At 38.9% G+C, this 57,671-nt stretch carries 58 protein-coding genes and 1 other RNA gene (1 of these 59 running past the window's edge); 34 read left to right on the top strand and 25 right to left on the bottom strand.

The window, feature by feature from the left end:
- The 5 genes from ACLCDL_RS10130 to ACLCDL_RS10110 form a co-directional block, all read right to left on the bottom strand.
- On the bottom strand, nucleotides 1-542 hold the 5' end (the start) of the coding sequence (locus ACLCDL_RS10130) for a sigma-54-dependent transcriptional regulator (protein WP_423148174.1). Its footprint begins 844 nt before the window's first position; the window shows 542 of its 1,386 coding nt (coding positions 1-542); its start codon is at nucleotides 540-542; the stop codon falls past the left edge of the window.
- 102 nt (nucleotides 543-644) lie between these two features.
- Nucleotides 645-1,008, bottom strand: an RNA gene (gene rnpB / locus ACLCDL_RS10125) — RNase P RNA component class A.
- 11 nt (nucleotides 1,009-1,019) lie between these two features.
- The gene (locus tag ACLCDL_RS10120; protein WP_423148173.1) at nucleotides 1,020-1,556 is read right to left on the bottom strand and encodes a hypothetical protein; all 537 of its coding nucleotides are present in this window, start codon (nucleotides 1,554-1,556) and stop codon (nucleotides 1,020-1,022) included.
- Nucleotides 1,557-1,583: 27 nt separating this feature from the next.
- Nucleotides 1,584-2,009, bottom strand: coding sequence for a c-type cytochrome (locus tag ACLCDL_RS10115; protein WP_423148172.1), 426 nt, complete (start codon nucleotides 2,007-2,009; stop codon nucleotides 1,584-1,586).
- Nucleotides 2,009-2,650: an SCO family protein gene (locus ACLCDL_RS10110; RefSeq protein ID WP_423148171.1), complete on the bottom strand. Its 642-nt coding sequence runs from the start codon at nucleotides 2,648-2,650 to the stop codon at nucleotides 2,009-2,011. Before ACLCDL_RS10110 ends, ACLCDL_RS10115 begins: the two co-directional genes overlap by 1 nt.
- A gap of 89 nt (nucleotides 2,651-2,739) precedes the next feature.
- On the opposite strand from ACLCDL_RS10110, the gene ACLCDL_RS10105 reads away from it, so the two are divergent.
- Entirely contained in the window at nucleotides 2,740-4,017 is a 1,278-nt protein-coding gene (locus ACLCDL_RS10105) for a DNA polymerase Y family protein (protein WP_423148170.1), read from the top strand.
- On the opposite strand, the gene ACLCDL_RS10100 is transcribed toward ACLCDL_RS10105, so the two are convergent.
- Nucleotides 4,012-4,896 carry a fructosamine kinase family protein gene (locus ACLCDL_RS10100; protein ID WP_423148169.1) on the bottom strand — a complete coding sequence of 295 codons (885 nt, stop codon included), beginning with the start codon at nucleotides 4,894-4,896 and terminating at the stop codon, nucleotides 4,012-4,014. The genes ACLCDL_RS10105 and ACLCDL_RS10100 overlap by 6 nt on opposite strands.
- 60 nt (nucleotides 4,897-4,956) lie before the next feature.
- Between ACLCDL_RS10100 and lepA the strand changes: the two genes are divergently transcribed.
- From lepA to ACLCDL_RS10075, 5 genes are all read left to right on the top strand, one after another.
- Entirely contained in the window at nucleotides 4,957-6,744 is a 1,788-nt protein-coding gene (lepA, locus tag ACLCDL_RS10095) for a translation elongation factor 4 (protein ID WP_423148168.1), read from the top strand.
- A gap of 136 nt (nucleotides 6,745-6,880) precedes the next feature.
- Nucleotides 6,881-7,765 carry a bifunctional 5,10-methylenetetrahydrofolate dehydrogenase/5,10-methenyltetrahydrofolate cyclohydrolase gene (locus ACLCDL_RS10090; RefSeq protein ID WP_423148167.1) on the top strand — a complete coding sequence of 295 codons (885 nt, stop codon included), beginning with the start codon at nucleotides 6,881-6,883 and terminating at the stop codon, nucleotides 7,763-7,765.
- 52 nt (nucleotides 7,766-7,817) lie between these two features.
- Nucleotides 7,818-9,071, top strand: coding sequence for a putative DNA modification/repair radical SAM protein (locus tag ACLCDL_RS10085; protein WP_423148166.1), 1,254 nt, complete (start codon nucleotides 7,818-7,820; stop codon nucleotides 9,069-9,071).
- Nucleotides 9,071-9,847 carry a TIGR03915 family putative DNA repair protein gene (locus ACLCDL_RS10080; RefSeq protein ID WP_423148165.1) on the top strand — a complete coding sequence of 259 codons (777 nt, stop codon included), beginning with the start codon at nucleotides 9,071-9,073 and terminating at the stop codon, nucleotides 9,845-9,847. The genes ACLCDL_RS10085 and ACLCDL_RS10080 overlap by 1 nt, the downstream gene beginning before the upstream one ends.
- 20 nt (nucleotides 9,848-9,867) lie before the next feature.
- Nucleotides 9,868-10,230: a diacylglycerol kinase family protein gene (locus tag ACLCDL_RS10075; protein ID WP_423148164.1), complete on the top strand. Its 363-nt coding sequence runs from the start codon at nucleotides 9,868-9,870 to the stop codon at nucleotides 10,228-10,230.
- Between the two features lie 39 nt (nucleotides 10,231-10,269).
- Here ACLCDL_RS10075 and ACLCDL_RS10070 read toward each other — a convergent pair whose 3' ends face one another.
- On the bottom strand, nucleotides 10,270-10,626 hold the full coding sequence (locus tag ACLCDL_RS10070) for a hypothetical protein (RefSeq protein ID WP_423148163.1): 357 nt from the start codon (nucleotides 10,624-10,626) through the stop codon (nucleotides 10,270-10,272).
- 120 nt (nucleotides 10,627-10,746) lie between these two features.
- Between ACLCDL_RS10070 and ACLCDL_RS10065 the strand changes: the two genes are divergently transcribed.
- Together ACLCDL_RS10065 and ACLCDL_RS10060 are read left to right on the top strand one after the other, a co-directional pair.
- Nucleotides 10,747-12,120, top strand: a complete 1,374-nt coding sequence (locus ACLCDL_RS10065) for an APC family permease (protein ID WP_423148162.1) — start codon at nucleotides 10,747-10,749, stop codon at nucleotides 12,118-12,120.
- Nucleotides 12,121-12,165: 45 nt separating this feature from the next.
- Nucleotides 12,166-12,660 carry a hypothetical protein gene (locus ACLCDL_RS10060; protein WP_423148161.1) on the top strand — a complete coding sequence of 165 codons (495 nt, stop codon included), beginning with the start codon at nucleotides 12,166-12,168 and terminating at the stop codon, nucleotides 12,658-12,660.
- Here ACLCDL_RS10060 and ACLCDL_RS10055 read toward each other — a convergent pair.
- Nucleotides 12,650-13,540, bottom strand: a complete 891-nt coding sequence (locus tag ACLCDL_RS10055; RefSeq protein WP_423148160.1) for a LysR family transcriptional regulator — start codon at nucleotides 13,538-13,540, stop codon at nucleotides 12,650-12,652. The genes ACLCDL_RS10060 and ACLCDL_RS10055 overlap by 11 nt on opposite strands.
- Nucleotides 13,541-13,646: 106 nt before the next feature.
- On the opposite strand from ACLCDL_RS10055, the gene ACLCDL_RS10050 reads away from it, so the two are divergent.
- On the top strand, nucleotides 13,647-14,363 hold the full coding sequence (locus ACLCDL_RS10050; RefSeq protein WP_423148159.1) for a class I SAM-dependent methyltransferase: 717 nt from the start codon (nucleotides 13,647-13,649) through the stop codon (nucleotides 14,361-14,363).
- A 151-nt stretch (nucleotides 14,364-14,514) separates the two neighbouring features.
- Nucleotides 14,515-15,450, top strand: coding sequence for a FimB/Mfa2 family fimbrial subunit (locus ACLCDL_RS10045; protein ID WP_423148158.1), 936 nt, complete (start codon nucleotides 14,515-14,517; stop codon nucleotides 15,448-15,450).
- Nucleotides 15,451-15,513: 63 nt separating this feature from the next.
- Here ACLCDL_RS10045 and ACLCDL_RS10040 read toward each other — a convergent pair whose 3' ends face one another.
- From ACLCDL_RS10040 to ACLCDL_RS10025, 4 genes are all read right to left on the bottom strand, one after another.
- Nucleotides 15,514-17,676: an alpha-galactosidase gene (locus ACLCDL_RS10040; RefSeq protein ID WP_423148157.1), complete on the bottom strand. Its 2,163-nt coding sequence runs from the start codon at nucleotides 17,674-17,676 to the stop codon at nucleotides 15,514-15,516.
- Between the two features lie 152 nt (nucleotides 17,677-17,828).
- Nucleotides 17,829-19,628, bottom strand: coding sequence for a RagB/SusD family nutrient uptake outer membrane protein (locus ACLCDL_RS10035; protein ID WP_423148156.1), 1,800 nt, complete (start codon nucleotides 19,626-19,628; stop codon nucleotides 17,829-17,831).
- 22 nt (nucleotides 19,629-19,650) lie between these two features.
- Nucleotides 19,651-22,878: a SusC/RagA family TonB-linked outer membrane protein gene (locus tag ACLCDL_RS10030; protein ID WP_423148155.1), complete on the bottom strand. Its 3,228-nt coding sequence runs from the start codon at nucleotides 22,876-22,878 to the stop codon at nucleotides 19,651-19,653.
- Nucleotides 22,879-23,253: 375 nt separating this feature from the next.
- A complete protein-coding gene (locus ACLCDL_RS10025) occupies nucleotides 23,254-25,032 on the bottom strand; it encodes a hypothetical protein (RefSeq protein ID WP_423148154.1) in 1,779 nt (592 codons plus the stop codon).
- Nucleotides 25,033-25,191: 159 nt separating this feature from the next.
- Here ACLCDL_RS10025 and ACLCDL_RS10020 point away from each other — a divergent pair, with 159 nt between their 5' ends.
- The 7 genes from ACLCDL_RS10020 to ACLCDL_RS09990 all read left to right on the top strand — a co-directional run bounded on the left by ACLCDL_RS10020 (nucleotide 25,192) and on the right by ACLCDL_RS09990 (nucleotide 31,121).
- Entirely contained in the window at nucleotides 25,192-26,379 is a 1,188-nt protein-coding gene (locus ACLCDL_RS10020; protein ID WP_423148153.1) for a PAS domain-containing sensor histidine kinase, read from the top strand.
- A gap of 35 nt (nucleotides 26,380-26,414) precedes the next feature.
- Entirely contained in the window at nucleotides 26,415-27,479 is a 1,065-nt protein-coding gene (locus ACLCDL_RS10015; protein WP_423148152.1) for a response regulator, read from the top strand.
- A gap of 81 nt (nucleotides 27,480-27,560) precedes the next feature.
- On the top strand, nucleotides 27,561-28,589 hold the full coding sequence (locus tag ACLCDL_RS10010) for a 2-hydroxyacid dehydrogenase (RefSeq protein ID WP_423148151.1): 1,029 nt from the start codon (nucleotides 27,561-27,563) through the stop codon (nucleotides 28,587-28,589).
- Between the two features lie 7 nt (nucleotides 28,590-28,596).
- Nucleotides 28,597-29,955, top strand: a complete 1,359-nt coding sequence (gene hemN / locus ACLCDL_RS10005; RefSeq protein ID WP_423148150.1) for an oxygen-independent coproporphyrinogen III oxidase — start codon at nucleotides 28,597-28,599, stop codon at nucleotides 29,953-29,955.
- Between the two features lie 23 nt (nucleotides 29,956-29,978).
- Nucleotides 29,979-30,374, top strand: a complete 396-nt coding sequence (locus ACLCDL_RS10000; RefSeq protein WP_423148149.1) for a group III truncated hemoglobin — start codon at nucleotides 29,979-29,981, stop codon at nucleotides 30,372-30,374.
- Between the two features lies 1 nt (nucleotide 30,375).
- Complete coding sequence (locus ACLCDL_RS09995) at nucleotides 30,376-30,729, top strand: DUF488 domain-containing protein (RefSeq protein WP_423148148.1); 354 nt, start codon at nucleotides 30,376-30,378, stop codon at nucleotides 30,727-30,729.
- 59 nt (nucleotides 30,730-30,788) lie between these two features.
- Nucleotides 30,789-31,121 carry a 2Fe-2S iron-sulfur cluster-binding protein gene (locus ACLCDL_RS09990; RefSeq protein WP_423148147.1) on the top strand — a complete coding sequence of 111 codons (333 nt, stop codon included), beginning with the start codon at nucleotides 30,789-30,791 and terminating at the stop codon, nucleotides 31,119-31,121.
- Between the two features lie 13 nt (nucleotides 31,122-31,134).
- On the opposite strand, the gene ACLCDL_RS09985 is transcribed toward ACLCDL_RS09990, so the two are convergent.
- From ACLCDL_RS09985 to ACLCDL_RS09930, 12 genes are all read right to left on the bottom strand, one after another.
- Complete coding sequence (locus tag ACLCDL_RS09985; RefSeq protein ID WP_423148146.1) at nucleotides 31,135-31,824, bottom strand: sulfite exporter TauE/SafE family protein; 690 nt, start codon at nucleotides 31,822-31,824, stop codon at nucleotides 31,135-31,137.
- Nucleotides 31,821-32,246, bottom strand: coding sequence for a FixH family protein (locus ACLCDL_RS09980; protein ID WP_423148145.1), 426 nt, complete (start codon nucleotides 32,244-32,246; stop codon nucleotides 31,821-31,823). The genes ACLCDL_RS09985 and ACLCDL_RS09980 overlap by 4 nt, the downstream gene beginning before the upstream one ends.
- Before the next feature lie 4 nt (nucleotides 32,247-32,250).
- On the bottom strand, nucleotides 32,251-33,633 hold the full coding sequence (gene ccoG, locus ACLCDL_RS09975) for a cytochrome c oxidase accessory protein CcoG (protein WP_423148144.1): 1,383 nt from the start codon (nucleotides 33,631-33,633) through the stop codon (nucleotides 32,251-32,253).
- 31 nt (nucleotides 33,634-33,664) lie between these two features.
- Nucleotides 33,665-34,540 carry a cbb3-type cytochrome c oxidase N-terminal domain-containing protein gene (locus ACLCDL_RS09970; protein WP_423148143.1) on the bottom strand — a complete coding sequence of 292 codons (876 nt, stop codon included), beginning with the start codon at nucleotides 34,538-34,540 and terminating at the stop codon, nucleotides 33,665-33,667.
- Nucleotides 34,541-34,608: 68 nt separating this feature from the next.
- On the bottom strand, nucleotides 34,609-34,782 hold the full coding sequence (locus ACLCDL_RS09965) for a hypothetical protein (protein ID WP_423148142.1): 174 nt from the start codon (nucleotides 34,780-34,782) through the stop codon (nucleotides 34,609-34,611).
- Nucleotides 34,783-34,822: 40 nt separating this feature from the next.
- Nucleotides 34,823-36,955 (bottom strand): cytochrome-c oxidase, cbb3-type subunit I, encoded by a 2,133-nt coding sequence (gene ccoN, locus ACLCDL_RS09960; protein WP_423148141.1) that lies wholly within the window; start codon nucleotides 36,953-36,955, stop codon nucleotides 34,823-34,825.
- Nucleotides 36,956-37,200: 245 nt separating this feature from the next.
- On the bottom strand, nucleotides 37,201-37,359 hold the full coding sequence (ccoS, locus tag ACLCDL_RS09955; RefSeq protein ID WP_423148140.1) for a cbb3-type cytochrome oxidase assembly protein CcoS: 159 nt from the start codon (nucleotides 37,357-37,359) through the stop codon (nucleotides 37,201-37,203).
- On the bottom strand, nucleotides 37,356-39,743 hold the full coding sequence (locus ACLCDL_RS09950) for a heavy metal translocating P-type ATPase (protein WP_423148139.1): 2,388 nt from the start codon (nucleotides 39,741-39,743) through the stop codon (nucleotides 37,356-37,358). The genes ccoS and ACLCDL_RS09950 overlap by 4 nt, the downstream gene beginning before the upstream one ends.
- Nucleotides 39,744-39,869: 126 nt before the next feature.
- Entirely contained in the window at nucleotides 39,870-41,414 is a 1,545-nt protein-coding gene (locus ACLCDL_RS09945) for a S41 family peptidase (protein WP_423148138.1), read from the bottom strand.
- 7 nt (nucleotides 41,415-41,421) lie between these two features.
- Nucleotides 41,422-42,036 carry an HAD family hydrolase gene (locus ACLCDL_RS09940; protein WP_423148137.1) on the bottom strand — a complete coding sequence of 205 codons (615 nt, stop codon included), beginning with the start codon at nucleotides 42,034-42,036 and terminating at the stop codon, nucleotides 41,422-41,424.
- Nucleotides 42,036-42,521: an ATP-grasp domain-containing protein gene (locus tag ACLCDL_RS09935; RefSeq protein ID WP_423148136.1), complete on the bottom strand. Its 486-nt coding sequence runs from the start codon at nucleotides 42,519-42,521 to the stop codon at nucleotides 42,036-42,038. Before ACLCDL_RS09935 ends, ACLCDL_RS09940 begins: the two co-directional genes overlap by 1 nt.
- Before the next feature lie 11 nt (nucleotides 42,522-42,532).
- Complete coding sequence (locus ACLCDL_RS09930) at nucleotides 42,533-43,192, bottom strand: ABC transporter ATP-binding protein (protein ID WP_423148135.1); 660 nt, start codon at nucleotides 43,190-43,192, stop codon at nucleotides 42,533-42,535.
- Nucleotides 43,193-43,320: 128 nt separating this feature from the next.
- Between ACLCDL_RS09930 and sucC the strand changes: the two genes are divergently transcribed.
- Nucleotides 43,321-44,514 (top strand): ADP-forming succinate--CoA ligase subunit beta, encoded by a 1,194-nt coding sequence (gene sucC, locus ACLCDL_RS09925; protein ID WP_423148134.1) that lies wholly within the window; start codon nucleotides 43,321-43,323, stop codon nucleotides 44,512-44,514.
- 114 nt (nucleotides 44,515-44,628) lie between these two features.
- Nucleotides 44,629-45,621: a Kelch repeat-containing protein gene (locus tag ACLCDL_RS09920; RefSeq protein WP_423148133.1), complete on the top strand. Its 993-nt coding sequence runs from the start codon at nucleotides 44,629-44,631 to the stop codon at nucleotides 45,619-45,621.
- A 56-nt stretch (nucleotides 45,622-45,677) separates the two neighbouring features.
- Here ACLCDL_RS09920 and ACLCDL_RS09915 read toward each other — a convergent pair whose 3' ends face one another.
- Nucleotides 45,678-46,163 (bottom strand): CHRD domain-containing protein, encoded by a 486-nt coding sequence (locus ACLCDL_RS09915; protein WP_423148132.1) that lies wholly within the window; start codon nucleotides 46,161-46,163, stop codon nucleotides 45,678-45,680.
- A 255-nt stretch (nucleotides 46,164-46,418) separates the two neighbouring features.
- Between ACLCDL_RS09915 and asnS the strand changes: the two genes are divergently transcribed.
- From asnS to ACLCDL_RS09840, 15 genes are all read left to right on the top strand, one after another.
- Nucleotides 46,419-47,867, top strand: a complete 1,449-nt coding sequence (asnS, locus tag ACLCDL_RS09910; protein WP_423148131.1) for an asparagine--tRNA ligase — start codon at nucleotides 46,419-46,421, stop codon at nucleotides 47,865-47,867.
- A gap of 257 nt (nucleotides 47,868-48,124) precedes the next feature.
- Nucleotides 48,125-49,207 (top strand): competence protein CoiA, encoded by a 1,083-nt coding sequence (locus ACLCDL_RS09905; RefSeq protein WP_423148130.1) that lies wholly within the window; start codon nucleotides 48,125-48,127, stop codon nucleotides 49,205-49,207.
- 175 nt (nucleotides 49,208-49,382) lie between these two features.
- Nucleotides 49,383-49,871 carry a hypothetical protein gene (locus ACLCDL_RS09900; RefSeq protein ID WP_423148129.1) on the top strand — a complete coding sequence of 163 codons (489 nt, stop codon included), beginning with the start codon at nucleotides 49,383-49,385 and terminating at the stop codon, nucleotides 49,869-49,871.
- A 118-nt stretch (nucleotides 49,872-49,989) separates the two neighbouring features.
- On the top strand, nucleotides 49,990-50,544 hold the full coding sequence (locus tag ACLCDL_RS09895; RefSeq protein WP_423148128.1) for a DUF6438 domain-containing protein: 555 nt from the start codon (nucleotides 49,990-49,992) through the stop codon (nucleotides 50,542-50,544).
- Between the two features lie 156 nt (nucleotides 50,545-50,700).
- A complete protein-coding gene (locus tag ACLCDL_RS09890) occupies nucleotides 50,701-51,159 on the top strand; it encodes a hypothetical protein (protein WP_423148127.1) in 459 nt (152 codons plus the stop codon).
- A 163-nt stretch (nucleotides 51,160-51,322) separates the two neighbouring features.
- The gene (locus tag ACLCDL_RS09885; RefSeq protein WP_423148126.1) at nucleotides 51,323-51,850 is read left to right on the top strand and encodes a DUF2199 domain-containing protein; all 528 of its coding nucleotides are present in this window, start codon (nucleotides 51,323-51,325) and stop codon (nucleotides 51,848-51,850) included.
- 74 nt (nucleotides 51,851-51,924) lie between these two features.
- On the top strand, nucleotides 51,925-52,797 hold the full coding sequence (locus ACLCDL_RS09880; RefSeq protein ID WP_423148125.1) for a DUF4919 domain-containing protein: 873 nt from the start codon (nucleotides 51,925-51,927) through the stop codon (nucleotides 52,795-52,797).
- Nucleotides 52,798-53,129: 332 nt separating this feature from the next.
- Complete coding sequence (locus ACLCDL_RS09875) at nucleotides 53,130-53,675, top strand: dihydrofolate reductase family protein (RefSeq protein WP_423148124.1); 546 nt, start codon at nucleotides 53,130-53,132, stop codon at nucleotides 53,673-53,675.
- An 86-nt stretch (nucleotides 53,676-53,761) separates the two neighbouring features.
- Nucleotides 53,762-54,349: a dihydrofolate reductase family protein gene (locus tag ACLCDL_RS09870; protein ID WP_423148123.1), complete on the top strand. Its 588-nt coding sequence runs from the start codon at nucleotides 53,762-53,764 to the stop codon at nucleotides 54,347-54,349.
- An 8-nt stretch (nucleotides 54,350-54,357) separates the two neighbouring features.
- Entirely contained in the window at nucleotides 54,358-54,576 is a 219-nt protein-coding gene (locus tag ACLCDL_RS09865; protein ID WP_423148122.1) for a DUF4287 domain-containing protein, read from the top strand.
- 105 nt (nucleotides 54,577-54,681) lie between these two features.
- Nucleotides 54,682-55,095 carry a nuclear transport factor 2 family protein gene (locus ACLCDL_RS09860; protein WP_423148121.1) on the top strand — a complete coding sequence of 138 codons (414 nt, stop codon included), beginning with the start codon at nucleotides 54,682-54,684 and terminating at the stop codon, nucleotides 55,093-55,095.
- Between the two features lie 177 nt (nucleotides 55,096-55,272).
- On the top strand, nucleotides 55,273-55,860 hold the full coding sequence (locus tag ACLCDL_RS09855) for a hypothetical protein (protein WP_423148120.1): 588 nt from the start codon (nucleotides 55,273-55,275) through the stop codon (nucleotides 55,858-55,860).
- Between the two features lie 45 nt (nucleotides 55,861-55,905).
- A complete protein-coding gene (locus tag ACLCDL_RS09850; RefSeq protein ID WP_423148119.1) occupies nucleotides 55,906-56,424 on the top strand; it encodes a hypothetical protein in 519 nt (172 codons plus the stop codon).
- A 424-nt stretch (nucleotides 56,425-56,848) separates the two neighbouring features.
- On the top strand, nucleotides 56,849-57,292 hold the full coding sequence (locus tag ACLCDL_RS09845; protein WP_423148118.1) for a hypothetical protein: 444 nt from the start codon (nucleotides 56,849-56,851) through the stop codon (nucleotides 57,290-57,292).
- Nucleotides 57,292-57,531, top strand: a complete 240-nt coding sequence (locus tag ACLCDL_RS09840) for a hypothetical protein (protein ID WP_423148117.1) — start codon at nucleotides 57,292-57,294, stop codon at nucleotides 57,529-57,531. Before ACLCDL_RS09845 ends, ACLCDL_RS09840 begins: the two co-directional genes overlap by 1 nt.
- Nucleotides 57,532-57,671 lie beyond the last annotated feature (140 nt).

The raw sequence follows: 57,671 nt of genomic DNA, 5'->3' as shown, positions 1-57,671 counted from the left end.
TGCAGCCAGCGTGCTACCAACTCTTTACCACTTCCGTTGGCGCCTGTTACCAGTACCCGTGCATCGGTTGGTGCAACACGATCTATTGTATCTTTAATTTTTGTAATAGCAGGAGAGCTTCCTAATATTTCGCGGGTTTTGGCAACCTTGCGTTTCAGTACCTTGGTTTCGGTAACCAGGTTTCCTCTTTCCAGTGCGTTTCTTACTGTAATAAGTAAGCGGTTCAGATCAGGTGGTTTGGCAATAAAATCAAACGCTCCCTTTTTACTTGCTTCTACCGCAGTTTCAATGGTTCCATGGCCGGAGATCATGATAAACGGCAGGTCAGGTTTAATTAATAAACCTTCTGAAAGCACCTCAAGACCGTCCATCCTGTTCATTTTAATATCGCACAAAACGAGATCAAAATCGTTATTCCGTATCAGTTCTAATCCGTCTATTCCATTATCTACATCTTCTACTTCGTAATCTTCGTATTCCAGGATTTCCCGCAAGGTATTACGGATAGCCCTTTCGTCATCAACAATTAAAATTTTTGCCATAAGAACTTTTAGTCTTTCTCAGTAGAAAGCATTGGTGAAACGTTGCGAATATAATTATTGTTTTATTAAAGAAAGCAAATGTAAAACGGCGGCAATATAAGAATAAAAAGCAAGCCTGTAAGCCGGGTTCTGTTTCCTTTTAAAGGAATTCTATCATTTATCTGGCCTTGCCATCGCTGGCAAGATCGAACGACCTACCCTCTGACATTGGACGAGCAGCCCTGTAGCGTCAGTTTATTTGGTCTTTCAACTCCTGGGGTTTACCGCGATCCCGGTTGCCCGGAAAAGCCGTGAGCTCTTACCTCACGTTTTCACCTTTACCCTGGTTTCAGGGAAGTTTGTTTTCTGTGGCACTTTCCGTTCCCGGATTTTACGCCGGGACCTTCCCGTTAGGAAGCAGGATGCTCTGTGTTGCCCGGACTTTCCTCTCTCCTTTTAACAGGACAGCGATAGAACGGCTTGCAGATACAAAGATAGCTATTCGTTTGATTCGGATTTAAATAACTTTTTAAGATTTAACTTTTTTAAAACTTTATTGCCGGATGCCGCATATCTGTTACGAAGCGTAATTATAAAAGCCCGGTTTTTATTTGAATGATCCGTTTGAAAATTCACGGCCAGATTATCTTTATAATAGTTGGAGTTTTCGCTGATGCTATCTTTTGAGCTTCGGTTAAACCCATCCTCAACCATTAATTTTCTTAATTTCTGAAATTCAGCAGGCTCGTAGGTTACATATTGAACGTACGATTTGCCTATACCTCCATTTGAAACAGCTTTGGAAACAACTTTTGCCGTAGTAAGCGTTTTTTTACGATTTGAAAACGTGTACACTGTCGCATCCTCAGCAATCGGTTTCTTTTCCGCAAAAGAATATCCCTGAAGAAATAACCGTTCTTCAGCCTCATTCAAATTATCATTAAGGAGTTGTTCCAACTGATTAAATGTTAATCTTTGAGCCCGGCAAATAGTAGCAGCGCTTATAAATAAAATAAGAAGTATAATTTTTTTCATTATGGAAGTAATTGAGTACCGGAAAAACTAACGGCATTGTTTCAGATCATTCTGCACGCTTTGGGTTTCATACAAACCCTGCTGGTTGCCGAAAGAATTGGTAATATAAGTTATAAGTTCTGCAATTTCAATATCTGCAAGATTTGGTTCCGCAGGCATTTGTTCCTGGTAAACCTTTCCGTTTATTTCTATTTTTTCTTTAAAGCCGTTTTTTATAATACAGGCCAGTTGGTTTTTATTTTCTTTCAGATATATAGTATCTGTTAAAGGTGGATAAAGTTCACCAAGCCCCTTCCCGTCTGAGTTGTGGCAATTCTGACAATGCTGCTCATACAAATTTTTACCGGCTACAAAATAACGGGCATACGTAATCTGCTCTTCGCTTTGACAGGAATAAAAAACAGTTAATATGGAAAAAAATATCAGCGATATATAAACAAGCCGGTTGCGCATTACTCTTTATTTTCTGCCAACAGAATTTTCATATCTTCAATCAGCTGCTCCACCTGATCGGGCTGCGTACCATCATAAGCTCCTCGTAAGTGTTTATTTTTATCTACCAGCACAAACCATCCCTGGTGTATAAATCCTCCCTCGGCCTGTTTATCCTCCCCTACTGCAGTAAGATAACTTTTTTCCGCAATTTGATATATGGAATCCCGCGAACCGTTAACAAACTCCCATTGATCTCCCTGCACTCCCAGTTTTGTCGCGTATCTTTTTAACCTTGAAGGAGTATCGTATTTAAAATCAATGGAATGCGATAATATCTTTACTTCAGGATTGTTCTTAAACTCGTCATAAACCTTGAGCATATTTCGGTGCATAATGGGGCAAATACTGGTACAGGAGGTAAAAAAGAAATCAGCCACGTAGATCTTGTCGTCAAAGTTTTTATCAGTAATAAAAACACTATCCTGATTAATAAACCTGAAAGAAGGAATGGATTGATAAATAGTATCAACAACGGTTTTTCCGTCCACTACTTTTTCTACAGGTTCGCGGGTACCAAGTATAGGAAGTTTCTTTTCATTGCCCGAAGTACAGGCTGCAAGAAATAACAATACTCCTGCTGCATATTTTTTTAATCTCATTTTTAAAGGATATCTCAATGAAGCAAAAATAAAGATTAATTAGCAGAATAAGTTTTTAATATTGCTAATATTTTTAGCATATTTGCTTTATGAACCAGAACAGCTTAACGGTAAAGACGGAACCAAGGGTGTTATTTATTGATATGAACAGCTTTTTTGCCCGCTGTGAACAGCAGGTAAATTATTGGTTACGAAACCGACCGGTTGGCGTTTGTGTTTATACAGGAAAGTTTGGTTGTATTATTGCAGCTTCTAACGAAGCTAAACTACTCGGTGTAAAAACAGGAATGCGGCTAAACGAAGCTATTAAAATTTGCCCTGAGCTTGTTCCTGTTGAAACCAACCCAGATCGTTACCGCAATTTTCATATCAAAATCATCCAGGTTTTAAAAAATTACAGCCAGGATATCGTACCTAAAAGTATTGATGAAGCCATTATTAATCTCGAAAATTACAAGCTCATTTATCCCGATCCTGTTGAAGTTGCAAAAAAGATAAAAAAAGATATTTATAATGAAGTAGGCGACTGGCTTTCCTGTTCTATCGGGATAGCACCTAATGCATTTCTTGCCAAACTAGCCTCCGGACTGGACAAACGTAACGGGCTTTCTGTAATTACACATGAGAATATAGATACTATACTTTCGGGGTTAAAACTAAATCAGTTACCGGGAATAGGTAGAAATATGTATGAACGGTTAATCCGGGCAGGCATACAAACGCCTTTGCAAATGCGCTACGCTGGTCCCGAACTTCTAAAACGGATTTTTAAAAGTATTGAGGGAATTTACTGGCATTACCGTTTAAATTTTGTTGAAACGAACATTGCTACCCAGGATTACCGGGGCATGCAGTCCATGCGCCAGCTTTCTGCAGAAAACAGGAAAAGCATTGAACTGGTAGAACAGATCTTCCAAACACTCTGTCTCACACTCGAAAAACGAATGGTTCGCCATAAATATTATTGCAAAACCATTGGCTGCAGTATTAAATACACCGACAACACCCGCTGGGACGATGCTTTCAGCCTGAACACTCCTATCCAGGATGGAATAGTTCTTTTGCGAATGATAAAAAAGCGCATGCAGCAATTCGAACAACTTTCTAAGGAAGGACCGGTTTTAAACACAAACGTGGCGGGGATAAGAATTGGCATCACTAATTTTATAAACACAGAAGGCATGCTGTATAACCTGTTTGAGGATATTGCCCAACAGGAAAAAGCAAGGAAAACAATGTACTCCATTAAAGGAAACTTTGGTAATGATAAGATTATGAGAGCTGCAGAATTAAATGGCAAGGTAATGAAAGATGTGATCGGTTTTGGTTCAGTAAAAGATCTGACCGACCTGGAATATAATTCATAAATAGTGCTGTAAACAGCTTTTCACCTGCGCAATGTACCCACCACCAAAAAGATTTACATGCACCAGTAAGGGATACAAATTCCATAGCGATATCCGTTCTTCCCAATTCTTTTCCAAGGGATTATTTTCATTATAAGCAGCATAAAAAGCAGGGCTGAAACCACCGAAAAGCCTGGTCATTGCAATATCCGCTTCCCGATGCGCATACGCAACCGCCGGATCTATTACTACTGGTTTACCAGCCAATGATATAAGATAATTGCCACTCCAAAGATCACCATGCACGAGAGAAGGCTCTTCTGCCGGGTACAGGTTGTTCAGCTTTTTAAACAGTAAGTAAAATTTTTTCACAATTTGGTTATTGATTAAGCCTTTCTCAACTCCAATTTTAAGTTGCGGTTCTAATCGTTGGCTTATAAAAAACTCGGTCCATGAAGTGTGAAATTTATTTGTTTGAGTCAGAGAGCCCATGTAATTATCATGATCCAGCCCAAACTGTTTACCTTTGTTTTTGTGAAGATCGGCAAGCTGAAACCCTAACTGTTGCTGACTTTCCATTGAATTATTTCCCTCCTCAATCCAGTTCAAAATTAAAAACTGTTCCTGTCCGGCAAATCCCACACCAACTACATCAGGAACCGCAATTGTCTGTGTTTTACGCAGCTGGCGCAATCCTTCAGCTTCGGCCAGAAACATGCGGGGGTATTTAAGCGATGAATTTACCTTCAGGAAAAAGGAACGTTCGCCTGCTTTTAATTTATAACAGGAATTGATACTTCCACCAGAAACGGAACTTACAGGAAGAACCGGCTTTGTAATTTTTTCCTGTTGTTCGAGTATGTGTTGAATTGCGTCTGTTAATTCTTCCGTTAAAAACATCGTTCTAAAATTAAGGGATTCCGCTAAAATTGAACTCAAAAAATTATCTTTGCGATTCAAATGAAGCAGATTCGGAATTTTTGCATTATTGCACACATCGATCACGGAAAGAGTACGTTAGCTGATCGGTTATTAGAGTACACAAATACGATCACCCAACGCGAGGCCCAGGCTCAGTTACTGGATGACATGGACCTGGAACGTGAACGAGGCATCACCATAAAAAGTCATGCTATCCAGATGAATTATAAGCTGGATGGACAGGATTATATTTTCAACCTGATTGATACGCCCGGACACGTAGATTTTTCGTATGAAGTTTCACGCTCCATTGCCGCCTGTGAAGGAGCCTTGCTTATTGTTGATGCAGCACAGGGAATTCAGGCACAAACCATTTCCAATTTATATCTCGCTCTTGAAAACGACCTGGAAATAATTCCGATCCTGAATAAGATGGACCTTCCGGGAGCTATGCCAGAGGAAGTAAAAGACCAGATTGTTGATTTAATAGGGTGTAAACGAGAAGATATCATTCCTGCATCAGGAAAAACCGGTATGGGCGTACACGACATACTGAGAGCAATTGTTGAACGTATTCCCGCACCTGTGGGAGATCCTGCTGCAGAACTACAGGCGCTAATCTTCGACTCTGTTTTCAACTCTTTTCGTGGAATTATTGCCTATTTCAAAGTTGTAAACGGCGAAATCAGGAAAAATGATAAGGTAAAGTTCATTGCTACAGGAAAAGAATATATTGCGGATGAAGTTGGAACTTTAAAGCTTACGCCACAGCCAAAAGATGTTATTAAAACCGGCGATGTTGGTTATATCATTTCGGGAATTAAAGAAGCCCGTGAAGTAAAAGTTGGTGACACAATAACGCATGTTGAACGGCCTTCAAAAGAAGCTATTCAGGGTTTTGAAGAAGTAAAACCGATGGTATTTGCCGGAATTTACCCTGTTGATACCGAAGATTATGAAGAGCTTCGGGAAAGCATGCATAAACTTCAGTTAAATGATGCTTCCATTGTTTTTGAACCGGAATCTTCTGCTGCTTTGGGATTTGGTTTCCGTTGCGGATTTTTAGGAATGCTGCACATGGAGATAATCCAGGAGCGTTTGGAACGGGAATTTAACATGACTGTTATTACTACTGTTCCCAACGTGTCGTATAAAGCATATACTACAAGAGATGAGGAAATAACGGTTAATAACCCATCTGATCTTCCGGATCCTAGCAAGATTGATTTTGTGGAAGAGCCTTATATTAAAGCGAATATCATTACTAAATCCGAATTTGTGGGGCCGGTAATGTCTCTTTGCATTCAAAAAAGAGGAATTATTGTAAATCAGTCGTACTTAACCGCCGACCGGGTGGAACTGGTTTTTGAAATGCCAATGGGCGAAATTGTATTTGACTTTTACGATAAACTGAAAACCATTTCAAAGGGATACGCTTCTTTTGATTATCACCAGATAGGTTACCGCCAGTCAGATCTTGTCCGCCTGGATATCCGCCTGAACGGAGAACCGGTAGATGCCCTTTCATCTTTGATACACAGAAGCAATTCGTATGATTTCGGAAAGAAGATCTGCGAAAAGCTTAAGGAACTTCTGCCAAGGCAGCAATTTGAAATTGCTATTCAGGCTTCTATAGGTGCAAAAGTTATTGCCAGGGAAAATGTAAGGGCTTTGAGGAAAGACGTTACGGCCAAATGTTACGGGGGCGATATCTCACGTAAAAGAAAATTATTAGAAAAACAGAAGAAAGGTAAAAAACGAATGCGCCAGGTGGGAAATGTAGAAATTCCGCAATCGGCGTTTATGGCAGTACTTAAATTAGATTGAGTTAGTATGGAGTATAAAGTACGGAGTACGAAATCTGTAAAGAACAATAATACTAAACCGTATTCATGGCACTAACTACTTGATACTAACTACTTGATACTAACTACTTGATACTAACTACTTACTACAACAGAACATGCAATTACTCGACGGAAAACACGTATCAGAAAAGCTAAAAGAAGAAATAACTGCAGAAGCAGCAGCCGTATTAGCTGTTGCAGGTCGCAAGCCGCATTTAGTAGCAATTTTAGTTGGTAACGATGGCGGAAGCGAAACATATGTAGCCAGTAAAATGAAAAATTGCGAAAAGGTTGGCTTTAAGTCTACCCTGCACCGTTACGATGATTCTGTTTCTGAGGAGGAGCTTCTGAACAAGATTGAAGAGATTAACCAGGATGCAGAAGTTGATGGATTAATTGTTCAGTTACCATTGCCAAAACACATAGACCCCGAAAAAGTAACCGCAAAAATAGATTACCGGAAAGATGTAGACGGATTTCACCCTGTTAATCTGGGCAGAATGATGCGAAATCTCCCTTGCTTTATTCCGGCTACGCCCTACGGAATACTTTTAATGCTGGAAGAGTATAAAATTGAGACGTCCGGAAAGCATTGCGTAGTAGTTGGAAGAAGCAATATAGTTGGCAGCCCGATGAGTATTTTAATGGCGAGAAATACTTATCCTGGCAATTGTACTGTTACGCTTACACACAGCAGAACAAAAAACCTGGAAGAGATTGTCCGTTCTGCTGATATCATTGTAGCTGCAATAGGTAAAAAGAACTTTATTACGGCAGATATGGTAAAAGAAGGTGCTGTTGTAATTGATGTTGGAATAAACCGGGAAGTTTCTGCTACTACTAAATCAGGATACAAATTGTACGGCGACGTTGACTTTGAAAACGTTGCACCAAAATCCTCCTGGATTACACCCGTGCCCGGTGGGGTTGGTTTAATGACCATTGTAGGATTACTCAAAAACACCCTTGCTTCTGCGAAAAAAGAAATTTATTCTGTTTAGATAAATAATCTGCATTACGCTAAATTACTAATTTTTTTAGTAATTTAGCGTAATGACGGGACGGATACATGAAAAACTGAAAATACTTTCTGACGCTGCAAAATACGATGTTTCATGCGCTTCCAGCGGCAGCAACAGAACAAACGAGTCGAAAGGACTAGGGAATGCATCAAACGGCATTTGCCACACTTATACTGAAGATGGCCGCTGCGTATCCTTATTAAAAATCCTGCTTACTAATCATTGCATTTATGATTGCGCTTATTGTGTTTCAAGGCGTAGTAACGATATTAAACGTGCAGCCTTCACTGTAAACGAAGTAGTTGACCTTACAATTAATTTTTACAGAAGAAATTATATTGAAGGCCTTTTTCTAAGTTCGGGTATTTTTGGTGATGCCGATTATACCATGGAACGCTTGGTTCGCATCGTAAAAAAACTTCGCACAGAACATCAGTTTAATGGCTATATACATTTAAAAGCGATTCCTGGAGCAAGCGATGAACTCTTGCATGAAGCAGGTTTATATGCAGACCGCCTCAGTGTAAACCTCGAACTGCCTACAGAAAAAGGATTAAAATTGCTCGCCCCCGAAAAGTCGCACCGCGATGTTATTAAACCAATGAATTTTTTAAACAAAAAAATCATTGAATATAAATCTGATAAATCCCTTATTAAACATAATGGTTTATTCGCACCGGCTGGTCAGAGCACGCAATTGGTTATAGGTGCAACTGCCGAAAGCGACAAAGAAATAATGTACACGGCCAATCATCATTATCAGCAGTACCAGTTAAAAAGGGTTTACTATTCGGGGTATGTACCTGTCAGTTCTGATAATCGCTTACCATTGATAGGAAGTCAGCCGCCACTAATAAGAGAAAACAGATTATATCAAACCGACTGGCTTATGCGGTTCTATAAATTTAAGATTGAGGAAATTTTAAACGATTCCTTTCCTTCTTTAGATCTCGATATTGACCCTAAATTCAGCTGGGCCTTACGCAACCCGCATTTATTTCCAGTTGATATTAATACAGCGGATTATGAAATGATTTTGAGAATACCGGGAATTGGAGTTACATCAGCAAAAAAAATTGTTTGTGCCCGAAAATTTGGAAAATTAGATGAATTTCAGCTATTAAAACTTGGTGTTGTTTATAAAAGGGCAAAATATTTTATTACCAACAGAAGCAGTTTCAACCATAAGGAATACTCACCGGCTCAAATTAAGCAATTGGTTTTAGGTGAAAGCAAAAGTAAATATCTTAAAGTAAAGCCTTCTCAATTAAATCTTTTCGAATAATGGATACTTTACACTTTGACGGTTCATTTGAAGGATTACTTTGCTGTATTTTTGCTATTTATGAACGAAAACTGAAATCTTATAAAATTATTGAAGAAAACTTTTTAATAAGTCCTTTCGACACGATTATTCCTGTTCATACAGAAAGAACTAAAGCAGAACGGGTTTGGCAAGGATTAAAAAAACACTTGTCGCCGGAAAAATTAGCTTCGTTTTATTATTGTTTCCTTTCAGAAGAAAATAACAGTCCTCAATTACTTACAGAGTTTGCTTGTTATGTTTTTGATAATCCCGGAAAAGAAGTTGAAACAAATTATGGTAAAGAACAGGTACTGAAATTGAGTCAGATAAGCAGAAAAGTTGCCCGGGAAAGGCATCGTTTTGAAGCTTTTGTAAGATTCAAAAAAACAGCCGATGAATTATATTTTTCTTCAATAGAACCTGATTTTAATATTCTTCCTTTATTGATTTCACACTTTAAAAGCCGGTATGCAGACCAGAAATGGGCTATTTATGATCTGAAACGTAAGTACGGAATTTATTATAATCTGCAAGATGTTGAATTTATAGAAATGGATTTAAAAGAGCTGAAAAACAGACTTAATTCAGTTGAAAAAATGGATAAATCAGAAAATGATTTCCAGGAACTCTGGCAGATTTATTTCAAAAACACCAATATTGAATCGAGAAAAAACACGAAACTGCATACGCAGCATGTTCCTAAAAGGTACTGGAAATATCTTACCGAAAAACAGGCAGAAATAAAAAATCTGTAGATTAGAAATAAAAACTGTAAATGAACAAGCTTATAAAAAGCTTTGGCTATGCAATAAAAGGAATAATATATGCTGCTAAAACTCAGGTCAATTTTCAAATACACCTGGTAGCAGCTCTCTCTGCAATTATTTTGGGTTTCTATTTTAAGATTTCTGTAAATGAATGGCTTTGGATAATTTTATGTATAGGGCTCGTATTGATTGTTGAGCTGTTAAATACCGCAATAGAAGTGCTTGTTGATCTTATTTCTCCTCAATTTAATAAAAAGGCTGGCGTTATAAAAGATATTGCCGCCGGGGCTGTGCTTACTTCTGCTATTTTAGCAATTGCAATTGGCTTATTTATTTTTATTCCAAAAATCCTCCCAATTTTAAATAAATAAAAATGGCCTCTCTTCAAGAAGCCATTTCTACTCATATTGCTACTTGCTTTCTCTTTTCAAAACATTCTCCATTACCTGATCTCCAAAATGCACTTTTACTTTAATAGAATCTTCCATAAACTCGCCTTCGTGTAAATAACCTTCACCATTATAGTTTACATTGAACGTGAAATTCTTGCCGTTAATTTTACCATCCTCAATGGTCAACTCGCTATCCGGAATATCTATTGTACCCGTTAGTTTATCTCCATCAGCTTTAAAATGATAAGCGATTGGAAAGCCCTGCCCGTCGGGAGTTGTCATTGTACCAACCCAGGTACCGTCAATTGTTGCTGCTATACAAAGTGCAATCATTGAAAAAACAAGAAATGCAGAAAGAAAAGTCTTTTTGATCATAACGTTGATAATTAGGTTAATTCTTAATTAATTTAATACATTGAATCTAAGGGATTCTTTTTAGATTTTTATAAGATTCAGAAAACATTTTTTTCCATACTATTTCTTCAATTTTAATCAATGAAAGCCCCGGAAATTTTTGATGAAAAAACGGATCTTGAAAGAAAGCTGGGGCTTTCCGAAACGCTGTCGATTGTAGTTAACCGAATTATTGGATCAGGAATATTCAGAACTCCTGCACCTATCATGTTAATTACAGGTTCTGTGAGCATATTTTACGGCGTTTGGGTTTTAGGAGGAATTGCTACAATTTTAGGAGCCCTGTGCTATGCAGAATTGGTTTCCATGATGCCCCGGGCAGGAGGCCCCTATGTCTTTTTAAAAGCCGCTTATCCACCTGTAATTACATTTCTGCGAGGATGGGCTATGTTTTTTGTATCTGAAACCGGGGCAATTGCAGCTGTTGCCCTCTTTTTCGCCGAAACCGGCCTTTCGATTTTACATCCGTCTTCATCCAAATTTACAGAGACTGCTATTGCTATTCTGATAGTCATCTTATTAACTTTTGCAAACTCTTTCGGTATTAAATTAAGCGGAAAATTTCAGAATATTTTCAGCCTTTTGAAAGTGCTTGTTCTGGTGCTGATTATTTCATTCGGTTTTTCCGGGGGCCTGCATGCTGAAAATTTCGTTACAACTAAGTCCGAAACCTGGACTTTTGCATCTGTACTTTCCATATTTACAGCGATGCGGTATGGTTTTTTTGCTTATAGTGGCTGGGAAGGTGCAACATATGTAGCCGAAGAAGTAAAAAACCCACGGAAAAACCTGCCTCTTTCCTTATTTCTGGGAATAGGATTTGTAATGCTGCTTTACCTGTTAATTAATACTGCTTATTTAAATCTTCTCGGGCCTGGGGCGATTTCAGCATCAAAAGTAGTAGCTATTGACTCTATGGAAGCAGTTATGGGAACTATGGGAGGATTATTTGTTGCTTCTGCAATTATGATAAGCACGTTCGGCAATGTAAACACTCAAATTCTGGTAAAAAGCCGTACATGGTATGCCATGGCTCGTGACCAGTTGTTTTTTAAGCCATTAGCGAGCATTAATCCACAATACAAAACTCCTAACAACGCACTATATGCTCAGGCGGTTTGGGCTTCCGTTCTTATAGTTTTTTCTTCTTTGTCAAAAAACGCGTATGAAGGAGTTATTGATTTTTTCTCATTTACCTCCTCCATATTTAATATATTAACTTTTTGTGCTGTTTTTGTGCTCAGAAAAAAATATCCAGAAATAGCAAGGCCCTATAAAACCTGGGCTTATCCATACACGCTGATAATTGTTCTTCTCATCCAGCTTGCCTTTATGTTAACTACACTCATTACTGCTTTTATCCCATCCTTACTTGGAATAATTTTAACTTCTACGGGTCTTATTTATTACAGGTATTGTGTTCCCGACCAGGCAAAAAAGCAAGAGCATACTTAACGGAAACATCCTCTACTTCTGTCTGTTAAAATTTAAACTTTTATTATGATACGATTTCTTTATCTTTTATTGCTTTTATTAGTTACAGCCTGTAATTCCGGAAGTAAAAAAATATATCTTAAAGACACTTCAGATACGGCATTAAAAACTCAAACTTCAATTAAAAATAGTACCTATTGTTTTTTAAGAACCGAAGGAACTGCAGGGCAGGATACATCGGCCATCAGGTTAATTGTTGAAGGCAATAAGGTAACCGGCAGCTATTTTGTATTGCCGTATGAGAAAGATTCGCGAACCGGCACTTTAGCCGGGACTATACAAGGAGATTCAATTAAAGCGATATGGACATTTATGCAGGAAGGCATACAAGACACTTTAGGAGTTGCTTTTAAACTGAGCGGAAATGCATTGCATCAAAAACCATTTTCTGTTAACCACGAAACCGGCAGGCAATTTACAAGTGAAACGTCGCAATACCTGATACAATTTAATAAAACCAATTGCGATAAGCTTCCTTCCGCAAAAAAGCTTACTCCTTAGAGAAATATTCCGCTAATCGCTCTATTAACCATTCTGTTGCAGGATGAAGATTATTATCTCTGTAGGCTAAAACAACTTCTGTGGCAATAGCTGTATGATTTAGATTGTGAAACGAAATATTGAGATAGCTATACTGTTCTTTTAAGGAAGCAGGAACAATAGAAATCCCCAATCCTTTCTCAACCAATCGCAGGATTGAATGTACATTATTTGCCTCATGCACCACATTGGGGTAGAAACCTAAACGCTGGCAAATTTCTACAAACTTTTTAAAATAGTATGGGGCATAGTCTTTATTAAAGAATACAAATTCCTGCGCCTTTAAATATGTTCTTAATTCCGTCTCATTTTTAAAAACTGCTTTATCTTTTTGAGCAACAAGCACAAAAGGGTCGTCAAATAAAGTTTTTACCTGAAGTTTCTCTGAATTTACCGGAGCCCGGATAATACCTATATCCAATTTCCCTTCCTCTAGCGCACGAACCTGCTTAACTGTTGGCACTTCATATAAGCTGGTTTTAACAAAGGGGAAGTTCACATGCAGTTCTTTCAGGATATTAATTAAAAATTCCTGGTAAGTAGAACTAATATAACCAATTCTTAATTGTCCGCTTACAGATCCGTGTATTTGTTTTACATGATGTTTACTCTCTTCAAGACGCGAAAAAATTTCATCTACTTCTTTTTTAAAATATTTTCCCGCATCTGTTAGTGTTACATTCTTATTGGTGCGGGTAAAAAGTGTTACTTCCAGCTCTTCTTCCAGTTCTTTAATCTGTCTGCTTAGTGGTGGCTGTGAAATAAAAAGCTTTTTTGCCGCATTTCGGAAATGCAATTCTTCCGCAACAGTTTTAAAATAAAAAAGATGTCGCAACTCCATGATACCTAAAAAGAATCAATGATTGATAAAAATGATATTTTACAAATATTATTAAAGAAAATAGATTTGTCAAAACCTATATCAGAATCTTTAAAACTACCAGAATATGGATTACCAAAACAAATCAACAGTAACTGAAATCCGTGAGCGATTTGATAAAGACGTAGCACGATTTTCAAACCTGGAAACGGGACAACAAACCACTATTGATGCACCTTTAACACTCGAATTAATCACCGATGCAGTAAAATATATAAATCCTTCTGCAGTAAATTTATTGGATATTGGTTGCGGAGCCGGAAATTATACACTAAAGATGTTAAGTAAAGTTCCGGGCTTGAACTGTACTCTAATAGATTTAAGTTTACCTATGTTGAACAAAGCAAAAGAAAGAGTGGGTAAAGACACATCGGGTAATGTAAGTATCATTCAATCTGATATCAGGGATATTAACCTCCCGGTTAACCATTTTGATATAGTATTGGCAGGAGCAGTACTGCATCACTTAAGAGATGATAACGAGTGGGAACATGTTTTCAAAAAAATATATGACTCGTTAAAAAGTGGCGGCAGCTTCTGGATTTCAGATTTAGTTGTTCACGATATACCTGAGTTAGATCAGCTGTTCAGGAACAAGTACGGAGAATATTTGGAAAGACTTGGAGGAAAAGATTTCAAACAAAAAGTTTTTGATTATATAGAGCTGGAGGACACTCCGCGTTCTGTTAATTTCCAGATGAATTTAATGAAATCAGCCGGATTTAAACAAGTGGAACTTCTGCACAAAAACCTTTGCTTCGCTGCTTTTGGAGCAATTAAATAAACCTTTTTTTAATTTATTATCAACATAGAAAAGTAATTCTCCTTATCTATAAAACAACTCCTTTTGTTCTAAATTTTTATTTTTTTAATAATTGTATAACCATAATTTGTTTACTTTTATTATACACTATTCACATTTAAAGTATCTACCTATGAAAAAAAATTTACAGATCGTACTCGTACTGTGCCTTGCATTTTTTGGATGTAAAAAAGAAGCAGAACCTCCAATTATCACTACCACAGAAAAAGGTCACGAATTAAAACTGAATGTTTCAGGTTTTAATCAAAAATTTGAAAAGCTGGAAGTTACCTCATCTTCTACCTCTATTAAAGACAAGATTAACACTCTTTATTATTTAATATATGACTTAAAAGGAGAAGAGATAAGAAGAGTAAGGCAAAGTTCTTCGGATGCAAACTTTGGAAGCATAAAAGACACCTTACCCTCAGGAATTTACGACGTTGTTGTAATAGGTGTAAAAGGGGATGTATTAATCAATGGTGATCGCTACGACAATACTCCGCCAACAAAACTTAAAATGTTTGATGGAGCACATTTCGAACTTTCTCATACACTTGCTCCTGACTTTACCGCTTATGATACTTTTTTCACTCATACTTCAGTAGATATTGAAAACGAAGACGTAAGTAGCGTGGTTCCATTAGACAGAGTGGTTGGTAGCCTGGAGATAAACCTGGAAGATGCAATACCTGCCAACGCTGATCATTTATCTGTGAAAATCGCCGGAGAATTATACTCTTTTTTATTCGACAGTGAATTAGCAGACGGCAATACTACAGCTGATGTTTCTTTCAGTAAAAAATTCTCTGCTTCTGATAAGGGAAAAATAAATTTCAAGCTAAACAAACTGATGTTAAATACTATTAAGCCTATGCTTGTAACTATTTCATGCTATGATTCCTCGAATAAATTAGTAGCAGAAAAAACAATTAATAATGTAAAATGTCAGCGTAACAAAAAACTGGTTTTATCAGGAAAGCTTTTTGACGGAATGACAACGACCAGCAATTTTCAAATTAATGTAAATGATGGCTGGCAAACCGACGCCGGAGTTGTTCATTTTTAAAATATCTAATAGCATAAAAAAAGGTAGCATCTTCTGCTACCTTTTTTATGCTATTCCCCCAAATTATTTCACTTCATCAACCTGTAGAATAACGCTCGTTCTGCGGGTATTTACATCCGGGTTAAAACCTATTGTCATCAGGTATTCACCAGAAAATGCTTTTTCGCCTTTTATTGAACTTCCCGTTCCGGGATACAGGTTTATTTCTTTCACACTATATTTTTTTGATTCATTCAAGCCTTTGAATTTTACCGGAGATGAAGATCCGGACCCATAACGGCTGTTTACCAGGTAATTAAAAACAATCGCTTTACTCTTATTGCCGTTTACATACATAACAGCAGCAAGATCATTTTCCCACGGGCTAAGTAATCTGTATTGATCGCCATGCCATACAATATCACTAAACCCCTTATAAGCTTTCACGGCTTGCTGGCAAAATTCCAGATCGTTTTCACTTAGTTTGCTTACAACAATATCAAAGCCCAATTTACCCATCATAGCTACATCCGTTCTGTATTTAATAGGTTGCTTACCCCAATCAGTAACATGGTTTGAACTGGCAATTGCAGGATAGAAGTAAGAATATTCCCATTGGATAAAAATCCTTTCCAACGGGTCTGTATTATCACTTGGCCAGAATTCTGTAAAATATTTGAGAGCTGCATAATCAACCCGGCCGCCTCCGCCAGAGCAGAGCATCATGGGCACTTTCGGATATTTTGCACGGACACGTTCCAAAACTTTATATAAACCCCTCACATAATCAATATAAAGGTGCGACTGTTTATTAAGATGAGCCGAATATGCATTATAAATCACAGCATTGCAATCCCACTTTATATAAGCGAGATTTGGATTCTCAGTAAATAACGTATCAAGAATACTAAATACAAAATCCTGTACTTTAGGATTACTCAGATCAAGAACCAGCTGATTACGATAAAGATGTTCTGGCCGTTGAGGTTGCTTAATAACCCAGTCAGGATGTTTATGATATAATTCACTCAATGGATTTACCATTTCCGGTTCAACCCAGATTCCGAATTTTACATCATTTTTTTGTGCCTCTTTTACCAGGTACCCGATACCACTTGGAAGTTTCTTCCTGTTTTCCTGCCAGTCGCCCAAACCGGCACGATCGTTATTTCTCGGATATTTATTTCCGAACCAACCGTCATCCAATAAAAACAGGTCAACACCAAGTTTTTTGGTATCACGCAGTAATTCTGCCAGTTTATTTTCATTAAAATCAAAGAAGGTTGCTTCCCAGTTGTTTAGCAAAGTAAGTCTTGAACCTTGTCCGTCTAAAATCCGGTATTTTCTTGCCCAACTTTGCATTTTCCGGCTGGCATCGCCTTTTCCTTTATCAGAAAATGTATAAAGAAAGGCTGGTGTAGTAAATTCTTCTGTAGGTTTTAAAGAATACTCAGAAAGGTAATTATTCATTCCGGCAATTAAACGCAGGTTGTTAAGAGGATCTACTTCCAGGTCAAACCGAAAATTTCCCGACCATTCCAAAGAAGCCAGCATTACTTTTCCTTCATCTTCCGTTGCTGGTTTATCAAAAGAAACCATAAATGAGGGAGGCTGATACAAATGTGCACGTGTTCCTAATTTTGAATCCAGCACTTTAATTCCATGAGTCAGTTGGCTTTGTTCAGGACGCATTTCTTTAGCCCAGTCACCATGGTATTGTTTCAGCCAGTATTTGTCGGCTGTAAAGTAAAGATTGGCCGAAGCAAACTTATTAAGTGTTATATTATTTTTCTCCTTATGTTTTATTACCGACCACTGCTCTACAACATCCTCGTTAAAATACGTTTTATAAAACAAGGTTACTTCAAAGGGATAAACAGGGTCCTTTAACAAAATACTTGTTACTGAAATATTATTATTCTCTTTTTTAACCGAATGGCTTATATACTGAAGATCAAGAGATGTGTTGCCATCTGCATGGATTACTTCAATGGCAGGTTCAACCAGGTTTCGGGAACCTGCAGGAGTATAAGCTGAATTAAGTATACCGGAATAATCATCTCCGCGATGATACATTTCAGGTATATAACGATATTCTTCCGAATTCGAGAGCTTGGAGCCAAAGTAAATTACAGATACTCTTTTATCGGTATCTACCTGAAGTACTACGGAATTATTCCGGGTTTTAATCGGAATTGTCCGTTTTTGTGCAAAAAGATTTGTTACAGCTGCTACCAGCGATAACATCAAAAAGATTTTAAAAGAAGTAATTTTCATCTAATTCGTTCAATTAGTTATTCCGGACTAAATTGTAAAAAGTATTTAATAAAAGGTATTAAAACAAAAAATAAGCTGCCCGAAAGCAGCTTATTACATTTAAACATTAAACTAACTAACAATTAATATAGCGGATTCTGAACAAGCTTACTGTTTCTGTTCATTTCGTCTAATTTGATAGGGAAGAAATAAAAACGCGGATTCCACTCTCTATCCTGCGCTGTAATAACAGAATAGGTACGTGCAGGTTGAATATTTCCGTTCGCATCCATTGTACCATCTACCCGTACTCCAGTAGCATCAGCGTAACCTTCAGCTCCAATCATCCATCGGCGAACGTCAAAGTAACGCTGATCTTCGAAAGCTAACTCAACCCGGCGTTCGTTTCTGTAACGGTCCAGCAAAGCCTGCCCGCTTTCAGTTACATCAGGCATTCCTACTCTTTTTCTGATCATATTGATATACGTTCTCGCTTCCGGGTCTTGATGTAACCCTAAACACGCTTCAGCATAGTTCAACAGAATTTCTGTATAGCGGATATAACGCCACGGCTGATCCTGCTTAACAAACTGGGCATTTATTGTCGGGTCGATAAACTTACGCAGATAGTATCCGGTGTAAGTTCCATTCCAGTCTTCAATCGGTCCGTTTCTTGTATCTAACCCCGGTACGACTGTTCCGTCTGGTTTTTTATAATAACCCACCTGTACAATACCTACAGGATCTTTAGCTGCAACATCAGTAGGACGTGGACGCCATACTGCTCCTTCATAATTTATACTTGCATAAAAACGAGGATCACGATCGACATACGGATTGGCTTTCTGAATCGGATTAGACCAGCTGAATTTGGTTCCATCAGCCATTTCATAGGCATCCACCATTTGTCCTGTCGGAGAGTTACTTCCCCATCCATGCCAGCCATTGGGATTATTATATAAGCCTGGATTATATCCATCCCAGTTTTCATCGAATTTAGGCGTAAAAAAGCGGACAAAAATATCTTCCTCAGTTTCTTTGGAAAGAAAAATATTCGCATATTTTTTTGAGGCTTCCTCTGCGGAAGCAGGTGCATTTGGTTCATAAAGGCCGTATACTCCTAAATCCATTACTGCTTTTGCTGCATCTTTAGCGGCCTGCCAGCGTGCTGTCCTGTCGCCACCAACATATCCAACAAGTTCTTTATTTTCCCCGTTTGCCCACGAAGCCTCACTGTTATACAAATCGCTTGCAGCATAAAGTAACACCCTTGATTTTAAAGCCAACGCAGCACCTTTTGTTGCACGGCCTTTATTATTGCCATCTTGCACCAACGGTAAAAGAGCAGCAGCAGAATCTAACTGTGAAACAATGTAATTAATACATTCTTCATACGTATTTCTGGGTACTTCAAAGTCATCCTCCAGTCCGTATGCTTTAGTAATAATAGGCACCCCTCCATACATCGAAACAAGATCATGATACATATACCCTCTCAGAAAATAAACTTCCCCTTTCATCTTATCCCTGTCTTCAGGTTTATCAAAAGGAACTTTATCTATATTATCAAAGAAAACATTTGCTGCCCGGACAAATTTGTATTTATACGACCAGTTCATTTCTTTTTGCCTGTTGGCATTCCCGTTGTTTTCATCAAAAATTATCAGATCACTGGGATTTACTAAACTTTTAACCACGTTTTGTTCCCCAAAGTATGCGTTATATACGGTTTCATCTACAATGGATGACATCATAATATTACTAAAGCCATGAGGGATAGCAAAATACAGGTTATTGACAAATGTTTGGGTTAATGAGGGATCAGCCCATACTGCATCTTCCGCATATAAACTCGAAGGACTCTGATCAAGAAAGTCTTTCTTGCAGGAGCTTGCATTTACAAGAATAAATGCAAATGTTATGATATAATAAATTCTTTTCATGATTTAATTCTCTATTAGTTGTTTAAAATGTAACTGATAAACCACCATTTATTATTTTTTGCAAAGGATAGCCTTGACCACTTGTACTTACGCTGGTACCGTTATCAGTTGTACCTGTAAGTTCCGGATCAAAATCTTTCATATGCGGGCTATAAGTTAAAAAGTTATAGGCATTTACATAGACACGTAAATTCTGGATTCCTACCTTAGAGATCAACTTGTTGGGTAAACGATAGCCTAATTCAATATTCTTAAGCCTGATATAATCGGAGTTGTATGCCCAGTATGTATTTCCCTGGCCAACCCAATACTCGTTGCCGCGGTTAAAGGTTCGTGGCTTGTCAGCATTCGGATTTTCCGGAGTCCATCTTCCTTCTGCAAAACTTTCCAAAAAGTTGCCAATTTCTCCTGATTCTGTAGAAATATAGCGTACTGCACCTGCAGAACCCTGAACTAAAGCAGACAAGTCAAATCCTTTATATGCCAAATTAAAACTAAGTCCGCCCTGAAAAGTGGGAACATCACTTTTATCATATCTTATTCTGTCAAGAGCATCGATCTTACCATCGTTGTTATAATCTTCAAACTTAATGTCTCCAGGTACTGCCCCGCTCCAGTGAGGATAGGCATCAATTTCTGCCTGGTTGTGGAACACACCAATTGCCTTGTACCATAACTGGCTGTTATACGGATGACCTGTACTTTGCTGATACTGTGGTGCACCTGCTGCTTCATCCCAGAATATTATTCGGTTTTTCTGATAACCACCATTCAGACCAATCTGATATTCAAAATCGCCGGACTTGTTGTTATAGCCAATGCTGAAATCAAATCCTTTATTTCCCATTTTTCCAATATTTTCCCGTGGAAGCATACCTGCTAAACCACTGGAAGTAGGGACAGAAGCATTACGATACCATAAAATTTGTGAACGCGTATAATTAAAGAAATCGGCGGTTAAAGACAGCTTGCTATTTAATAAAGTTGCATCAAAACCAATATTTGACTGATTAGCCACCTCCCATGTAACATTAGGGTTTGGTAGAACGGTTTGATACAAGGCTGGATTTTCTACTCCGCCATTTGTAATATACGGTATCCTTGGATTTCCTGAAGCGGGCCTTATTCCTCCTATGTCATATGTAGCAAGATATTGCCACTCGTTAATCTGGTCATTACCAGTTTGTCCCCACGAGCCCCTAATTTTCAATGAATTAATTGTGTTTCCTAAATGATTTTTCCAGAAAGGCTCTTCAGATATATTGTATCCAATAGATATTCCGGGAAAAAATCCAAATCGTTTCTCTTGTGGAAAAATGTAAGAACCCTGGTATCTCCAGACAAATTCTGCCAGATATTTTTGTTTATACGCATAATTAACTCTACCAAAATAATTTAATCTTGCCTGAGTAAACGCAGAACCATCATTCGACATAAACTGATCTGTTGCACCTGCAAACATCTGATCAAGCAAAGAAGATGTAAAGTTTTTACGATAAGCACTAAAGTTATCTCCTTTACCGGTTATTCTCTCAACACCCACCAATAAGTTCAAATCATTGTTTGTTAAAAATTTAGTTTGATAATTCACAAGGGCATTCAGGAGAATGTTTTGATTGTCTTCCATTCTCTCATTCAATGCAGGACTGTCAAAACCTTTTTTCGACTTTTCGAGGATTGGCTGATTATTAGCATCAAAACCACTGAAAGAATATAAATACCAGGGAGTTTGCCAGGTTTTCTGAAAACGGAAGTTTTTATCCAAAGATGCATTTCCTGTTAATGACAAGCCTTCTACCCATGGAATTTTAACATTCAGTTTCATGTTACTGTTTAATACATAGCGTTTATCATGATCATAACCGGTAGCCTTGGTACTAACAACAACAGGATTATCTCCATATTCAATATCCGGACCAGGCATGCCGTTTGGCCAATAAGCTGTCATGGTTGGTTTACCTCGCATTACCATTCTAAAGATACTGCCGGCAGAACGCGTAGGAAAATTACGGTCTTCCATACGTCCGGCAACATCAAAAGCCACACTTATATTTTTGTTAATGGCTCCATCCAGATTGGTACGAAAATCATATTGATTGTATTTTGTACCGCTGTTATAATAAAAGCCTCCCTGGCTTTTCCCTGATAGAGAAACAAGGTATTTTATAGCTTCGCTACCACCAGTTACCGACATATTTCCATAATTTTGACCCGCCCAGGGCTTTAAAACCTCATCGAACCAGTCAGTATTTGGATAGTTCCAGGGATCTGATCCATCAGCAAATTTTTGAATCTGTTCATCAGTATAAATGGGAGTATAAGCACTTGGGTTTTTGTAGTAAGCTATCTCATTGATCATGGTAGCATACGTAGGTGCATCTGCCATATCAGGAAGCCTGGTTGGAGTTCCATAGCCTTGGTTAAAGGAAGCTGTGATGGTAGGTTTACCTACCTTACCTCTTTTAGTAGTAACTAAAATTACACCGTTTGCTGCCTGCGCACCATAAATAGCCGCAGAAGCATCCTTTAAAACTGAAATGCTTTCTATTACACTCGGATCAATCCGCTCTAAACTGCGGCCCGGAATTCCGTCAACCACTACAAGGGGGTTATTATTATTCATCGTATTTACACCTCTTATCCGCAGAACAGAGCCATCGTAACCAGGTTCGCTGGTAGGTGTAACGGCAACCAAACCAGCCAAACGACCGGCAAGGCTATTTGTAACGTTGGTAGAAGGAGATTGTACGATGTCCGAGCCTTTAACCTGGCTAACCGCCCCGGTTAATGTTGCCTTCTTTTGCGTACCGTAACCAACTACAACCACTTCATTTAAAGACGTAGATGAACTTGTGAGCGCAATGTTAATTGTCCTTCTGTTGCTTATCGGTACTTCAAGCTTGTTGTATCCAATGTATGTAATTACCAATGTTCCATTTTCCGGCGCACTGTTAATAGAAAAGTTTCCGCTTGCATCTGTTGAAGCACCTACTCCTGTTCCTTTTACCATTACAGAAACACCAATCAGCGGCTCCCCTGTTTCTTTATCAGTAATTTTACCTTTCACAGGAATGTCGGCTTTACTTTTTTCGAATACAGAGCTTTCCTTCACAGTTGTTCCTCTGTTTTCAATTGCCCAAACAGGAGAAGAGGAAAGAAAAGTAACTGCAAAAGAAACACAAGCAAGCCTTGCAAGATGAGCATAACTGCTACTCCTTGCAAAGCAATTCAATTGTAACTTTTTTCTCATGATTTTTATTGGTTTATTATTAGTTAAAATAGTTTAACTGACAATTATTAACTATTTACCTATTGCTTAGATTAGTGGACTTCTCCGTATTAATTATAAAAAATGTAATAAAAACATTTATTAAAAATAACAAAAGAACACCCATATACCTGCAAAACAACAGAAGTAATGGTTAAATAATTGGCAGCGGTTAGTGATGGCTAAGCTAATAAAGTATTTTTTAAAAACAAATGTAATTTTGAACTTTATTATTTCTTAACAGAAAGGAGTAATGTTTCATTCACATATATTCTCACTTTGAATAGTTTAAAACTATTATTTTAAATAAGAATAATTTGCAGAATATCTGAATGAAGCAAATAAGGGCTACATAATTTAATAAAAGTAAACAGCGATCTTTTCCAGACGGATTTTGCTTTGCTGGAGGTCTGTATAATATTTTTCCAGCAAACTACCCGTTTGTGGTATTAACTGTTTATAATATTCCATACCCTGCTGAAGCTGTTCACCAAACTTTTTCAGCTGCTTAAACTTCTTATCTGAATACTCTCGTAAGCTGTTTTTTATATCTTTTTCAAAGTATTCAATGTATAAATTAAGCTCATTTATGAACATATGAGCCCGTTCTTTAGCCTGAAGCAGGTTTACTTCACCGTAGATATGTTTTATCATATCGTCAAGCGAAAATACTCCGGAAAAGTAGGCAATATTAGGGCCGGGGCAAATGGCTACAGCCCTGTTTTCTTTTGGTTTTAACAGGTTGTGTTTTATGTAAACAGAACTGCAAAGCGATTCGCATAAACAGATCTTTTCTGTAATTTCATCAAATCGCAGTTGAAACTCTTCCGCAGATATTTCCTGCGCTTTTAACTGATCAATCTTCTTTTTCTGGTATTCACGCGATGCAGTGCAAATCGGTTCGGCAGTAAATTCGGTATTGGAAACTAAGTACTTTTTAGTACAGGGACTACCAGGTCTTCCCTTAGCTATCCTCTCAAGCCGTTGTTTTTCTACCGAGCTTTTTCTGAAATTATTAAACGGAACACCTAAAGGCGAAGAATTGCTAACATAAAAGTCTTCTGTATCTGCCCCCGATAAATCGTGTAACGTTTCTGAATCAACATTGGTTGCTTCGGGCACTAACAGAAACGGGCTTCCCCAGCCTGTTCTATCCAGGTTATAGTGGTTCAATAAAAATTCATTTTCTTCTGCAGTACCTATTCCGCCTTGCACACTAATCTTTACTGTTTTATTTTCCAGTTCAGGCAATCCTTTATCCTTTAATGCGGCAGCATACAATACTGCAAGTTCTTCGGTCATTTCATTCCTGCGCTGTTTAAACTCCTCAAGTATAGGCCCTAATAGAAATCCTTCTGTGGCAAAAGCATGGCCACCGCAATTTAAACCGGATTCAATACGAAATTCTGAAACCCACAACCCCTTTTTCGCTAAAAATTTAGCCTGTATAAAAGCAGAGCGGAAATCGCTTACTTTCAAAATGATCTTTTTCAAAAAAGCTCCGTCAGGCTGTGGCAAAAAGCAATCAAATGTTTCCAGATAACTGTACAGCCTCGGGTTCATGCCTGCTGAAAGAATAAGCGATGAATTCAGGTTACTATTGGCAAATCCACGTAACGCAGCAAGCGCATCGGTATAAATATCCCCTAAAGCATTTCCGGCAGGATCATAATTCAGCTTATCAACTTTAGACATTATATTTACATCAATAGCCCCTTTTTCCAGCTGTTTCCGTAATTGCTCCTGCCGTTCTTTTCTTTCCAATGGATCTGCAGCGCACTGCATTTCCATGAACTGCCTTTTTAAAGATGAAGTATTTGGAAGCAAATTAAAGTACCGGTTAATATCCGAACCCTCCCCAAATTGCTGACCTTTCAGTTCTTCAAACTGATTATTTACCAATTGGTTAAGCAGATTAAGATAAGCGGTGATTCTACGAGCCCTGCTGTCATTTTCCTTTTTATTTATCGGAACATAAGGAATACCATTTTTCTCTGCATGTAACTTTCGCATCTTTTCAACCAGTTCATCATCTACAATAGAAACAACGGAAGAAATTCCATACCGTGCAACTTTAAGGGGAGTATCAATAGAAAAACCTAATCCAAGTACCGGGATGTGAAAAGTATGGCTCATAAAAACTATTAAAAATTCAAACAAAGAAGGAAATAAGTTCAGAGGAAAAATATGACCGGAATCACAAAAAGAAGTAATTGTGCCAACAAAAAGTATTATTAAATCTTTTTAAAACAGGAAGTTTTTAGAATAAGATAATTTTAGGATATTTTAGTCCTCATGAATGACGCCGCATTATTAAATGCAATTATTGAAAATGCCATTGATGGCATAATCACTATTGATAACCGGGGAATAGTCGAATCCATCAATCCTTCTGCCTGCAAGCTTTTCGGTTATACTCCCGAAGAAGTAATTGGCAAGAATGTATCCATGTTAATGCCAGAGCCAGATCACAGCCTCCACGATGGCTATATTGAAAGATACCAGAGAACCCATAAACCACACATTATCGGAATTGGTCGTGAAGTGAGAGGGCTTAAGAAAGATGGAAGCATTTTTCCTTTCAGATTGGGCGTAAGCGAAGTAAAGTTTTTCGGAAGGGAAATATACGCGGGTTTTATTCATGATCTGACACGCGAAAAAGCAGCCGAGGAACGCATAAAAGAATATGCTTTAGAACTTGAGCATACCGTAGAAGAAAGGACTGCATCGCTGCGAAAGACCGTAAAGGCACTGCAGGAAGCAAAAGAGGAGGTCAGCATATCATTAGAAAAAGAAAAAGAACTCAATCAATTGAAAAGCCGTTTCGTATCAATGGCTTCACACGAATTCAGAACTCCGCTTAGCTCTGTTCAGCTTTCGGCTTCATTAATAGAAAAATACTCAAAAAATGCCGATCTGGAAAATGTTTCCCGTCACGTAAATAAAATAAAAACTTCCGTTGGAAATTTAACCGCTATTTTGAACGACTTCCTGTCGCTTGAAAGACTCGAAGCCGGTAAAATAGAACCCACATTCCAGGAGTTTGACATTGTTAAACTTGCTGAAGAAATTATTGAAGAAATGCAACTGGTTACCAAGCAAAACCAAAGCATTATTTATCAGCATACCGGCTTAAGCAGTATGGTATTCCTGGACCAGAACTTATTAAAAAACTGTATTATTAACCTCGTAGCCAATGCCATAAAATACTCCGGTGAAAATACTTTTATAGAGTTTAATACCGAGATCACTGATTCAAAATGCGTTGTTGTAGTTCAGGATAATGGCATCGGTATACCTGAATCTGATCAGAAAAACCTGTTCGAGCCCTTTTTCAGAGCACATAATACCGGCAATATTCCGGGAACCGGACTCGGTTTGAATATTGTGGCACGTTACACCGCATTAATGAATGGAATGGTAGCTTTTGAAAGCACTTTGAATAAAGGCACCAAGTTTACAATCACCTTTTACAATAAATAGCTATTTGTACAATTTAGCAACCTAAACAGTTTCTAATGAAAAAGACAATTCTGATAATTGAAGATAACGACGACATACGGGAAAGCACTGCCGAAATTCTTAGCCTTGCAGATTTTGAAGTACTCACAGCTGCTAATGGGAAAGCCGGCGTTGATATGGCACAGAAAAATCCTCCAGACCTGATACTATGTGATATTATGATGCCTGAATTGGATGGTTATGGCGTTCTTTACCTGCTAAGTAAAAATCCTGAAACAGCTTCCGTTCCGTTCATTTTCCTAACTGCAAAGGCAGAACGTGTGGATATGAGAAAAGGGATGGAAATGGGGGCAGATGATTACTTAACCAAACCATTTGACGATATGGAGTTGTTAAATGCGATAGAGAGCCGGCTTCAGAAAAAGGAGAAACAAAAAGCGTTTTACAGCAAATCCCTCGAAAACCTAAGTCAGCTGGCTAACCACGGAAATGGTATTGAAGAATTAAAAAAAGTAATTGCCGAAAGGAAAATAAGGCAGCTAAAGAAAAAGCAAATTCTGTATTACGATGGCGATACAGCGCAGGGAATCTATCTGCTGCTATCAGGAAAAGTAAAAACTCTTAAACTCAGTTCAGACGGCCGCGAATTACTTACCGGCATGTACGGTCCCGAGGAATACATCGGCATACAGGCTCTGCTATCCAATGAAGCGTACACAGAAACTGCAGAAGCACTGGAAGACAGTTCTCTCTGTCTTATCCCGAAAGACACCATAGATCAGTTATTGAATAAATATCCGGATGTAGGACGGGAATTTATTAAAATCCTCTCGAATAATTTACGCGAAAAAGAAGAGCAGTTACTTCAATTAGCCTATAATTCCGTAAGAAAAAGAATGGCTCAAACGCTACTGCGCCTGGCGCTGCAAGCCAATTCAGCTTCAGATAATTCTGGATATACTTTTCGCATTTCACGTGAAGACCTGGCAGCAATGGCCGGTATGGCAACAGAAACGGTGAGCCGCACTCTGAGCGATTTTAAAGATGAGTGCATCATCGAAAAGAAAGGCAGCCAGATTGATATACTGGATATCAGCAAACTGCAAAAAATGAAAAACTGACAAGCATCACATTTCCTTCTGACTTCACTCATTCATTGAGCCTCAACTCTGCTGTACTTTTGAATAAAAATTTCTACTGTTATGCGAGTTGTGGCTTACAGCATCAAAAGTTTCGAAAAAGAATTGCTTGCAAAAGCAAATCAAAAGAAACACGACATTACGTTAATCTCTAACCGGTTAACGTTAGAAACTTCTATTTATGCAAAAGGCAAAGATGCTGTTGTTGTATTTACCAATGATGATCTTTCTGCTCCTGTAATTGATAAGCTGGCAGAGCTTGGTATAAAATATATTGCAACACGGTCAGTTGGAACAGACCATATTGACAAAGATGCCGCTGCAAAACACGATATAAAAATAGCGAACGTACCCTCCTACTCGCCGCAGGCCATAGCTGAATATACTGTTAGCCTTGCGCTCGCACTTAGCCGCAAACTAATTCCAACAGTAGATCAAAGCAGAAATTTCGATTTTTCCATTGATCAGCACATGGGATTCAACTTTTACGGAAAAACTGTCGGATTAATAGGTTTAGGACATATTGGTCTTGCTACTGCAGAAATATTTAGCGGACTGGGTTGCCATGTATTAGGATATGATGTTTCTTATCCGGAGAACATGGGCAAGATAGAACCTGTTGAACTGGACACTCTTTTAAGTGTTTCTGATATCATTTCGCTCCATGTACCACTAAACGATGCAACCCACCATTTGATTAATAAAACAACTATTTCTCAAATGAAGAAAGGAGTTATGCTGCTCAATACCAGCCGAGGAGGATTACTTAAAACGGATGATGTATTGACTGCATTGGAAAATGGCAGAATCGGGTACCTGGGCCTTGATGTATATGAGTTTGAAAAAAATCTTTTCTTCTACGACCACCATAACGACACAACAAAAGACAAGATACTCGAACGACTAATGGCTCTTAAAAACGTCATTATCACGCCCCATCAGGCATTTTTAACCCGCGAAGCTTTGCATGAAATTGAGGCACAAACTATCCTCAATTTGGATCGATGGCAGGAAAACCAATGCGCCGGCGAAGCCTGTGCCTGTGTTAAAAAATGTTATCTGGTTTCAAACGAAGTGGTAAAAGTATATTAATATCCTGATGGAAAAGCTGATAAAAAAATACAACGTAGCTGCACCCCGATATACCAGCTACCCTACTGTGCCATATTGGAGCCAGGAAGCTCCTTCTATTACTAAATGGATAGACTCGGTTCGATTCTCATTTCGACGCAGCAATAAAACGCAGGGTATCAGTCTGTACATTCACTTACCTTTTTGTGAGAGTTTATGCACTTACTGCGGCTGCAATACACGTATTACAAAAAACCATAAAGTAGAAGAGCCTTATATTGACGCCGTACTTAAAGAATGGGAAATGTATTGCGATCTACTGTCGGAAAAACCGATTATAAAAGAAATTCACCTGGGAGGTGGCACACCAACTTTTTTTAAGCCCGAAAATTTGAAGATACTTATAGAGGGTATATTAAAAAAAGCAACTGTCCATCCGGATGCAGAATTCAGTTTTGAAGGGCATCCCGGAAATACAACAGAAGAGCATCTTAGAACTTTGTATGTTCTTGGTTTCAGAAGGATCAGTCTGGGGATACAGGATTTTGACTTAAAGGTCCAGGTAATTATAAATCGCATACAGAGTTACGAACAGGTTAAAAAAGTAACAGAACTGGCAAGGGCAATTGGTTATACATCAGTTAATTTCGATTTAATTTACGGCCTTCCGCTTCAAAAACTGGAAGGGTTGCAACAAACCATTGAAAAGGTAGCAACATTAAAACCAGATCGCATTGCTTTTTACAGCTATGCTCACGTTCCGTGGATAAAGCCGGGACAGCGAAGTTTTACAGAGGAGCATTTGCCTTCTGTAGAGTACAAACAGGAACTTTACGAACTCGGAAGAAACATGTTTATCCAAATGGGATATGAAGAAATTGGCATGGATCATTTTGCTCTAAATACAGATTCGCTGTATAAAGCGTTAAAGAATAAAAGCCTTCATCGCAATTTTATGGGCTATACCCATCAATATACTGAACTGATGATTGCGTTGGGAGTTTCTTCTATTGCAGATACCTGGTTTGGATTTTCGCAGAACGTTAAAAAACTCGAAGAGTACCTGGAACTCATAGATCAAAATCAATTCCCTGTATTAAAAGGCCATATCCTTTCAGAAGAAGATCTCATCATCCGAAAACATATTTTAAATATTATGTGTACCGGAAAAACATCCTGGGATAAAAAATCTGAACAATGTGGCGCTTTTTTTGAAGGGATAGAACGGATGAAGGCCTTAGAAGAAGATGGACTTGTTGAAATAAAAATCAATCAGTTAAAAGTACTTCGGGCAGGAAAGAGATTTTTACGCAATATTTGCATGTGCCTTGATGCAAGGCTCTGGAATAATCAACCCACAACCCAGTTATTCAGCATGGCGGGCTAACATTTAAATTTATTGTAAGATTAATGGATAAACAACACGATATATTAACCCTGGAAGATATAAAACAACTCGTAGATACATTTTATAACAAGGTTAGAGAAGATGCGTTTCTGGCGCCTGTTTTTAATGAACGTATTCAGGATCGCTGGCCTGAACACTTAGAAAAGATGTATCGCTTCTGGCAAACAGTATTATTAGACGAGCATACTTATTTTGGAAGCCCTTTTGTTCCCCATGCAAAACTCCCTGTTGAGCATGCACATTTTGAGCGTTGGATGGCACTTTTCACAGAAACAGTAAACGAACTGTTTAGTGGCAGCAAAGCAGAAGAAGCGATGTGGAGAGCAGGAAAAATGGCGGAGATGTTTGAATTTAAAATAGAACATTACCGGAATAATCCTTTAAGAACTATCTTGTAAATTGGAAACAGTACTTATAAAACGGGTTTATGAACCATCCAAAAAAACGGATGGTTTTCGCGTATTAGCAGATCGGTTGTGGCCACGCGGATTAAAAAAGGAACAGGCAGCTATAGATCTGTGGTTGAAAGACATCGCCCCATCTTCTGATCTGCGTAAGTGGTTTAACCATAAGCCCGAAAACTGGGAAGCGTTTTGTACCCGATACAAAGCTGAATTAAAAGAAAACAATGCTTTGAAGGAACTGCTCGAACTTATAAAAAAGCATAAAACCGTTACGCTGCTTTATTCTGCTCATGATGAAACACATAACAACGTTGTAGTGCTGCAGCAATTCGTCAAAGAACTTCTCTAACAAGCAATTGCTATCCTCTTTCACACAAGAAGTTATTCAAATCAGCTTCAGAAAACATTATGCTCAACCGTTTAAGGGACATTACTATTAAAATTCATCAAAGCGATGAAGTGTATGAAATTAACACCTATACAGGCGAATACAGGAACCTGATGATGCTACTTTCGGACAAAATTTACCTGGATGACTTTGGCGAGTGTAAAGGAATGGGAAGATGCGGAACCTGCCTTATTGAAATTCTTAAAAGCAAGAATAGCTTGCCTATTCAGGAAAGGAATGAAGAAACGACGATAAGGAAAGCAGGAATTACAAATCAAAACATCCGCCTGGCCTGCCAGCTTTTAATAGATGAACATTTAAACAATATTGAAATAAGGATTGTAGCCGGATAAAAAAAGAAATTCATCAATGGCATACAGCCGGATTTACAACTTCTATTAAAGGAGATAAATAAGGAATATTAAGCGCTGCTCCCCTTAAAATAAACCACATCCCTAAACATAAAGTAATATAAGGAAGTACTTTTGAAAATTGAAGTGTTCGGGTTCTAAAGTACATTCCTGCAACCGAGGTGAGCAGCATTAAAGGTGTGGTTCCTAAACCAAAATAAAACATAAACTTCCCGCCATTTAAAACTGAATCAGAATTTACAGCACCTGCAAGGGCGAGATAAACCATCCCGCAGGGCAAAAGTCCGTTTAGCATTCCGGCAAATAAACCTCCGTACGATTTACTCAAAACTTTAGCCATTAAACCTGATAAAGGCTGAACCAGTTTATATTGCAGTTTTTCAATAAAGCTTATCCGTTTGTTAAAAAAATGTACCAGTGCAAATAAAACAAGTAGCGAACCGGTTAATACGCTGACGGTTTGCTGCCATCCCAGCATATTAAAACTTCGCCCTAAAAGACCGAGCAGTAATCCTAACAACACGTAAGAAAAGGTTCGCCCAAACTGGTACAAAAAACGCTGAAGGAAAGAGAGCCAGGGGGAGTTTTGTCCAAAAGGCATTGCCAGAACCATTGGACCACACATAGCAACACAATGCAGGCTTCCAAATAATCCGGTAAAAAATGCGAGCGCATTTATATTCATGGCATTATAATTTCTTTTTCTACAAGGTATTCTTTTTCATTTACTGTAAACTCCAGGCGGAATAACCAGGGCCCTTTCCGAAAATTCTTTCTTGGAATAATAACACACCTGTCTTCATCTGTTGTTCCCTGGTATATCTTATCCAACTTAGCGTTTGAAGGGCGTTTGCAAATCAGTTTGTACTTTGCGGGATACCTGAAAGAAATAGAAAGGGCATATTCATCTACATAAAATGCAGGAATAACGGAATCCCTCACTGCGTTTAGCTCGCGGTTGTAGCTTTTATCGTAATCAAGCCCTTTTTCATAATAATCATTTTCAACCAGGTCATCCCCTTTTGATAAGATCATTTTTGTACCCATACCAACAATGAAGGTTATAAACAATCCCATTGCCAGTAATAATTTAGTTCCCCAGTTCATATACTTATAAGTTTGGTGGAGCTATGAAAGTAGTTTCAAACCGGTCTACTACCTTTTGTCCCGAAACTATCTTCAGCTCAATATTTGATTTATATTTTTTTATCTGTTTCTGATCCTGTATCACGAAAAAGGTTAACTTAAGATTACCCGCCTTGTCCAGTCTTTTATCTTTCTGAATTAACTGTATCTTCGCTCCGGGATCAGAAGCTTTTATTTCAAAATCCAATGGATGGTTGGTTTTATTAATCAGTTCCGCGTTATATAAGTTGCTTACGGTGCCATCATTACGGATCTGGTATAAAGTACCTCCTGCACGCAAAATGGTCGTTTCCACATCTGTACGGCGTACAATAAGTATGGTAAGTACACTTAACAATGCAATAAGCACCGCCGCATAACCATATATTCTTTTACCCGGTTTAAATGGATTTCCTGTCTGTATCTCGTCTTCAGATTTAAAGCCGATAAGCCGGGGCTCACGGTTCAGCTTAATCATCACCATATCGCAGGCATCTATACAGGCCGTACAGTTAATACATTCAAGCTGAGTTCCCTGGCGAATATCTATTCCGGTAGGGCAAACGCTCACACATAATCCACAGTCCACACAATCACCGTGATCGTTTTCTGTCCCTTTCTTCAATTTTCCTCTTGGCTCACCCCTCTGGTAATCGTACCCTACTACCATGCTTTTACTATCCAGCAGCACACCCTGCAAGCGACCATAGGGGCAGATAGATGTGCAAACAATTTCTCTTAGGTATGCAAATACGCCGTAAAACGTAAGCGTAAAGATGATAATAGAAATAAAACCGGAAAGATGCTGTGAAACAGGTTCGCTGATAATTTTTAACAGCACATCCAGGCCAATAATATAGGATAAAAAGATGTTTGCGATCAGGAAGGAGATCAGCAGGAAAATGGCATGTTTTGCCCCTTTCTTCAAAATTTTTTCGGCAGATAAAGGTGCAGCATCCAGCTTTCTTTGTTGTGCCGCATCACCCTCGATCCAGCGTTCTATCTTACGGAAAACCATTTCCATAAAAATGGTCTGCGGGCAGGCCCAGCCACACCAAACCCTACCGAAAACTGCCGTAAAGAGTACAATAAATACCAGGAAGGTCAACATCGCCAGCACAAACAGATAAAAATCCTGCGGCCAGAATATAACACCGAAGAAAACGAATTTAGCTTCAGGCAGATTCAGTAAAATTAATTGTTCGCCGTTTATCTTAATAAACGGACCTGCGAACAGCAGCACCAGTAAGACATAACTCAGCACATTGCGGTAAGCCAAAAGCTTTCCTTTAATGAACTTGGGATAAATCCAGCTCCTTCCGCTTTTTTTACCGTTACTTTTTAAATCTTTTTTTACTGATAATTCCATTTTCCCTTCTCCTGATTTTATTATAGATCAATTATCCCTCCTTATCTCCCTGTGGTGCTTTTGGATTAGGCGGATTTGTTCCCTTTAACGATCCGATATAGTTTGCTACATCTGAAATCTGTTTCGGACTAAGTGTTTTTTCCCAGGAAATCATGCCCTTTTCAGGAATACCATATTTGATGGTTTTAAAAACGTCGTTAATTTTGCCGCCGTGAAGCCAGTATTCATCCGTTAAGTTGGGCCCTACCACTCCCTGCGCCTTATCCCCATGGCATGCAACACAGTTTGCCTTAAAAATACCTTCGCCGGCAGATAGCGCCGCAGCTTCTTTGCTCTCTTTTACTGAGTTTTCATCAATATTATTGGACGATTTGGAGAGATAGGCTTCTTTTTCAATTTTAGCCTGTTTCATTTCAGCAACATATTCCTGTTCCTGGTTTTTTCCCCAACCCGTACCGTGGTAGGTAATCAGGTAACCTATTCCAAAAATTATTGTTACGTAAAACAGGCCCATAAACCAGGCAGGAGTTGGGTTATCAAGTTCAGAAATTCCGTCAAACTGATGCTCCAGCAGAATGTCTTTTTCTTCTTCAATTGGTTTTAATCCTAACAGCCTGCTCCAGATTCCGGGTTTATTTTTTTGCAAAGCAGCCCACTCGTCCCATTCCATTCTTCTTTCGGGCTCAGCTACCGGTAATGAAGTCGGATTCAGAATTTCTGCTGATAAGGTTTTAAATGTGCGGAGCAATACAATCGCCACCACAAGCAGCACCAAAGCTGCAAGGATGAAAACTATAACGGTTAAATTCAGCAAAGAACCGCCAGATTCTGCACCCGGAGCTTTTTCCTCTGCCATTACCGGAAACGCAGAGGCAAGAAGAATTGAGAGTTGAAATATCTTTTTCATTAGAATAATTTATTTTATCGGCAATGAAGTTATCGGGAGCATGCATTATAAGTTACATGCCCCGGCTTTCATATATTTGAGTCGTTATCAGTTAAAGGAAGTTCGCTCATGTAGTCAATGTATTTCTTATTACTTTTTATAAGCAGGACTCCCACAATAATGAAGAATACCAGGAAGATCCAGAGAGAGGTTATCAAGTAAATCTCACTGCCTGAAACTTTATCTATAAATTGCTTGAACATATCTTTTCTGTTTGTTTTAGTTGTACTCTAATGAAGATACTTATTGATTATCAGCCACTTTACCTGCTTTGATATCAGTTCCAAGCCGCTGCAGGTAAGCTACAATTGCTATGATCTCCCGGTCGCTTTTCACTTTAATATTATCTGTCGAAAGATTTTTAGCGATCATATCTGCCTGCGTTTGGAGATCCTGATTAGCCAATCTCTCATATCCCTCCTCGTATGGAACTCCCAGTTTGCGCATAGCTGTTATTTTGGATGCGGTAGTAGTGGTATCCAGCTTTTGTTCTATCAACCATGGATAAGGCGGCATAATACTTCCGGGAGACATAGTTGTAGGATCCATCAGGTGATTAAAATGCCAGGCATTTGAATATTTACCTCCTTCACGATGTAAATCAGGACCTGTACGTTTAGACCCCCATAAAAAAGGATGGTCGTACACAAATTCACCTGCCTTGCTATATTCGCCGTAGCGTTCGGTTTCCGAGCGGAATGGACGGACCATTTGCGAATGGCAATTCACACAACCTTCACGGATATAAAGATCCCTTCCCTGCAATTCGAGTGGCGTATAAGGCTTTACACTGGCAATGGTGGGAATATTGGATGAAACCATGAACGTAGGCATCATTTCTACCATTCCTCCTATCAGAATTGCAATTAAGGCTACCACCATAAATTGAATAGGGCGGCGCTCCAAAGCTCTGTGAAGGGTATTTTCTGAAGCATGAGGTGTAAAAACCGGAGTCAAGGCCATTGCTTCGGCAGGTTCGTTTGCCAGCAGTTTTCCGGCTCGCATGGTTTTAACAAGGTTGTACGTCATTACCAAAACTCCGCTTAAATACATCGCTCCACCTATTGCACGGTAAATGTGCATTGGAATAATCTGTAAGGTGGTAGCCAGGAAATTCGGATATTTCAGCATGCCTTCAGGTGTAAATTCTTTTAACATTAAGCCCTGAGTAAAACCTGACCAGTACATCGGCACGGCATAGAATAATATTCCAAGTGTTCCGATCCAGAAATGGAAGGATGCTAATTTTTTAGAATACAATTCCGTTTGATAAATTCTTGGAACCAGCCAGTAAAGAATAGCAAAAGTCAGGAAACCGTTCCAGCCTAAAGCTCCTACGTGCACGTGCGATACGATCCAGTCTGTAAAGTGAGCGATGCCGTTAATTTGCTTTAAAGATAACATCGGACCTTCGAAGGTTGCCATACCGTAAGCGGTTAACCCAACCACCATGAATTTCAATATCGGGTTGTCGCGAACTTTATCCCATGCACCCCTCAAGGTTAACAGGCCGTTTATCATACCTCCCCAACTCGGAGCTATAAGCATCACAGAGAAAACAATTCCTAATGATTGAGCCCAGCCCGGTAAGGAGGAATACAGCAAGTGGTGGGGCCCGGCCCAGATATAAATGAATATCAGTGACCAAAAGTGCAGAATACTCAATTTATAAGAGTAAACAGGGCGGTTTGCCATTTTAGGAAGGAAGTAATACATCATTCCCAGATAAGGAGTAGTTAAAAAGAACGCAACCGCGTTATGCCCATACCACCATTGTACAAGTGCATCCTGCACACCTGCATACAGGTAATAACTTTTGAAAAAAGAGATTGGCAGCTCAAAGGAATTTACAATATGTAGAACTGCAACAGTAACAAAAGTGGCAATGTAAAACCATATTGCTACATACATGTGGCGTTCCCGGCGCCTGATGATTGTCCCGAACATATTTATACCGAAAACAACCCAGATAATTGTAATAGCAATATCAATAGGCCATTCCAATTCGGCATATTCATGCGAAGTTGTCATTCCGAGCGGAAGTGTAATTACGGCTGCGACGATAATTAACTGCCATCCCCAAAAGTGGATCTTGCTTAACCAGTCGCTAAACATCCTTGCTTTTAATAAGCGTTGAAGTGAATAGTACACTCCCATAAAAATCGCATTTCCAACAAAGGCAAAAACTACCGCATTGGTATGAAGAGGTCTTATCCTTCCAAAAGTGGTATATTGCGATCCCATATTCATGGCGGGTTTAAACAATTGGGTAGCAATTAATAACCCGACCGTCATACCGATAATGCCCCACACAATTGTAGCGATACCAAAATTTCGCACAATTCTGTTGTCATAATTAAATTTCTCAAGCTGCATAATAGAGATTAATAGAATTTTTTACGGTTGTAAAATTAGGCCAGGCCAGATGACTGTGGAATGACTTTTGTCCCCTGAAAAACTGACCTTTATCACATTTATTCCTCAATTTTTGACTGTTCTTTTAAACGTATTTATGTTGATGGCCGGAGAGAAACAAACGAGGTAGAAGGAATGAAAAAATTCGGCCTGCGAGGACACAGACCAAGGGAAATAATATATAGATACGCGGACAGGAAAAAGAATTAATCTTCCTGTTCGGGTTTATCATCGTCAAAAAGGATACGGATGGCGGGAGTATGTACGTCATCATGCTGCCCGTTTTTTACCGACCAGAAAAACGCACCCAGGAAAATGAGGGCCATCAGGATACTACAGGAAATTAAAAAATAGATTATACTCATTTCAACTGATTTTTCTTTGCGAAATAATGTGTTGCAAAGCTGGTAAATGCAATAATTGTTATGGTACTGGAGGGCATTAAAACTGCCGCGGTGAGTGGCGAAAGCGTTCCCTGAACAGCAAAATAAACTCCAATTAGATTATATGAAGCCGAAATAACAAAACTCATTTTTATTGTTCTAATGGCATCTTGCGCCTGTTTAATAAATTTTGGCAGTTTCGGCAGGGAATCACCTTCAAGAATAGCATCGCATGCGGGATTAAAATTATTAATATCATCACTTACCGAAACTCCCAGGTCACTTTGTTTAAGTGCTCCGGCATCATTCAGTCCGTCTCCTAACATCATAACCTTTTTTCCGGCTTGCTGCAAATGGCTGATATAGTTTAACTTTTCCTGGGGGCTTTGCTTAAAAAGCATGGGCGTTGAGGGCGGAAAAACAACTCCTAACACGGCCCTATCCGTTTCATTATCGCCTGAAATTAAATGAAGAGGATACTTTTTACTTACTGTTTCAAGAAGAGCTTCTAATCCATCCCTCCACTCCTGCTTAAACAGGAAAAACCCTTTATATTCACCATCAATACGAATATGAACAGTGGAAGAATCTGTTTTTGCAATACCGGAACTTACAAAAGCCGCGTTTCCGAGTAAAACTTCGTGCCCTTCAATAAATCCGCTTATGCCTTGCCCAACCAGTTCTTTGTACTCGGTAACATCTAAAAACTGACTGTTTTTTACCCATTTAACAATTTCTCTGCTTAAGGGGTGATTTGAATTCCGGCAAAGGGATGCTGTTAAGATTGCCTCATGCCCGGTAAGATCGCCCTGAAAACGGAGATTTACAGAATCCGGAGATGTGATAGTTCCTGTTTTATCAAAAACCATCGTATTTATTTTTGCGAGCTGCTCTACCGCATCGGTATTCTTTAAATAAAACCCATTCTTATCAAAAATTCCTAAAACTGCCGAAAGGGTAAAAGGAGTGCTTAAAGCCAGCACACACGGGCAAGCTACAATTAAAACCGCAGTAAAAGCTGCCCAGGCTTTATCTGTATTCTCCGAAAAAATCCAGAAAGCGGCAGAACCAAAAGCTATAGCAAAAACAACCAGACTAAAGTATTTTGCAATTCGATCGTTAAACCCGATAATCTTTTCACGTTTCTCATCAAAAGCTTCGTTGTTCCAAAGTTTTGTAAGGTAGCTTTGAGACACCGGTTTTATCACTTCCATTTCCACTGCCTCTCCCATCTGCCTTCCGCCTGCGTACACAATTTCTCCCAGCACTTTTCTCACCGGCGCTGATTCGCCCGTTACAAAGCTGAAATCAAAATAACCCTCGCCTTTTAGCAGAATAGAATCGGCAGGGATAATTTCATTGTTATGGATAAGCATACGCTCGCCTACCACCAGTTCGCTTATTGCAACAGGTTTTTCTTTACCGTCTCTTAAAACCGTAACTGCTACGGGGAAATACGAACGATAATCACGCTGGAAAGAAAGATGATGATAACTTCTTTGTTTAACCCATTTTCCCATTAAAAGGAGAAAAACCAGTCCGCTGAGGGTATCGGTAAAACCCGGACCGGAATGAGTAAGTATTTCATAATAAGTACGAAGAAAAAGTACCGCAACAATCAGAGCTAAAGGTGCATCCAGATTAATAAGCCTGTTCTTTAATCCGGCCCATGCCGATTTGAAATAATCTGTTGCACAATAAAAAGTTACCGGAATTGCAAACGCAAGATTAAGCCACCCAAACAGGTTTTTGAACTGTGCTTCAATGGAAGATAGGCCAAGATACTCAGGAAAACTGAATAACATTACGTTCCCCATGCAAAAGCCTGCTACAGCAATTTTCTTTATCAGCTGCCGGTTTACCGAATTCTTTTTTTCCTTTACAACATCCTGCAAACTGATAGAGGGCTCGTAACTGATGGAAGCAAGAAGCTCAACTAATTGCCGTAGTGTAAAATTCGCATGCCGGAACGTTATGGTAACTTCCTTTTTTAAAAAATCAATCCTTGAATTTACAACCGAGCTTTCTATCTTATAAAGATGTTCCAATAACCAAAGGCATGAACTGCAATGAATAGCGGGTATATAAAATGTAACTACAGTAATATCTTTATCAGAATAATCAATTAATTGAGAAACGATGGAAGGCTCATCTAAATATTCAAAATGTGCTTTAACCCTTTTCTGAGTTTCGCCCGGGCTATCGTTATAATGATAGTAATTACATAAATTATTTTTTGATAATATCTGAAAAACGCTCTGACAGCCTACGCAGCAAAATGTTTTATCTTCAATCTGCCAGGTGCTGTCTGAACATTCTGAACCGCAGTGATAACAACTTGTTTTAGCAGAAGTAATAGTACTCATAAAACCCTTTTTCTGATTTTCCAAAGATGGAACAGATAAAGGATTTTATTTATGACGTCAGGGATTTTAAATAATGATTTTCGTCACTACCGCTGTTTGCGGCTGTTAAATCATTTCAATCTGATACTACTTGTGTGGATTTTTAGGTACAGATATCATCCCTTTAAATTCAATATTTCCAAACTCGGCAGTAATTTTCTGCCCGGCAGAGGAAGACTTGAATTTTGTACTGCTAATTGCAGAAATGGAAGGATTACTTACACTGAAAGTTCCGTTTGCGGCATGATTAAGCGCATACGACAGATAGACTTCAGAAGGATCGCCGAATTTTTTCGATAAATCTTCATAACCTTCCTTATCTACAGCCATCCCGGTATAATAACCTCCCACTTCCTGCTGATTCTTAGTTTCAAATTCAGGAATATACATATCGTATTTATCGATGTGTATGGCAAAAAAACCAACAGGTTTACCGTATGTCTTTTTTCCAATTAACTTAACGTTTACTGCCGGTTTTAGGCTATTTATAAGCAACTCACTGGCGGAGGCCGTGGATCCGGTAACGATAAAATAAACAGTGCTCACATTCAGGCTTCCGTCTTTTTTAAACACTTCCACGTTATAATCTGCCTTGGTTGGGGCAAAACCGATGTCGGCATAGGTATAATATTTTCCGTTCGCTGCATCACTAGAATATTGAAGCTTGTTGTTTTGATCCGTCAAAGGCTGATTGACCAGAATAGACGACTTTCTTTGCTGCTGAGTCTTCAAATTTTGCAAGGTTTGATTATAATAGGTTGTAAACATTACCTTGCCGTTTTGAGCGGCCGGAACAATAAGATTTGCAAAGTCTGCAGCGGTTTGCACGGAACCCCCTCCGTTATAACGCAGGTCGACAATTAATTCGCTAACTCCTGCAGTTGAAAAGCTGTTAATTGTTTCCTTTAAATCAGCATATACCTGATCGTTGTATGTAAACTGGTTAAATACAATATAACCAACCTTTTTATTTCCTTCCGTATAAATATGGGTATAAAGAATCGGATCCAGATCATAAGTTCCGCTGTTAACGGTAACATCTTTAGTAGAACCGTCGGCTTTTCTGATCTTCATTGAAACAGCTTTTTCTCCGCCAAAAATGGCATTGTTAACAAAATCAAGATCGGCATCGTTCGTTGCATCAAGCGAAGTTCTTCCATTAAGTTCTATTATCCGGTCGCTGCGTTCCAACCCTGCTGCTGCAGCCGGCGAACCCGCATACACATATTTCACTCTTAAATCCGATTGTGTATTGTAATTAACAGAAAATCCGTAATCGCCTCCAACACCTCCAAGTTCGGAAGATACGGAGCCGTCATCTATAAAAGAATATTTTGATTCTCCCGGATAACTTTCTATGTATTCATAAGATTTGCCTGTAACCGGGTTGACGGGATACTGTGTAATGGCATACAACTCCTGTTCAAAAGAAGAAAAACCCCTGGGATTAAATGAAGCGTACTCAGGCAGAGCTTCGTTCCAGTAATACACTTCTTTTGCGTACAAGAAAATAGAGTCTTTGGTAAGCGCATCCCTGTTAACCTTGGGTTTTGGATCTTTCTTACATCCTGCGCCCAGCAGCATAAAGGATGCGCCAAATACGATCGCAATAATTGTAGATTTAATTTTCATAATTTCTTTATAACAAATCCTGTATTTCAATATAATCAACTCCTGCTGATGCCGCAAATTCCTGGTCGGTTTCAGAGCTTCCAAAAATGATGATCTCTTTTCTGCTCAGTTTATATTTATCAATGAGAAAAAGTAGGACATCCGTCTCTGGTTTTGGTTTAATTTCGTCTGCAAAATACACGGTCAAATATTGCTCCAATCCGTTCCATTCCACTTGCCTGATCTTATTCAGCTGCTGTTCGGGGTTTCCGTTAGTTAGCAGAAAAATCTGTTTTCTGTCAACTACAATCTGCTGTAACAGCTGAAGAACATTTTTATAAATAAGCAATTTTAAAGGAAGACGAGCATTTTTATGTAAACGATCTAAGTTTTCGCGGTATTTTTCATCTATTCCAAACGCTTCTTTAGCCCTGTCAAAAATTCCTGTAGCGCCTTTATGTTCGTAGCTGGTTTTTAAAAATTGAAGCAGGTCTGCAGCAGGCGGAAATGTTTCTGTATATTCTATAAAACTGGCGAACAGATAATATACCTGCAACAGGTAATCCTTTTCGGGATAAATTACATTATCAAGCTCAAAAACAAAAGCCTTCTTTCCTGAGGGGATATCCTGGTAAGTTAACATTAATCGGCAGTAAAGATGTTAAATGCAGTATTTTCTTTATTTGTCCAGAAAACACCCCGCTCTGTATCAGCAGGAATTTTCGGATTATTTGCAGCAGTTGTTGCAACACATTCGCCATGTGCAATAACCACAATCTCCCGCCCTGAATATACCTCTAGAGGTAAGAGTTCAGCAATCTGATCTTTTGCAGGAATCATCAGTTCAATACCATACTCCTCAAACAATTGAATAGCATCTGCTAATGCTTTAATTTCCTGCTTCAATAAAGGATATACTCTTTCAATGCTGTTATCCAGGCAAATCTTCAACATCTCATGAACAAAAGTATTGGAATGAGCGCCCGGAATTTTAATAAATGAAGAGCCCTTTAGAAGGAATTCCGGAAGTTCTGTTGCATCGGCGAGGAAAACGCTGTTTTCACGTTCCAGTAACCTTTTCAGTTTATAAGCGTTCGCAAAGGTAGAGCCGGTAATGAGTATGTTCAATGTAGCGTTATTTATAAATGATCTGTTATTTGCCCGTCTTTCATCATAATTTTACGGTCAGACATTTCTGCAAGGTCTTCATTATGGGTTACAATTACAAAAGTCTGCCCGAAATCATTCCGCAGCTGAATAAACAATTTGTGCAGATTTTCCGCGTTGGCTGAATCCAGGTTTCCTGAAGGTTCATCAGCAAGAATAATTAAAGGTTTATTCATTAATGCTCTTGCCACAGATACCCGCTGCTGCTCTCCGCCCGAAAGTTCGGAAGGTTTATGATCTGCACGATGTTTAAGCCCCAGCATTTCCAGAAGTTCATAAGCCCTGCTTTCTGCTTCCTTTCTGCCCTTCTTAGCAATAAATGCCGGGATACAAATATTTTCAAGTGCAGTAAACTCCGGTAATAAATGGTGGAACTGAAAAATAAAGCCAATGTATTCGTTGCGGAAAGCACTTAAGCGCTGAGGCGACAGCTTATTCACCCTCACACCGTGGATTAATAAATCCCCTGCATCCGGTTTGTCCAAGGTGCCTATAATATGAAGCAAGGTACTCTTTCCGGCACCGGATGCACCAAGAATAGTGACAATTTCCTTTTGCCTGACCTCCAGATCAACACCCTTGAGGATTTCAAGCTTTCCGTAAGATTTAGTAATTCCTGAAGCCGTAAGCATGTGCGAAGATAAAGAAAGCTGCAGGAAAATTGTTTTACATCTCAACCTGATTCATCCAATTAATCTTTTTCCAGATAAAAATTTTAAAAACAGGCTACGATTTGTAGTTTTACCGCAAATTTGAATCAATGAATATTCACGAATATCAAGGTAAAGAGATATTAAAAAGTTTCGGCGTTCGGGTTCAGGAAGGTATTGTAGCAGATACCCCGGAACAAGCTGTAGAAGCTGCCAAAAAGCTGAAAGAAGATTACAATTCTGATTGGGTTGTGGTAAAAGCACAAATTCATGCAGGCGGACGTGGAAAAGGCGGTGGTGTAAAGCTTGCAAAAAACCTGGATGAAGTAAGAGAAAAAGCTTCTCAAATAATCGGGATGCAGCTTATTACTCCGCAAACTGGTCCGGAAGGTAAAAAAGTGAATAAGGTTTTAATTGCGCAGGATGTTTATTATCCGGGTGAAAGTGAAACCAAAGAGTTTTACATGAGCGTTCTGTTAGACCGTGCAAAAGGACGCAATATTATTATGTATTCTACCGAAGGCGGGATGGATATCGAGCATGTTGCAGAAACAACTCCCCATCTGATCTTTAAAGAAGAAATTGACCCGAAAGTTGGACTGCGCCCGTTCCAGGCAAGTAAAATTGCCTTCAACCTGGGTTTGAGCGGAGTAGCTTTTAAAGATATGACCAAATTTGTAGCTGCACTTTATAAAGCGTATGAAGCTACAGATTCATCTATGTTTGAGATCAATCCTGTTTTAAAAACTTCTGACAATAAAATAATTGCCGTAGATGCAAAGGTTAATCTGGATGAAAATGGCTTATTCCGTCACCCGGATTATGCTGCTTACCGTGACGTAACCGAAGAAGATCCGATGGAAGTAGAAGCCAGCGAATCAAACCTTAATTACGTTAAATTAGATGGAAATGTAGGCTGTATGGTAAACGGAGCCGGTTTGGCAATGGCAACCATGGATATCATAAAATTAGCGGGTGGCGAACCTGCAAACTTCCTGGACGTTGGTGGAACTGCCAATGCACAGACAGTTAAAGCCGCATTTAATATCATACTGAAAGATCCGAACGTTAAAGCGATACTTATTAATATTTTCGGAGGTATTGTTCGTTGCGATCGTGTTGCGCAAGGCGTTATTGATGCATATAATGAAATAGGCAATATTCCTGTGCCAATCATTGTTCGCTTACAGGGAACAAATGCCGAAGAAGCTAAAAAACTTATTGATGAATCGGGACTACAGGTTTACTCGGCCATTCTTCTTAAAGAGGCTGCCGAACTGGTAACAAAAGTACTTTCAAAATAAGAAAGTCCATAGTTTTAAGTTCAAAAGCCATTGCATGCCCGCAATGGCTTTTTTGTTTTCTATTTCTTCCTTATAAAAAGAATCAGGAAATTTATTTCTTTAAAACTTCCTGCTATGAAAACACCTCTCCTTTTTATCCTGGCATTCCTTTTTATTTTACCCCCGGTAATCAAAGCGCAGAACGGACATTGGAAACTTATCAGTACAAACGACAAAATAGAGGGCCGCAGCGAGTGCGGATTAGCGGCGGTAAATGGAAAACTATATTTACTTGGCGGACAGGGAGCACCGGCACCGGTTGAAATTTTCAATCCTGCCACTTCTGTCTGGACTAAAAAAGCTACCGCCCCTGCAGAAATACACCATTTTCAGCCTGTTGTTTATAAAAACAAAATTTATGTATTGGAAGCATTCTCAGGAGGAACTTATCCGGATCAACATACACTAACGCATGTTTATAGCTATGATACTGAAAAAGACCGATGGAAAAAAGAAGGCGAAATTCCCGCAGGAAGAAGAAGAGCAGCAGCCGGCGCTGCAGTCTATAAAGGAAAAATCTACCTGGTAAATGGCATTCAGCATGGGCATGTAAGCGGAACTACCAACATGTTTGACGAGTATGATCCTGAAACGAAAACCTGGAGAAAGTTGCCCAACGCTCCCCACATCCGCGATCACTCAACGGCTGTTGTTGTAAATGATAAATTATACGCTATCGGCGGTCGTAATACAAGTTACCACGAACCCGGCAATTTTATGTCCTTTTTCGATAAAACCATTTTGGAAGTAGATTGCTTCGATTTTAAAACCGGAAAATGGTCAACATTAGATGCCAGCCTGCCTTTGGGAACAGGTGGAGGAACCGCTGTAAACCTTCATAATAAAATCTTCTATATCGGCGGAGAACGAGCGACCAAAAGTACTCCCAATGGCCCCCAGAAAGATGTTTATTACCTTGACCCTGCCGGCAGCACCGGCTGGATACACGCCGCAGATTTGAACAAAGCCCGCAACGGAGTGGGCGGAGCTATACTAAACGACAAAATTTACATAGCCGGCGGAGCGGGATCTGACGATATTGCAATAGAAGTATTTGAAAGTGAGTAAAAAGCCACCACCCGATCGGGGAATGGCTTTTCAAAACTGCATTTAAACCAAAACCATTAAAAAATAATATTCCCTCTTATTTCGCCGGACGGATGGGCGGAACTGTGAACATTGAAATACCATTTTCCTGCCAGCAATTCGTTTGCCTGCTCTTGTGTTAAAGGATCGGTAGAACCGCTTAATGTTCCTGAATTACCGGCACTAAAACCCGTTACCGGAATTTCAACAGGAGAACTCGTGCTGGGAGAACCATTCTCTGCACCGTGAAAATGCATTCCTGTAGTTGTAGAAGAACTTGCTCCTAACTGCCAGCTGAGGTTGTAAGAGATCACCCTGCTAATTGGATCGAACGCTACTTCTATCGTACCGCTGCCTCCGTCTGTAACTGCAGGCACCTCATTTGCGCCACTCAATTGTATGGTAGCTGTCTTTAATGGGTTCGCATCCTCCTTCTTATCTTTTTTACAGGCAGACATAGCAAATACCAGTACTCCCAAAATAAACAGCAGTGCGTTCAGTTGATTTTTTATAAGTGTTTTCATAAGCTGATTTTTATAACAGGTACGTTCATCGCAAAGAGGAGGTTGCCTCCTCACCTGTTAAAAGGAGCAGGAGGAAGAAATAAACAGAATTCTTTTTATACCACAGTCGGCGGAACCAGTACCGATTTAAAATTCAGGTTACTTCCTCATATTTAAACAGATATTACTCGTAATGCGGGGAAGGTTTATATTTTTGCAAAACATTTCAACTATTCCCTAAAGGAATATTATTAATTATGTAAAAGAAAAAGGATTATGCTTCAACGTACTAAGATTAAAGATCTGCTTAACACTACTGAATTCAACAAACAGGTTACGGTTAAAGGCTGGGTAAGAACTTTTCGTAACAATCAGTTCATCGCCATTAACGATGGTTCAACTATCAATAATATTCAGGCAGTTGTTGACTTTAATAATACGGACGAAGCTTTATTGAAACGGTTAACAACCGGTGCGGCAGTTTCTGTAACGGGAGAACTGATAGAATCTTTGGGAAAAGGCCAGAAAGTAGAGATCAAGGTGCAGCAGCTCGAAATACTGGGCGACAGCGATCCCGAAAAATATCCTTTGCAACCTAAAAAACACAGTCTGGAATTTTTACGGGAAATAGCTCACCTTCGTTTTCGCACCAATACGTTCAATGCTGTTTTCAAGGTTCGTAATGCGTTGGCTTTTGCCGTACACAAATTCTTTAACGATCGTGGTTTTATTTATATGCACACGCCGATCATTACCGGATCGGATGCGGAAGGTGCCGGAGAAATGTTTCGCGTTACTACCCTCGAGTTTGAAAATACGCCGAGGAATGAAGACGGCTCCGTTAACTTTAAAGAAGATTTTTTCGGAAAAGCTACCAATCTTACCGTTTCCGGGCAGTTGGAAGGAGAACTTGCAGCCATGGCCTTTGGCGATATTTACACATTCGGACCTACTTTCAGGGCTGAAAACTCCAATACAACCCGGCATTTAGCTGAGTTTTGGATGATTGAGCCTGAAATGGCCTTTTACGATCTGAACGACAACATGGACCTGGCGGAAGCATTGTTAAAATATGTGATCAGCTATGCGATTGAAAACTGTTCCGAAGAGCTTGAATTCCTGAAGAACCGTTTACTGGAAGAAGAAAAGCAGAAACCGCAGAACGAACGCTCGGAGTTTGACCTGATAGCCAAGCTGAACTTTTGCCTCGACAATGATTTTGAGCGCCTCACCTACACCGAAGCCATCGATATTCTGAAGAATTCGAAACCCAACCAGAAAAAACAATTCAAATATTTGATTGATAACTGGGGCGCCGACCTGCAATCAGAACACGAGCGCTACCTGGTAGAAAAGCACTTCAAAAAACCGGTGATCTTAACCAATTACCCGGCAGAAATTAAAGCCTTTTACATGAGGCAGAATGAAGCGGATGAACAAGGCAGAAAAACCGTAAGGGCGATGGATATTTTATTCCCCGGTATCGGGGAGATTGTTGGCGGGTCGCAGCGGGAAGAACGCCTGGATATGCTGGAACAACGCATGCAGGAAATGAACATCCCGGCCGAAGAACTTTCCTGGTACCTGGATACCCGCCGTTTTGGTTCCGCACCGCATGCCGGCTTTGGTTTAGGTTTTGAACGCCTCGTTTTATTTGTAACCGGCATGACAAACATCCGTGATGTAATTCCTTTCCCGCGTACGCCGAAAAACGCGGAGTTTTAGTTTCGTACCTTAAATCAATATGCTAAAAGCAGAGAAAAACATTCTTTCTCTGCTTTTTATATTTTCAGCATATTTTATAATTAGCACTTCTATTTGGAATTGCAGGGATAAATTTTTAACTATGTTTTAATATTGTTTTAACTATAATGCGTGTTTAGGCTAGAAGAATAACAACAGATATAACAGAAATATACGAAAGTGTGCGCAAAGCCACTCGTTATAGCTCATTTTAAGAAGACCGACAACAAAAGAAAGAAATGCCATTAAGAGCATACATAGACAATGAAGAAATCATTTCCATTGACCAAGACGAAAAACAATGGGAAGATTTAAAAAAGCAGCTCAAATCAAAAGAGTCCGTTTTGACATTGCCGTGTTGCCGACACGTTGGATTTTTAAGGACAAGTAGCAAAGGTCTTAGACACTTCGTTCACGCAAAATCAGACAACACTTGCGACTGGAAACCAGAATCACCAGAACATTTGAGAGCAAAAATTGAAATAATAGAAGCTTGCAAAGAAAATGGCTGGAAAGCGATACCTGAATTTTCAGAAACTAATTGGAGAGCAGACGTTTTGGCTATCCGAAATGAAAAACGAATTGCATTTGAAGTTCAATGGAGCAAACAGACATTTGAAGACACAAAATTTCGCCAAGACAGATATAAAGAATCAAATGTTCGTGGTTGCTGGTTTTTCCGCACAGCACCAAAGGAGTTAAGAGAATATGACGAACATCTAAAAGCTGACAAAGAAATACCAGCATTCAAAATATTTAAAGACGACAACTCAAACATTATTGCTCAACTCAAACAGACACAACTTCCATTAAGGACTTTGGTAGACAGCTTATTAAAAAGAAGATTAAAATTCTGCGAACACATTCGACTGAAACCAAAACAAGAAGTAACAATCGTTTTCTTTGAAACAAGCTGTTGGAAGTGCCATAAACCCCAACACCTTTGGACAGTCGAACAAAATCTTGTTACGGTATGCAATCAGGACTTTTATTTAATGGGTTCAATGTGGGACAATGACGATATTGACAAAAGCCCCAAAATATATGAAGCTGTAAAGCAGTTCTTACAAACAGAGAAAGGTAAAAATCTCAAAATCGGACAACTAAAAAAGCGATATAGCAAAACAGTTCACGACAGCTATTTATCACACGGCTGCTTCTACTGTGACTCAATTTTTGGCGATTGGTTCTTAAACACAGAAAAAATGGACGGACAGAACGACCCCAACGGCATAAGACATAAAATAGAAATAGAGTTTGAAGCGACAAAGGAAGAAGGACAACATTGGTGCTACTCTGACAACGGACAATTTTGCGAATGAAAAGAAAAACGAGCTATAACACGGGTTTTGCGTCAGGCGGGGTGACGTGCAAACTTGGAGCTTTGTGCTTCTATTCAAGTTCAGTGCTGGTTGACAGTTTTGTGCTCCGAAACCCGCCCGAACGCAAAGCCCGAAACCGTTATGCCCAATTTTAGGACGACACCAACACAACGACATGAATGGAATTAGAAAACATAGAGGACTTAAACGATACTATAAAAACCTTGCTGTTGAAAATGACCTTGACAAAGCAACGTGGCTTGACTTTGACAATTCCAAAACGTGGTTCGACAATTGGCATCTGCACTTTGACTGGAAAGGCTACGGTAATGACAGCTTCAAAAGAAGAAGACCACATTTAGACAAGTTGTTTCGTCACTTTGACATACTCGTTGACAGGACAAAAAAACTAAAAACAGACTTTCAACTCTATTCTGTTTTACTTGACTTCGACAGTTCAAGTGACGCACTATTCTTACATACACCAAATCCTAACAACAGTCAATTTCCGTTTAAAATTACCGACTTGCAGTTGACAACGACATTGACAAATAAACAACTCGACAACTATTTAAATAACTTAAACGGTTATGAAAAGCTATATGGAAAAGCGGACGAAGCCTTCTGTTTAATATTCAAGAAAAATGTGGGACAACCTTTCTGACAGAAGAAAAACTGGGCATAACAGCACATTTGCAATAGGCGGGGTTTCGTGCTCCGCATGAACATTTGTGCTAAAAAGCCCGCCCATCGCAAATCTGCAAAACGTTAGCTGTAACTTTATGACGACATACAAACTCATAATAACATTATCAATTCTGACTTTTTTTTTCGGCTGTGACAACAACAAACACGGACGACAAAACGAAATAAAAAGAGTTGTATTTGCTACAGGTGGTTGCTATGGAAACTGTCCTATTCAAGTTATTGAAATAGACAGTTCCTTGACAATTAAGTATCATGGGGTAAAATATACAGACCGTGTTGGCTTTTATATCGGCAACATAACCAACGACTTTTGGAACCTATTGAATTTAAAGTTTGAGAATATTAACTACAAACAACTCGACAGCTCTTATGAACATTCTGTTGACGACCTTTCAACTGAAATTTACATTTACTACAACGATAAGGTAAAACATATTCATGGACAATCCGCAAGTCTGCCCGATAGCGTAATGACAGTATACCAATGGCTAATGACAGAGATTAAACAACTCAAAATGCAACCGACAAAAGACAGTTTAAGTTTTCCGACAATTGTTGAAAAACCTTTGCCAATACCACCAATACCAGAGAATTTTAAATTTGTTCCACCGACAGTTGAAGAAAAATGAGAAAAGCTACAGCTAACACGGGTTTTGCGTCAGGCGGGGTGACGCGTAAACTTGAAACTTTGTGCTTCTAATGAACTTTAGTAATAACTTGAAATTTTGTGCTCCGAAACCCGCCCGAACGCAAAGCCCTAACCGTTATGCGCAACCATAAAACCCATGAACAATTTCGAGGAAATAAATAACTACGGAGGACTGTTTCTTACGAAGCTACATGAGCCTAGTGACAACTCCCTCGAAATCGAAGTTCGGGAATCATTTACATCACCGCTTTCGACAGACGTAGTTGTCGGAGAAAAAACTATCAAGGACTGTTATGAAGTATCTATTAATGAATACGGAACATCCTTTAATATCTCCTTTATAAATTATGTAGCATATCAAGTTCTTAATGAGAGCTTCTACAGCTTTCGTGAGAATGAAAACTATGTTGCTGGAAAGTACTCGACCTTTTGCATTTTTTCGGAATCGAGTTATCTCGACTTCGTTTTGAAAGAAACTTATGCGGACGAGATTTTCCCTAAGGAATTGAGACACTATGGACTGTATTGCCAAAACCACATTGTTCATATTATTGCATTAAACGAACCAGAAATTACAAAGAATGGCAGCGCATAACATCGGCTCTGTTGCTATTGCTGGTTTCGGTGGTGTATGTTATTTCGCTGCTTTCTATTACATTAGTGCGGGCTTGAAAGTGACGTGCAATTAATGCCGCAACATCAACAAGCCTTACCGTTGGGTGCTATTTTACGGACGACACCAAAACGACCAGAAAACAATGACAGAACGAATTAAATATACTTGCAGCTGTTGCGGACAAGAACACTTTGAGTTTCCAGCTCTGACATTTAAGTCGCCAGATAATTACGACACATTATCGCACCAAGACAAAGAAATAATAGCGGAAATCAGTAGCGACTTTTGTGTTATAACTCACAGCGACCAAACAGACAGGTTTATCCGTTGCACTTTGACACAAAAAGTAATTGACCATTGTGAAGATTTAGAATACGGACTTTGGGTTTCGTTAAGCGAAAAAAGTTTTAATGACTATTCCGAAAACTTTGACAACGAAAATCACGAAACAAAATACTTCGGTTGGCTATGCAACGACATACCCGAATACGAATTTAAGGAAAGTATTCCGACAACTGTTTTTACACGGGCAGGAAATCAACGCCCCGAAATTGTTCCTCACGAAGACTTTGACCACCAATTCGTAAAAGACTATTACAACGGAATAACCAAAGACGAAGCCGAAAGACGAATTAAAACAATGTTGGACAGAATTGAACAAGCAAACTGAATAGAAAAAACAGCACCCAACACGGGTTTTGCGTCAGGCGGGCTGACGTGCAAACTTAAAGCTTTGTGCTTGTAATGAACATTAGTAATAAATTGAAACTTTGTGCTCCGAAACCCGCCCGAACGCAAAGCCCGAAACCGTTGGCTAATATTATAAAAATGACAATAACGTACAAACTTTACTTTACGACCCTATTCATTTTACTAACCAACTTCACATTTGGGCAAAGAGCCCCGTCGCCTCCAAAACCACTAGGACAAAAAAAAATCGGCAAAAGCAACAACGGCAATTCTCAAAGAATGTATGGCGAACAAGTAAAAACTATTTTGCCAAAATTTGATATATCTCTATCCTTATCGACAGACATAAAGTCAATCTACTATTTCAAGACAATCGAAAACAAACTCGTTCAACTTGACACAACCATTACATCTGAACAAATCATTAGTTTGACCAAGTTCAATATCTCTAAAAATCAAATTGATCCAAAAGTTTTAGATAGTTTAGCAAACAAGACGTATAACCAAAACGAGGAAAAAAACTATGCAGAAGCTATTAAAACGGCACAATTGATACTTGACAAGAGCCCTAACAACATAACAGGGCACAAAGAAATATCATTCGCCTATAAACGGATAGGCAAGGACAGCCTTTCAAATAAACATTTTGGAATGATGGTGAAAATAATAACTTCCGTTTTTAAATATGGAGATGGAACATACGATTATCCATTCTTAGTAAACAATTTTTTTGAAGGAATTTCAATTTATGAAGCTGCGTTTAGATGCAAACCCAACAAAATGACAATCATGCTGGACAAACATAAGAGGCTTTTAGGTGCATACAACGGATATTCTTCTGCAATGGACGAAATTTTAATTAGATATTCTGAATTGACGCATTGGAAATCACAGTTAAAAGAAGGTGACTATATTGAAGAAAAATAACATCAGCCAACATGTTTTTTGCAAAAAATGGCGGGTGACGTTATTCTCGAAATTTTCTACATTTAACTAAACTTTGTGCTGTGCGGCAATGAAGTGCTTACTATCCGCCATATTCGCAAACCGCTACTCGTTATACTCAACACCTTTAACAATTTAAACCGTCATATTCTATATCAACCTCTCCTGACGCAAATAACCTCTTTTTTGACGCTTCTATACCCTACTTATTTCGTGGCTAAGCGGTACGTTTGTACTATAACAAATCCGTTCTAAGCGATATATTTGACGAAGAACACCTTCTTCAAAGTCCTGAATAACAATTAAAACCAGCTATGAGAAAGATAATTGCTGCAATCAATATGACACTTGACGGTTTTTGCGACCATACGGCCGGAGTTGTTGATGCTAAACTCCATCAGCATTATTCTGAACTGATAGATAATGCAGGAGTTATTTTATATGGTCGGAAAACCTACCAACTCATGCAATTTTGGCAAACATTATTGAAAAATCCTTCGGGTGAAAAATCGATGGACGACTTTGCAGTTTCAATAGACAAAATTCAAAAACTTGTTTTCTCCAACACCCTGAAAGACACAGGCTGGAACAGTGCAAATCTTACACAGCGACCTCTTAATGAAGAAATTCTGGAACTCAAACAACAATCAGGAAAGGACATCCTGGTTGGAAGCCGGAGTTTGATTATTCAACTTTTAAATAGTAATCTTATTGACGAATTTCAAATTTGTATTCATCCTGTAATAGAAGGAAAAGGGCTGCGGCTGTTTGACGAAGTAAAGGACAGGGTTGTTTTCAAACTTGTTAAGACAAAAACATTTACGTCAGGAGCAATAATACTTTACTATGAACGCACATAAATGAAGTCAAAATCCGCTCCAGGTGCATGATACTGAAAGAACCTAACCAATCAATAAACTTTAATAACCAACAAAGAAACAACTATATGAGAAAAATAATTTCATTTATGCACATCTCGCTCGACGGCTTTGCAGCCGGACCGAACGGAGAGATGAACTGGATTAAAGTTGATGAAGAAATTTTCGATCATGTGGGTAAGCGGATAAGCCAGGTCGACACGGCATTATATGGACGGGTAACTTTTCAGATGATGGAAAATTACTGGCCTACAGCCGGCGACAAGCCGGATGCGAGCAAGCACGACATTGAACATTCAAAATGGTATAGCAAAGTTCACAAAGTTGTATTATCAAAAACAATGAGTACCGATGATGGTCGGGATGCAGGTTTGACGAACACAACAATTATCAGCGACAACCTTTCTGACAGAATTAATGAAATAAAACAGCAAGCAGGTGAAGACATCCTGGTTTTTGGCAGCCCGACAGCAACACATTCACTTATGCAACAAAACTTGATTGACGGCTACTGGCTATTTGTTAACCCTATTATCCTTGGGCAAGGTATTCCGCTGTTTGCAGACATCAAAGACAAAATAAAACTAAAACTATTAACTTCACAGCAATTCAATTGCGGAGTAACGGAACTGAATTATATAGTTGACAAACAATAACGATTAATATGTCATTTCAAGCGTATTTAGACAATATACAAGCAAAAACAGGCCTTACACCTTCCGATTTTAAAAAATTGGCCGAGAAAAAAGGCTTTATTACCGACGGTAAACTTAATCCTGAAACAAAAGCGACAGAAATAACCAATTGGTTAAAAGAAGAGTTTGAATTAGGCCACGGACATGCGATGGCTATTTACGCAACATTTAAAGGTAAAACGGAATAAATACAGAAAGTTCAAAAAAACAAAAGCTGAAACTCTGTAGCGCTATGCTGTTGCCGGCAGGGTCTTAAAATAATGCATTCAGTTTGACTAATTCAATTATAAAATATGGAACAGGTTTCCGACTTCTTTACTCTGTATAAAAACTTTGCCTGGGAAAAGGACAGTGAAAGCATGATTAAGCTGTATGACAACCATGTTGTAATTTTCGATATGTGGAACAAAGGACATTATTCAGGTTTGACAGAATGGTCGGGCATTATAAAACAGTGGCTTGGTTCTCTGAAAGATGAAAGAGTGAATGTAATTTTTGAAATGACGGAAATTCACAGGGACGAAACTGCCGGTTTTGCAAGTTCGCTGATTAAGTATCAGGCTGTTTCAACAGGCAATAAAATTCTTAGGAGTATGACGAACAGAATTACCTTAGGATTTAAAAAGACGGAAGATAGCTGGAAAGTGGTTCATCAACATACCTCCGCTCCTATCAACTCCGATCTGCAAGCAATTTTCACCGAATAATTCTTATTTCCGATTTCTCTTAAAATTCACGACAGTACAGATTGTTATTGAACCGCTTTACCCCGTTCAGGTTGTTTAAAAGCCTTGGAGAAAACACTGTCATTAGACAAATTCTGTTTTTTCCATCTATCTTATTTTGAAATTTAATTTCTAGTTTCGCCGTATTAAATAACTTATATGAAACTTTTCCAGAAACTAGTATTGATTTCGTTTTTTCTCTTTGTGTCTTTTTCTGATTCGTATGGCCAGCAAGCCGAGAAGAAGACCTCCCCTTTTCGGTTTTTAATTAAAGGAGGTCTTGAATTTGGCGGGGATGATGTGGCTGAAGTTTATTTTGAGGATGGAGACAAACAATCGGTGAAAGCGGGTCAGGGTGGATCTGTCGGAATTGGAGCAGAATTTCAAGTCCCAGCTGTAAAAAAATTACTATTTCATGCAACCGCAGGATATAAATTTGTAACAACTAAGGCTGATAATGCGAACATTCGTTTGAGCAGAATACCAATTCTTTTTACAGCAAATTGGTTGCTGACAAAGAAACTCCGTTTCGGTGCGGGAATAGCTTCTCATCAGGGCATTCGTTTTAAAGCTGACGGACTTGGAGAAGACATCACTTTCCGCAGTGCAACCGGCCCCACAGTTGAGTTAGCATATAGCGGAATCGGCCTCACTTATACCGCTATGACTTACAAAGACCAGGCAAATAATAATTATTCTGCCAATGCGGTTGGCCTTTCACTGACACTTGCACTACCAAAGCGATAGATTCCTCTTTCAGCACGTTATAACATTAGTAAAACGCTCAAACACATGAAATTAATTCTATTACTTATTCTTCCGCTCCTAACAATAGCTCAGTCCACCAATGAAAGGAAAATTTATTTACTGAATAAAAAAGTTGAACTGACTATACCAGCTCAATTAGTTGAGATGTCCGATCGAAACTGGAATTTAAAGTATGAGGGCCGTCCCCGTCAGGCTCTTGCTTTAGCGGATAAAAGAGGCGAAGTAAGTCTGATTGGCATGATTACAAAACAACGTGCCAAGGACAGTCAGATTTCTGCTTATAAAGACTTTCAGATTGCAGAGTTAAAGAAAGTTCACCCGGACATACAACTGATAGATCAGGGCGTAAAAACGGTGCGGGGAAAAAAGGTTGGCTATTTCAGATTCCTTTCCCAGGCAATTGATCAAAAGATCTTCAATTATTATTTTTTTACAGTGGTAGATGGTGAAGTGGTTTTATTCAACTTCAACAGTATAGAAAAGTTAAGATCCAGCTGGGAAAATAAAGCGGAGCAAATTGTCTCCTCGCTGATTGTTAACTGAAGTTGTTGTTTCTAAAATGTAAAGGTGAATAAGCCCTCAACAACTCCTCACTGGTCGTACCGTCTCGCTACGACATTATCACAAGAATGGTACTTTCTGAGGAACAGATCGAAAATCGTCCTCGTTTGCAACGAGGATTAGCGAGAATTGCGATTCATCGCACATTACAAATTTACCTCTCAGCCATCCGCGTTATAAACGCGGACGATAAACGGGAGTCGTACCGTCTCGCTACGACCTCATCACAAGAATGCTACTTTCTAAGGAACAGATCGAACCGTGGCTAGACGCTACGACTAGTACTGGTTTAAAAACCCTTAACCAGTTTGAATATTTAGAAAGAAAATGTAAATTTTCCTACTTATATGAAATATAGACGCAAGTGGGTTCGTCTATAAACTAGTTAGCAAGACATTAAAGACCTATGTTAAACAAAGAAGAAGCCGCCGAAAGGATTACTGCCCTTTTAGCTGAAAGAAAGAATAGAGTAGTGGGAAAAAATATAGTTTCGGCTGCCTTGTCCCTTTTTTCAAATCCTGCTGAAGCTGTAGAAAAGTTATTTTTTGGTGTTGATAAGGAGCTTTCCGATGAAAAATTAAAGTTTGAGCAAGAATTGATGTTGGAGTTGGTTTGTGAGATCGGTCAATCTTTAACGAATATTCAGGAACAATTCGAATCAAGATATGGTAAAACCGAATCAGTAGTAATAGATGGATTAATAGAGGTCAGTTCAAAGAATTCTGAAGCAACAATGGGAGTACATATTAAAAGTAACTCTGGGCAAGTGGAATTTAAGCCTGGAACGAAAATTACCGTAAAGTCTGAAGGTGGTACTGGAAGTACAACGGGCTTGAAAATAGGAGATTAATGGCGGATATAAATTTAACAATGGGAGTATTCTGCCCTAAATGCAACCTTACAATTGGTACTTATGCTGCCGTTGGCAGTAATACAAACTGCCCTGGTTGTGGTGGGCCTATCATTGCTGCCCCATCTGGAAAAACAAAAGTTATCTCCAACTTCAAGTGCGAATGCGGTATGCAAATAGGGCATTTGTCAATTGTTGGTGAGAAAGCATGCTGCCCTAATTGTGGTAAGGAAATTTAACGTTTGTTAACAAGAGCTTGTAGCTATTGCGAGTTTAGCGGTTTATGCAAATTCAAAGTTTTCTATTACTTTAGGTCACACTTGTGAAGATTATACTCCTAAATCGTCCTCGTTTGCAACGAGGATTAGCGAGAATTGCG

The organism is Rubrilithobacter danxiaensis (assembly GCF_047272945.1).
Lineage (GTDB): Bacteria > Bacteroidota > Bacteroidia > Sphingobacteriales > Sphingobacteriaceae > Rubrolithibacter > Rubrolithibacter danxiaensis.
This window is presented reverse-complemented; position numbering and strand designations above follow the sequence as displayed.

Bases quoted from the DNA above. Each gene is read 5' to 3' on its own strand.
- ACLCDL_RS10120 (WP_423148173.1), bottom strand. From the start codon at position 1,556: ATGAAAAAAATTATACTTCTTATTTTATTTATAAGCGCTGCTACTATT.
- ACLCDL_RS10115 (WP_423148172.1), bottom strand. From the start codon at position 2,009: ATGCGCAACCGGCTTGTTTATATATCGCTGATATTTTTTTCCATATTA.
- ACLCDL_RS10110 (WP_423148171.1), bottom strand. From the start codon at position 2,650: ATGAGATTAAAAAAATATGCAGCAGGAGTATTGTTATTTCTTGCAGCC.
- ACLCDL_RS10105 (WP_423148170.1), top strand. From the start codon at position 2,740: ATGAACCAGAACAGCTTAACGGTAAAGACGGAACCAAGGGTGTTATTT.
- ACLCDL_RS10100 (WP_423148169.1), bottom strand. From the start codon at position 4,896: ATGTTTTTAACGGAAGAATTAACAGACGCAATTCAACACATACTCGAA.
- lepA (WP_423148168.1), top strand. From the start codon at position 4,957: ATGAAGCAGATTCGGAATTTTTGCATTATTGCACACATCGATCACGGA.
- ACLCDL_RS10090 (WP_423148167.1), top strand. From the start codon at position 6,881: ATGCAATTACTCGACGGAAAACACGTATCAGAAAAGCTAAAAGAAGAA.
- ACLCDL_RS10085 (WP_423148166.1), top strand. From the start codon at position 7,818: ATGACGGGACGGATACATGAAAAACTGAAAATACTTTCTGACGCTGCA.
- ACLCDL_RS10080 (WP_423148165.1), top strand. From the start codon at position 9,071: ATGGATACTTTACACTTTGACGGTTCATTTGAAGGATTACTTTGCTGT.
- ACLCDL_RS10075 (WP_423148164.1), top strand. From the start codon at position 9,868: ATGAACAAGCTTATAAAAAGCTTTGGCTATGCAATAAAAGGAATAATA.
- ACLCDL_RS10070 (WP_423148163.1), bottom strand. From the start codon at position 10,626: ATGATCAAAAAGACTTTTCTTTCTGCATTTCTTGTTTTTTCAATGATT.
- ACLCDL_RS10065 (WP_423148162.1), top strand. From the start codon at position 10,747: ATGAAAGCCCCGGAAATTTTTGATGAAAAAACGGATCTTGAAAGAAAG.
- ACLCDL_RS10060 (WP_423148161.1), top strand. From the start codon at position 12,166: ATGATACGATTTCTTTATCTTTTATTGCTTTTATTAGTTACAGCCTGT.
- ACLCDL_RS10055 (WP_423148160.1), bottom strand. From the start codon at position 13,540: ATGGAGTTGCGACATCTTTTTTATTTTAAAACTGTTGCGGAAGAATTG.
- ACLCDL_RS10050 (WP_423148159.1), top strand. From the start codon at position 13,647: ATGGATTACCAAAACAAATCAACAGTAACTGAAATCCGTGAGCGATTT.
- ACLCDL_RS10045 (WP_423148158.1), top strand. From the start codon at position 14,515: ATGAAAAAAAATTTACAGATCGTACTCGTACTGTGCCTTGCATTTTTT.
- ACLCDL_RS10040 (WP_423148157.1), bottom strand. From the start codon at position 17,676: ATGTTATCGCTGGTAGCAGCTGTAACAAATCTTTTTGCACAAAAACGG.
- ACLCDL_RS10035 (WP_423148156.1), bottom strand. From the start codon at position 19,628: ATGAAAAGAATTTATTATATCATAACATTTGCATTTATTCTTGTAAAT.
- ACLCDL_RS10030 (WP_423148155.1), bottom strand. From the start codon at position 22,878: ATGAGAAAAAAGTTACAATTGAATTGCTTTGCAAGGAGTAGCAGTTAT.
- ACLCDL_RS10025 (WP_423148154.1), bottom strand. From the start codon at position 25,032: ATGAGCCATACTTTTCACATCCCGGTACTTGGATTAGGTTTTTCTATT.
- ACLCDL_RS10020 (WP_423148153.1), top strand. From the start codon at position 25,192: ATGAATGACGCCGCATTATTAAATGCAATTATTGAAAATGCCATTGAT.
- ACLCDL_RS10015 (WP_423148152.1), top strand. From the start codon at position 26,415: ATGAAAAAGACAATTCTGATAATTGAAGATAACGACGACATACGGGAA.
- ACLCDL_RS10010 (WP_423148151.1), top strand. From the start codon at position 27,561: ATGCGAGTTGTGGCTTACAGCATCAAAAGTTTCGAAAAAGAATTGCTT.
- hemN (WP_423148150.1), top strand. From the start codon at position 28,597: ATGGAAAAGCTGATAAAAAAATACAACGTAGCTGCACCCCGATATACC.
- ACLCDL_RS10000 (WP_423148149.1), top strand. From the start codon at position 29,979: ATGGATAAACAACACGATATATTAACCCTGGAAGATATAAAACAACTC.
- ACLCDL_RS09990 (WP_423148147.1), top strand. From the start codon at position 30,789: ATGCTCAACCGTTTAAGGGACATTACTATTAAAATTCATCAAAGCGAT.
- ACLCDL_RS09985 (WP_423148146.1), bottom strand. From the start codon at position 31,824: ATGAATATAAATGCGCTCGCATTTTTTACCGGATTATTTGGAAGCCTG.
- ACLCDL_RS09980 (WP_423148145.1), bottom strand. From the start codon at position 32,246: ATGAACTGGGGAACTAAATTATTACTGGCAATGGGATTGTTTATAACC.
- ccoG (WP_423148144.1), bottom strand. From the start codon at position 33,633: ATGGAATTATCAGTAAAAAAAGATTTAAAAAGTAACGGTAAAAAAAGC.
- ACLCDL_RS09970 (WP_423148143.1), bottom strand. From the start codon at position 34,540: ATGAAAAAGATATTTCAACTCTCAATTCTTCTTGCCTCTGCGTTTCCG.
- ACLCDL_RS09965 (WP_423148142.1), bottom strand. From the start codon at position 34,782: ATGTTCAAGCAATTTATAGATAAAGTTTCAGGCAGTGAGATTTACTTG.
- ccoN (WP_423148141.1), bottom strand. From the start codon at position 36,955: ATGCAGCTTGAGAAATTTAATTATGACAACAGAATTGTGCGAAATTTT.
- ccoS (WP_423148140.1), bottom strand. From the start codon at position 37,359: ATGAGTATAATCTATTTTTTAATTTCCTGTAGTATCCTGATGGCCCTC.
- ACLCDL_RS09950 (WP_423148139.1), bottom strand. From the start codon at position 39,743: ATGAGTACTATTACTTCTGCTAAAACAAGTTGTTATCACTGCGGTTCA.
- ACLCDL_RS09945 (WP_423148138.1), bottom strand. From the start codon at position 41,414: ATGAAAATTAAATCTACAATTATTGCGATCGTATTTGGCGCATCCTTT.
- ACLCDL_RS09940 (WP_423148137.1), bottom strand. From the start codon at position 42,036: ATGTTAACTTACCAGGATATCCCCTCAGGAAAGAAGGCTTTTGTTTTT.
- ACLCDL_RS09930 (WP_423148135.1), bottom strand. From the start codon at position 43,192: ATGCTTACGGCTTCAGGAATTACTAAATCTTACGGAAAGCTTGAAATC.
- sucC (WP_423148134.1), top strand. From the start codon at position 43,321: ATGAATATTCACGAATATCAAGGTAAAGAGATATTAAAAAGTTTCGGC.
- ACLCDL_RS09920 (WP_423148133.1), top strand. From the start codon at position 44,629: ATGAAAACACCTCTCCTTTTTATCCTGGCATTCCTTTTTATTTTACCC.
- ACLCDL_RS09915 (WP_423148132.1), bottom strand. From the start codon at position 46,163: ATGAAAACACTTATAAAAAATCAACTGAACGCACTGCTGTTTATTTTG.
- asnS (WP_423148131.1), top strand. From the start codon at position 46,419: ATGCTTCAACGTACTAAGATTAAAGATCTGCTTAACACTACTGAATTC.
- ACLCDL_RS09905 (WP_423148130.1), top strand. From the start codon at position 48,125: ATGCCATTAAGAGCATACATAGACAATGAAGAAATCATTTCCATTGAC.
- ACLCDL_RS09900 (WP_423148129.1), top strand. From the start codon at position 49,383: ATGAATGGAATTAGAAAACATAGAGGACTTAAACGATACTATAAAAAC.
- ACLCDL_RS09895 (WP_423148128.1), top strand. From the start codon at position 49,990: ATGACGACATACAAACTCATAATAACATTATCAATTCTGACTTTTTTT.
- ACLCDL_RS09890 (WP_423148127.1), top strand. From the start codon at position 50,701: ATGAACAATTTCGAGGAAATAAATAACTACGGAGGACTGTTTCTTACG.
- ACLCDL_RS09885 (WP_423148126.1), top strand. From the start codon at position 51,323: ATGACAGAACGAATTAAATATACTTGCAGCTGTTGCGGACAAGAACAC.
- ACLCDL_RS09880 (WP_423148125.1), top strand. From the start codon at position 51,925: ATGAACATTAGTAATAAATTGAAACTTTGTGCTCCGAAACCCGCCCGA.
- ACLCDL_RS09875 (WP_423148124.1), top strand. From the start codon at position 53,130: ATGAGAAAGATAATTGCTGCAATCAATATGACACTTGACGGTTTTTGC.
- ACLCDL_RS09870 (WP_423148123.1), top strand. From the start codon at position 53,762: ATGAGAAAAATAATTTCATTTATGCACATCTCGCTCGACGGCTTTGCA.
- ACLCDL_RS09865 (WP_423148122.1), top strand. From the start codon at position 54,358: ATGTCATTTCAAGCGTATTTAGACAATATACAAGCAAAAACAGGCCTT.
- ACLCDL_RS09860 (WP_423148121.1), top strand. From the start codon at position 54,682: ATGGAACAGGTTTCCGACTTCTTTACTCTGTATAAAAACTTTGCCTGG.
- ACLCDL_RS09855 (WP_423148120.1), top strand. From the start codon at position 55,273: ATGAAACTTTTCCAGAAACTAGTATTGATTTCGTTTTTTCTCTTTGTG.
- ACLCDL_RS09850 (WP_423148119.1), top strand. From the start codon at position 55,906: ATGAAATTAATTCTATTACTTATTCTTCCGCTCCTAACAATAGCTCAG.
- ACLCDL_RS09845 (WP_423148118.1), top strand. From the start codon at position 56,849: ATGTTAAACAAAGAAGAAGCCGCCGAAAGGATTACTGCCCTTTTAGCT.
- ACLCDL_RS09840 (WP_423148117.1), top strand. From the start codon at position 57,292: ATGGCGGATATAAATTTAACAATGGGAGTATTCTGCCCTAAATGCAAC.